General features: G+C 58.8%; 55 protein-coding genes and 1 pseudogene. 36 read left to right on the plus strand and 20 right to left on the minus strand.

Annotated elements, in window-relative coordinates:
* A partial coding sequence (locus AC1DM5_RS32985) for a CocE/NonD family hydrolase (protein ID WP_477976653.1) occupies positions 1-306 on the minus strand: 306 nt, incomplete at its 3' end.
* A gap of 21 nt (positions 307-327) precedes the next feature.
* The gene (locus AC1DM5_RS32990; RefSeq protein WP_477823399.1) at positions 328-1,908 is read right to left on the minus strand and encodes an ABC transporter substrate-binding protein; all 1,581 of its coding nucleotides are present in this window, start codon (positions 1,906-1,908) and stop codon (positions 328-330) included.
* 121 nt (positions 1,909-2,029) lie between these two features.
* On the opposite strand from AC1DM5_RS32990, the gene AC1DM5_RS32995 reads away from it, so the two are divergent.
* The 7 genes from AC1DM5_RS32995 (at position 2,030) to AC1DM5_RS33025 (ending at position 9,874) form a co-directional block, all read left to right on the plus strand.
* Positions 2,030-2,815: a helix-turn-helix domain-containing protein gene (locus tag AC1DM5_RS32995; RefSeq protein WP_477823400.1), complete on the plus strand. Its 786-nt coding sequence runs from the start codon at positions 2,030-2,032 to the stop codon at positions 2,813-2,815.
* A 548-nt stretch (positions 2,816-3,363) separates the two neighbouring features.
* Positions 3,364-4,773 (plus strand): ABC transporter substrate-binding protein, encoded by a 1,410-nt coding sequence (locus AC1DM5_RS33000; RefSeq protein ID WP_477823401.1) that lies wholly within the window; start codon positions 3,364-3,366, stop codon positions 4,771-4,773.
* A gap of 149 nt (positions 4,774-4,922) precedes the next feature.
* On the plus strand, positions 4,923-5,894 hold the full coding sequence (locus AC1DM5_RS33005) for an ABC transporter permease (RefSeq protein WP_477823402.1): 972 nt from the start codon (positions 4,923-4,925) through the stop codon (positions 5,892-5,894).
* Between the two features lie 13 nt (positions 5,895-5,907).
* Positions 5,908-6,795 (plus strand): ABC transporter permease, encoded by an 888-nt coding sequence (locus AC1DM5_RS33010; protein WP_477823435.1) that lies wholly within the window; start codon positions 5,908-5,910, stop codon positions 6,793-6,795.
* Positions 6,792-7,766 carry an ABC transporter ATP-binding protein gene (locus AC1DM5_RS33015; protein WP_477823403.1) on the plus strand — a complete coding sequence of 325 codons (975 nt, stop codon included), beginning with the start codon at positions 6,792-6,794 and terminating at the stop codon, positions 7,764-7,766. The genes AC1DM5_RS33010 and AC1DM5_RS33015 overlap by 4 nt, the downstream gene beginning before the upstream one ends.
* Positions 7,763-8,752: an ABC transporter ATP-binding protein gene (locus tag AC1DM5_RS33020; protein WP_477823404.1), complete on the plus strand. Its 990-nt coding sequence runs from the start codon at positions 7,763-7,765 to the stop codon at positions 8,750-8,752. The genes AC1DM5_RS33015 and AC1DM5_RS33020 overlap by 4 nt, the downstream gene beginning before the upstream one ends.
* A gap of 42 nt (positions 8,753-8,794) precedes the next feature.
* Positions 8,795-9,874 carry a serine hydrolase domain-containing protein gene (locus tag AC1DM5_RS33025; protein WP_477823405.1) on the plus strand — a complete coding sequence of 360 codons (1,080 nt, stop codon included), beginning with the start codon at positions 8,795-8,797 and terminating at the stop codon, positions 9,872-9,874.
* Positions 9,875-9,883: 9 nt separating this feature from the next.
* On the opposite strand, the gene AC1DM5_RS33030 is transcribed toward AC1DM5_RS33025, so the two are convergent.
* The gene (locus AC1DM5_RS33030) at positions 9,884-11,104 is read right to left on the minus strand and encodes a LysR family transcriptional regulator (RefSeq protein WP_477823406.1); all 1,221 of its coding nucleotides are present in this window, start codon (positions 11,102-11,104) and stop codon (positions 9,884-9,886) included.
* 69 nt (positions 11,105-11,173) lie between these two features.
* Here AC1DM5_RS33030 and AC1DM5_RS33035 point away from each other — a divergent pair, with 69 nt between their 5' ends.
* Positions 11,174-11,410, plus strand: coding sequence for a hypothetical protein (locus AC1DM5_RS33035; protein WP_477823407.1), 237 nt, complete (start codon positions 11,174-11,176; stop codon positions 11,408-11,410).
* Positions 11,411-11,419: 9 nt separating this feature from the next.
* On the opposite strand, the gene AC1DM5_RS33040 is transcribed toward AC1DM5_RS33035, so the two are convergent.
* The 4 genes from AC1DM5_RS33040 to AC1DM5_RS33055 are packed head-to-tail and all read right to left on the minus strand — an operon-like array spanning position 11,420 to position 15,156.
* On the minus strand, positions 11,420-12,196 hold the full coding sequence (locus AC1DM5_RS33040) for an ABC transporter permease (protein WP_439019157.1): 777 nt from the start codon (positions 12,194-12,196) through the stop codon (positions 11,420-11,422).
* Entirely contained in the window at positions 12,180-13,010 is an 831-nt protein-coding gene (locus AC1DM5_RS33045) for an ABC transporter ATP-binding protein (protein ID WP_477976656.1), read from the minus strand. The genes AC1DM5_RS33040 and AC1DM5_RS33045 overlap by 17 nt, the downstream gene beginning before the upstream one ends.
* A 14-nt stretch (positions 13,011-13,024) precedes the next feature.
* Positions 13,025-14,026, minus strand: coding sequence for an ABC transporter substrate-binding protein (locus tag AC1DM5_RS33050; protein ID WP_477823409.1), 1,002 nt, complete (start codon positions 14,024-14,026; stop codon positions 13,025-13,027).
* 47 nt (positions 14,027-14,073) lie between these two features.
* On the minus strand, positions 14,074-15,156 hold the full coding sequence (locus tag AC1DM5_RS33055) for a 4-oxalomesaconate tautomerase (RefSeq protein WP_477976658.1): 1,083 nt from the start codon (positions 15,154-15,156) through the stop codon (positions 14,074-14,076).
* 109 nt (positions 15,157-15,265) lie between these two features.
* Here AC1DM5_RS33055 and AC1DM5_RS33060 point away from each other — a divergent pair, with 109 nt between their 5' ends.
* Positions 15,266-16,168 (plus strand): LysR family transcriptional regulator, encoded by a 903-nt coding sequence (locus AC1DM5_RS33060; protein WP_477823411.1) that lies wholly within the window; start codon positions 15,266-15,268, stop codon positions 16,166-16,168.
* Between the two features lie 38 nt (positions 16,169-16,206).
* Here AC1DM5_RS33060 and AC1DM5_RS33065 read toward each other — a convergent pair whose 3' ends face one another.
* Positions 16,207-16,476 (minus strand): hypothetical protein, encoded by a 270-nt coding sequence (locus tag AC1DM5_RS33065; protein ID WP_477823437.1) that lies wholly within the window; start codon positions 16,474-16,476, stop codon positions 16,207-16,209.
* Between the two features lie 352 nt (positions 16,477-16,828).
* On the opposite strand from AC1DM5_RS33065, the gene AC1DM5_RS33070 reads away from it, so the two are divergent.
* Complete coding sequence (locus AC1DM5_RS33070; protein ID WP_477976660.1) at positions 16,829-17,149, plus strand: ketopantoate reductase family protein; 321 nt, start codon at positions 16,829-16,831, stop codon at positions 17,147-17,149.
* Between the two features lie 43 nt (positions 17,150-17,192).
* A complete protein-coding gene (locus AC1DM5_RS33075; protein WP_477823413.1) occupies positions 17,193-18,254 on the plus strand; it encodes a ketopantoate reductase family protein in 1,062 nt (353 codons plus the stop codon).
* Between the two features lie 74 nt (positions 18,255-18,328).
* Here the strand turns inward: AC1DM5_RS33075 and AC1DM5_RS33080 are convergent, their stop codons facing one another.
* Together AC1DM5_RS33080 and AC1DM5_RS33085 are read right to left on the minus strand one after the other, a co-directional pair.
* Positions 18,329-20,050, minus strand: coding sequence for an extracellular solute-binding protein (locus AC1DM5_RS33080; RefSeq protein ID WP_477823414.1), 1,722 nt, complete (start codon positions 20,048-20,050; stop codon positions 18,329-18,331).
* Positions 20,051-20,125: 75 nt separating this feature from the next.
* Positions 20,126-21,052, minus strand: a complete 927-nt coding sequence (locus AC1DM5_RS33085; protein ID WP_051941994.1) for an NAD(P)-dependent oxidoreductase — start codon at positions 21,050-21,052, stop codon at positions 20,126-20,128.
* 478 nt (positions 21,053-21,530) lie between these two features.
* Here AC1DM5_RS33085 and AC1DM5_RS33090 point away from each other — a divergent pair, with 478 nt between their 5' ends.
* From AC1DM5_RS33090 to AC1DM5_RS33150, 13 genes are all read left to right on the plus strand, one after another.
* Positions 21,531-22,319: a glucose 1-dehydrogenase gene (locus tag AC1DM5_RS33090; protein ID WP_477823415.1), complete on the plus strand. Its 789-nt coding sequence runs from the start codon at positions 21,531-21,533 to the stop codon at positions 22,317-22,319.
* 105 nt (positions 22,320-22,424) lie between these two features.
* Positions 22,425-23,498 carry a 2,3-butanediol dehydrogenase gene (locus tag AC1DM5_RS33095; RefSeq protein ID WP_477976662.1) on the plus strand — a complete coding sequence of 358 codons (1,074 nt, stop codon included), beginning with the start codon at positions 22,425-22,427 and terminating at the stop codon, positions 23,496-23,498.
* 68 nt (positions 23,499-23,566) lie between these two features.
* A complete protein-coding gene (locus AC1DM5_RS33100; protein WP_477823417.1) occupies positions 23,567-23,851 on the plus strand; it encodes a YciI family protein in 285 nt (94 codons plus the stop codon).
* Positions 23,848-24,861 carry a Gfo/Idh/MocA family protein gene (locus AC1DM5_RS33105; protein ID WP_477823418.1) on the plus strand — a complete coding sequence of 338 codons (1,014 nt, stop codon included), beginning with the start codon at positions 23,848-23,850 and terminating at the stop codon, positions 24,859-24,861. The genes AC1DM5_RS33100 and AC1DM5_RS33105 overlap by 4 nt, the downstream gene beginning before the upstream one ends.
* A 10-nt stretch (positions 24,862-24,871) precedes the next feature.
* Positions 24,872-25,855 carry a zinc-dependent alcohol dehydrogenase gene (locus AC1DM5_RS33110; RefSeq protein ID WP_477976664.1) on the plus strand — a complete coding sequence of 328 codons (984 nt, stop codon included), beginning with the start codon at positions 24,872-24,874 and terminating at the stop codon, positions 25,853-25,855.
* 4 nt (positions 25,856-25,859) lie between these two features.
* Complete coding sequence (locus AC1DM5_RS33115; RefSeq protein WP_477823420.1) at positions 25,860-26,918, plus strand: SDR family oxidoreductase; 1,059 nt, start codon at positions 25,860-25,862, stop codon at positions 26,916-26,918.
* Between the two features lie 14 nt (positions 26,919-26,932).
* Positions 26,933-27,814, plus strand: a complete 882-nt coding sequence (locus AC1DM5_RS33120) for an intradiol ring-cleavage dioxygenase (RefSeq protein ID WP_477976666.1) — start codon at positions 26,933-26,935, stop codon at positions 27,812-27,814.
* 9 nt (positions 27,815-27,823) lie between these two features.
* Positions 27,824-28,888, plus strand: a complete 1,065-nt coding sequence (locus AC1DM5_RS33125) for a maleylacetate reductase (protein ID WP_477823422.1) — start codon at positions 27,824-27,826, stop codon at positions 28,886-28,888.
* Positions 28,889-29,084: 196 nt separating this feature from the next.
* Positions 29,085-29,369: a YciI family protein gene (locus tag AC1DM5_RS33130; RefSeq protein ID WP_477823423.1), complete on the plus strand. Its 285-nt coding sequence runs from the start codon at positions 29,085-29,087 to the stop codon at positions 29,367-29,369.
* A 421-nt stretch (positions 29,370-29,790) separates the two neighbouring features.
* Positions 29,791-30,765 (plus strand): ABC transporter permease, encoded by a 975-nt coding sequence (locus AC1DM5_RS33135; RefSeq protein ID WP_477823424.1) that lies wholly within the window; start codon positions 29,791-29,793, stop codon positions 30,763-30,765.
* Complete coding sequence (locus AC1DM5_RS33140; protein ID WP_477823425.1) at positions 30,762-31,829, plus strand: substrate-binding domain-containing protein; 1,068 nt, start codon at positions 30,762-30,764, stop codon at positions 31,827-31,829. The genes AC1DM5_RS33135 and AC1DM5_RS33140 overlap by 4 nt, the downstream gene beginning before the upstream one ends.
* Positions 31,830-31,899: 70 nt before the next feature.
* On the plus strand, positions 31,900-34,410 hold the full coding sequence (locus tag AC1DM5_RS33145) for an ATP-binding cassette domain-containing protein (RefSeq protein WP_477976668.1): 2,511 nt from the start codon (positions 31,900-31,902) through the stop codon (positions 34,408-34,410).
* A gap of 104 nt (positions 34,411-34,514) precedes the next feature.
* Positions 34,515-35,027, plus strand: coding sequence for a VOC family protein (locus AC1DM5_RS33150; RefSeq protein ID WP_477823427.1), 513 nt, complete (start codon positions 34,515-34,517; stop codon positions 35,025-35,027).
* A gap of 137 nt (positions 35,028-35,164) precedes the next feature.
* Here AC1DM5_RS33150 and AC1DM5_RS33155 read toward each other — a convergent pair whose 3' ends face one another.
* Together AC1DM5_RS33155 and AC1DM5_RS33160 are read right to left on the minus strand one after the other, a co-directional pair.
* Positions 35,165-35,881, minus strand: a complete 717-nt coding sequence (locus AC1DM5_RS33155; protein WP_477823428.1) for a HEPN domain-containing protein — start codon at positions 35,879-35,881, stop codon at positions 35,165-35,167.
* Between the two features lie 80 nt (positions 35,882-35,961).
* Positions 35,962-36,666: pseudogene (locus AC1DM5_RS33160) on the minus strand (IS6 family transposase).
* An 813-nt stretch (positions 36,667-37,479) separates the two neighbouring features.
* On the opposite strand from AC1DM5_RS33160, the gene AC1DM5_RS33165 reads away from it, so the two are divergent.
* The 6 genes from AC1DM5_RS33165 (at position 37,480) to AC1DM5_RS33190 (ending at position 43,484) form a co-directional block, all read left to right on the plus strand.
* Positions 37,480-37,923 carry a GrpB family protein gene (locus AC1DM5_RS33165; RefSeq protein WP_477823429.1) on the plus strand — a complete coding sequence of 148 codons (444 nt, stop codon included), beginning with the start codon at positions 37,480-37,482 and terminating at the stop codon, positions 37,921-37,923.
* A gap of 424 nt (positions 37,924-38,347) precedes the next feature.
* Positions 38,348-39,397: a class I SAM-dependent methyltransferase gene (locus AC1DM5_RS33170; protein WP_477976670.1), complete on the plus strand. Its 1,050-nt coding sequence runs from the start codon at positions 38,348-38,350 to the stop codon at positions 39,395-39,397.
* A 657-nt stretch (positions 39,398-40,054) separates the two neighbouring features.
* On the plus strand, positions 40,055-41,113 hold the full coding sequence (locus AC1DM5_RS33175; protein WP_477823431.1) for an alpha/beta fold hydrolase: 1,059 nt from the start codon (positions 40,055-40,057) through the stop codon (positions 41,111-41,113).
* A 168-nt stretch (positions 41,114-41,281) separates the two neighbouring features.
* Positions 41,282-42,331, plus strand: coding sequence for a class I SAM-dependent methyltransferase (locus tag AC1DM5_RS33180; RefSeq protein ID WP_477823436.1), 1,050 nt, complete (start codon positions 41,282-41,284; stop codon positions 42,329-42,331).
* A 306-nt stretch (positions 42,332-42,637) separates the two neighbouring features.
* Positions 42,638-43,111 (plus strand): Hsp20 family protein, encoded by a 474-nt coding sequence (locus AC1DM5_RS33185; protein ID WP_477823432.1) that lies wholly within the window; start codon positions 42,638-42,640, stop codon positions 43,109-43,111.
* Between the two features lie 73 nt (positions 43,112-43,184).
* Positions 43,185-43,484: a DUF982 domain-containing protein gene (locus AC1DM5_RS33190; protein WP_477823433.1), complete on the plus strand. Its 300-nt coding sequence runs from the start codon at positions 43,185-43,187 to the stop codon at positions 43,482-43,484.
* Between the two features lie 85 nt (positions 43,485-43,569).
* On the opposite strand, the gene AC1DM5_RS33195 is transcribed toward AC1DM5_RS33190, so the two are convergent.
* From AC1DM5_RS33195 to AC1DM5_RS33210, 4 genes are all read right to left on the minus strand, one after another.
* Positions 43,570-44,433, minus strand: a complete 864-nt coding sequence (locus AC1DM5_RS33195) for a transglutaminase family protein (protein ID WP_477976672.1) — start codon at positions 44,431-44,433, stop codon at positions 43,570-43,572.
* Positions 44,434-44,567: 134 nt separating this feature from the next.
* A complete protein-coding gene (locus tag AC1DM5_RS33200) occupies positions 44,568-45,635 on the minus strand; it encodes an AI-2E family transporter (RefSeq protein ID WP_477976674.1) in 1,068 nt (355 codons plus the stop codon).
* A gap of 87 nt (positions 45,636-45,722) precedes the next feature.
* Positions 45,723-46,112, minus strand: a complete 390-nt coding sequence (locus AC1DM5_RS33205) for a response regulator (RefSeq protein WP_477824390.1) — start codon at positions 46,110-46,112, stop codon at positions 45,723-45,725.
* Positions 46,113-46,182: 70 nt separating this feature from the next.
* Positions 46,183-47,235: a sensor histidine kinase gene (locus AC1DM5_RS33210; RefSeq protein WP_477976684.1), complete on the minus strand. Its 1,053-nt coding sequence runs from the start codon at positions 47,233-47,235 to the stop codon at positions 46,183-46,185.
* A 271-nt stretch (positions 47,236-47,506) separates the two neighbouring features.
* On the opposite strand from AC1DM5_RS33210, the gene AC1DM5_RS33215 reads away from it, so the two are divergent.
* The 4 genes from AC1DM5_RS33215 to AC1DM5_RS33230 all read left to right on the plus strand — a co-directional run bounded on the left by AC1DM5_RS33215 (position 47,507) and on the right by AC1DM5_RS33230 (position 48,881).
* Positions 47,507-47,716 (plus strand): cold-shock protein, encoded by a 210-nt coding sequence (locus tag AC1DM5_RS33215; RefSeq protein WP_003504088.1) that lies wholly within the window; start codon positions 47,507-47,509, stop codon positions 47,714-47,716.
* Between the two features lie 129 nt (positions 47,717-47,845).
* Positions 47,846-48,070, plus strand: coding sequence for a hypothetical protein (locus AC1DM5_RS33220; protein ID WP_477824315.1), 225 nt, complete (start codon positions 47,846-47,848; stop codon positions 48,068-48,070).
* Between the two features lie 32 nt (positions 48,071-48,102).
* Positions 48,103-48,483: a DUF6481 family protein gene (locus tag AC1DM5_RS33225; protein WP_477824316.1), complete on the plus strand. Its 381-nt coding sequence runs from the start codon at positions 48,103-48,105 to the stop codon at positions 48,481-48,483.
* Positions 48,484-48,605: 122 nt separating this feature from the next.
* On the plus strand, positions 48,606-48,881 hold the full coding sequence (locus AC1DM5_RS33230) for a hypothetical protein (protein ID WP_477824317.1): 276 nt from the start codon (positions 48,606-48,608) through the stop codon (positions 48,879-48,881).
* A 29-nt stretch (positions 48,882-48,910) separates the two neighbouring features.
* Here AC1DM5_RS33230 and ligD read toward each other — a convergent pair whose 3' ends face one another.
* The 3 genes from ligD to AC1DM5_RS33245 form a co-directional block, all read right to left on the minus strand.
* Positions 48,911-51,565 (minus strand): DNA ligase D, encoded by a 2,655-nt coding sequence (gene ligD / locus AC1DM5_RS33235; protein WP_477824318.1) that lies wholly within the window; start codon positions 51,563-51,565, stop codon positions 48,911-48,913.
* Positions 51,566-51,888: 323 nt separating this feature from the next.
* A complete protein-coding gene (locus AC1DM5_RS33240; RefSeq protein ID WP_477824321.1) occupies positions 51,889-51,981 on the minus strand; it encodes a CGNR zinc finger domain-containing protein in 93 nt (30 codons plus the stop codon).
* A gap of 103 nt (positions 51,982-52,084) precedes the next feature.
* Positions 52,085-52,993, minus strand: a complete 909-nt coding sequence (locus AC1DM5_RS33245) for an alpha/beta fold hydrolase (RefSeq protein ID WP_477824322.1) — start codon at positions 52,991-52,993, stop codon at positions 52,085-52,087.
* 355 nt (positions 52,994-53,348) lie between these two features.
* On the opposite strand from AC1DM5_RS33245, the gene AC1DM5_RS33250 reads away from it, so the two are divergent.
* Positions 53,349-53,555, plus strand: a complete 207-nt coding sequence (locus tag AC1DM5_RS33250; protein WP_477824319.1) for a hypothetical protein — start codon at positions 53,349-53,351, stop codon at positions 53,553-53,555.
* Between the two features lie 491 nt (positions 53,556-54,046).
* Entirely contained in the window at positions 54,047-56,530 is a 2,484-nt protein-coding gene (locus tag AC1DM5_RS33255) for an autotransporter family protein (protein WP_477976676.1), read from the plus strand.
* Positions 56,531-57,226: 696 nt separating this feature from the next.
* Here AC1DM5_RS33255 and AC1DM5_RS33260 read toward each other — a convergent pair.
* Entirely contained in the window at positions 57,227-57,622 is a 396-nt protein-coding gene (locus AC1DM5_RS33260; RefSeq protein WP_477976678.1) for a helix-turn-helix domain-containing protein, read from the minus strand.
* Positions 57,623-57,671 lie beyond the last annotated feature (49 nt).

A 57,671-nucleotide genomic window follows, 5' to 3' on the forward strand; every position in this document is an offset into this window, starting at 1 on the left:
GGCGATCAGTTCGCAGGCATTGGCAAGCTCAAGTTCGGTATATTCGCCATCGATCACGCCTTCGGATTCGCCCGAGCCGCGGATGTCGACACGCACCCCGGCAATGCCGGCGGCGGCAAAGACCGGATAGGTCGACTCATCGCGCAGGCTCGTTCCATCGCGTTTGCGATAGGGCAGGAATTCGAAGACGGCCGGCACCGGATCGGCGTACGCACCGTCGGGCATCCAGATGCGCGCGGCAAGGCGCGTCCCGTCCCCCAAAGTAATCCATTGATTTTCGATGGTGGTGAAGCTGTGCTCGGTCATGGTGACATATCCCGAAGAGGTTTAGGCGTTAAACCACACACGGCTGCCGATATAGCCGTTGGACATATCGTTGCCGATATCGTCGACATAGCCCCTCAGTGTTTTCGAAGAGGCCATGATGTAGTCGTTGAAGACGGGCAGGATCAAGCCGCCATCATCTCGCACCATCAGAGCCAGCTGTCGATAAAGCACCTTGCGCTTGGTTTCGTCGAGTTCGGCCCTTGCCTGGAGCACCAGCTTGTCGAAGTCCGGACGCTTGAAACGCGTGTCGTTCCATTCCGCGGTTGAAAGGTAGGAAGTGGAATAGCGTGAATCCTGGGTCGGCCGACCGCCCCAGAAAGACGCGCAGAAAGGCTGCTTGTTCCAGACGTTGGTCCAGTAGCCGTCTTCCGGTTCGCGCTTGACGTCGAGCGCAATCCCCGCCTTGCGCGCACTTTGTTGAAACAGGATCGCCGCATCCACAGCGCCTGGAAAGGCAGCATCCGAGGTCAGCAACTGAACCGGACGGTCAAGGCCCGATTTCTTGAAGTGAAAGGCGGCCTTGTCCGGATCAAATTGCCGCTGCTCGATATCGGTCGGCGCAAGCGCATAGTTGGAATTGACCGGATAGTCGTTGCCGATCGTTCCGTAGCCGCCCAAAACCTTGTCGAGGATCGCCTGGCGATCGATGGCATATTTCAAGGCAAGGCGAAGGTCGTTATTGTCGAAGGGTGCTGTGTCGCAATGCATCAGGAAACAGTAGAAGCCCTTGCCAGCATTGCGGACGATCTCGACGGTCGGTGCCCGCTGCAGCATCGGTACGGTTTTCGGGTCGACATTATTGACGAAATGGACCTGGCCGGACGCAAGCGCTGCAATGCGGGCGGTGTTGTCGTTGATGACGAGGATTTCGACGCTGTCGACAAAGCCGCGATTGGCGCGCCAATCCTTCGGGTTCTTCTCGAAGGTTGCCCGCACGCCGGGCTCAAAGCTCTTCAGAATGTAAGGGCCGGTACCGATGGCCGCCGCCGGCTTGTCGACGCCGCCCTTCGGCTGGATGATCAGGTGGTAATCGGTGAGAAGGAGCGGCAGATCCGCGTTGCCTTCGCTCAGCGTCAGGACGAGATCACCCGCCTTTTCATCAATGCCTGTGATCGAGGTCATGAGCCCAAGAGCGCCCGACTGCGAGTTCTTGTCCGCGTGCCGCTTCAGCGTCGCGACGATATCGGCGACGGTCATCTTGCTGCCGTCGTGAAATTGCACATCGTTCCTGATCTTGAAGGTCCAGACGGATGCATCTGCTGACGGCGTCCAGGACGTTGCCAGCGACGGCAGGGGTGCGCCGGTCTTGGGATCTGATTCGAGGAGCGTGTCGCCCCAGAGGCGGCCAATGACGAACAAGACGGAAGCGCTATAGGTCGCCGGGTCAAGCGTATCGCTGGTCGCACCGCCTTTGAGGCCGAGCTTCAGGTGGCCGCCACGCTTCGCTTCCTGCGCGCCGGCATCCAGCGGCATCAGGAGGCCGGAGGTGAGGGCTGGCAATACGCCAAGTGCTGCGGCTCCCCCCAGGAAATGCCGGCGGCCGATTTTCAACTGCGAAAATTGATCCTTTTGATGCGTCATGACAGTTCCCTCGTTCAGTTTTGTTAAGAGGGACGTTAAGCGCCAGACAGACTCGCGCAATTTCGCGACTTGACGCACTTTTAAGCGAGTTTACGCTAGCTTGGTCAAGACGGAGCTACCGATGCCTCACCTGGTCGAGAACCTGAAGATTGCATGCGCAACGCAGCGTTCAATTTCGCATCTGTGCCGTGCAATCGATATCAACCGGCAACAATTCAATCGATACATCAACGGCCAGACGAGACCGTCCGCCCATAACCTGGCTCGCATTGCTAACCATTTCGATGTCGAAGCAGCCGATTTTTTCCTCACCCCTACACTGTTTCGCAAACGCCTCAGCAAATCTGTGGTAGGCGCCTACGAAGGTTCCGACCTTTTCAACGCGTTTCCAGGCAACCTGCGCGCGCTCAGGCGTCACATCGGCTACTTCCAGACCTATCACCGCTCGCCGTCTTGGCCGGAAATGGTCGTATGCTCATGCAGTAGGCTGACAGAGCAAGGCGGGTTGATGCACGTCAAGTCAATGGAACGTCTGCGGGATCCCGGAAATGGAATCCAGCAGCTTTCCAAATACGTTGGGCTTGCGGCCTTCTATCGTAACCGGATCTTCATCACGGAGCGTGTGACCGGGCCGAACTCCATTTTGTCGCAGACAATCCTCCTGCCATTCGATGAATACCAGCGCGTCTATTTGCGTGGAACGACAATGGGGATCTCCTGGCGAAGGGAAAACCTCCCCTATGCCTCACGTGTTATCTGGCGCCACGTCGGCGCTGAGCCTGACCTCCGCGAACTTCTTGGGCGCTGCGGGCCCCTGCCGCTGTCGTCACGCCAGCTGCCACCCACGGTGCGCTCGTTTCTCGCGGATCCAGCCGCCGAAGTGTATGCGATGCCGGCAGAGTATTAGGTTCCTACCCGGCTAGGCCTCCGGCATTGCATTCCTAGCATTGCAGGTAGCAGTTCCAAGCAAAGCCCTGTTAGGCGAACGCATAATTTCGACTGTTGTTGCGAAGTCGGGTATGCCTCCGGCGACACTGAGGGATTTGAATGGCGAATGATTGAAGGCTGCTGCCTCGGCCTCACGCTGCTAACATTGAAGCAAGGGTCTGCCTCCACGCCATTCCCGGCGATGCCTCAACTGAGGGGTGGTAGCTTCTAATGGAACGTAGTTTCCGCGCCAATGAGCGGCATTATTCTCCTCACGAATAACAAACGCAAAAAACATTCATTTGTTAAATTCTAAGCGCCGTCGATAATCGAGGAAAAATTGGGCAAAGACGTATGCCTTGAACAAAGGGAACCGGATATATGAAAACGAGCATGATACTTTTGGCCGGCATCGCGGGCGCTGTCGCGAGCCCTGTCCTTGCTAAGGACTTGACGATTGGTCTCAGCGGGACGGTGACGTCCATCGATCCACACTTTTACAATGCGTCGCCGAATAACTCGATTTCCATGCAAATTTTTGATCGGCTGACGGAGCGCACCGCAGGCGGCGAACTGGTCGAAGGTCTCTCGACAAAGTGGGAGACCGTTTCCGACACCAAATGGCGCTTCACGCTACGCGAAGGCGTGAATTGGCACGACGGCAAGCCCTTTACCTCGGACGATGTTGTTTTCACGCTCGGTCGCGCTGGAAGCGTGCCAAACAGCCCAGGAGGCTTCGGCGGATTCATGCGTAACATCGCGAGCGTTGAAGCGGACGGCGACAATGCGGTCATTGTCATCACGAAGGCACCCGCACCGACGCTTCCGGGCGATCTCGCAAATATCGCCATCGTTTCGCGCCATGCAGGCGAGGGCGCCGACACAGCCGATTACAACTCCGGCAAGGCAGCAATCGGGACAGGCGCATTTCGTTTCACGACATTCAAGCAAGGCATCGAGGTCGGCCTTGAGCGCAATCCCGATTGGTGGGGCAAGAAAGTTGCATGGGATCACGCGACGTACCGCATGATTTCCAGTGCGAGCGCCCGCACGACCGCCGCTCTGTCAGGTGATGTCGATGTTATTGACGCGCCGGCTGCGACCGATATCGCGCGCTTTGAAACCACCGCCAACCTTTCCTTTGTCAGCACTCCGGGCCTGCGGGTCATTTATCTTGCACCATCGACATCCGGTGATGCATGGAAGGCCAATGTGAAGGGGCCGAAGGGGGAGGCGCTGGAGAAAAATCCTCTGGCGGATCCGCGCGTGCGCAATGCACTGTCTGAAGCGATCAATCGCGAAGGCATTGTCGACAAGATCATGGAAGGCACTGCGACGGCGTCCGGCCAGTGGCTCCCCAAGGGCGCGTTCTCGTACACGCCTGATATTCAGCCGCCGAAGCCCGATCCTGTGGCGGCCAAGAAGCTCCTGGCCGATGCCGGGTATCCAGAGGGTTTCCAACTGACGGTCCATGTGCCGAATGATCGATATCCCAATGCACCTGCGGTGGTTCAGGCTGTTGCGCAGATGTGGACGAGAATTGGCGTGAAGACGAATGTGGAAGCCCTTCCCTGGACGACCTTCTCATCGCGGAAGTCAGAATTCTCCATGAAGCTTCTGGGTCTTGGAAATGCGACCTATGACGCCAGTTCCATGCTGGTGAACGTTCTGGGTACCGTCGATCCGAAGCGGGGGCTGGGTGCGGCCAATGATAGCGGGTACTCCAACCCGGGTCTCGATGACCTCGTCTCCAGGGCAATGACGATCTACGACGACAAGGCGCGTGAAACGGCCCTTATCGACGCCGTAAAGGTTGCGGTCACTGATGGAGCCATCATCCCGCTCTATCAGCAGAGCAATGCCTGGGTGATGCGCAAGGGTTTGTCCTATGCCCCGCGCATCGACGAGCGCACGCTTGCCAAGGATATTTCCGAATAAAGCGCGGAGATGAGCGGCCGGTGCCAAGGCACCAGCCTTCTTTTCCGCCGATCGATGGCGAAGTCGTCTGAGCAAATGCCCGTTATAGTGCGCCCGCCAGACCATCCCCAAAGGCGTGGTCGGTATCTTACCAATAACAAGAGGGTATCATGACCCTGTGGATTATCCAGCGCCTGTTGCAAGCGATCCTGGTCGCTCTGGCAATGGCCCTGATTGTATTCGTCGGTCTTCACCTGATCGGAAGCCCGATAGAAACCTTGCTTCCGCCAGAGGCGACCCACGACGATCGCCTGAGATTGATTGCGGATCTCGGTCTCGACCGGCCTCTTTACGAGCAGTTTTTCCTGTTTCTGAAAGGCCTCCTCCAAGGCAACCTCGGGGTCAGCTATGTCTATAAGGAGCCAGCGGTCGAGTTGATCCTGTCTCGCTTGCCCGCAACGCTTGAGCTCGCCTTCGCCGCTGTCCTGCTGTCGCTGATCGTCGGCGTGCCGCTTGGACTTGCGGCGGGCTGGAAGCCTGACAGCCCCTTCGCGGGCGTTATCATGATCGGCTCGATCTTCGGCTTCAGCCTGCCGATTTTCTGGATCGCGATCCTGCTCATTATGATCTTCAGCGTCCAACTCGGCTGGCTTCCAAGCTCGGGGCGCGGGGCGACCGAAATCGTCTTCGGGATACCCTGGTCCTTCGTGACCCTGGATGGCCTGCGGCACATGTTGTTGCCAGCCGTCAGCCTCTCGCTTTTTAATATATCGATGGTGACGCGTCTAACCGAAGCGGGCGTGCGTGAGGCGATGTCGAGCGAATATGTGCGATTTGCCAGAGCAAAAGGCCTGTCGCCGAGGCGTATCCTCAGCGTCCATGTCCTTAAAAACGTGATGATCCCGGTCGTCACCGTAGTGGGTCTGGATATCGGTCAGACGATCGCGTTTTCGGTCGTGACCGAAACCATCTTTGCCTGGCCGGGCGTCGGCAAGATCATCATCGACAGCATTGCCGCGCTCGATCGCCCCGTCATCGTCGCCTACCTCATGCTCGTGGTTATCATGTTCGTCATCATCAACCTCGTCGTGGATGTTACCTACAGGCTGCTCGATCCACGCATCCGGCTTCAGGGAGAGTGATGTGCAAGCGGTTATGAACTCCTCGAAATTTCGGACAGGCCTGCAATTCATGAGGCAGTTCGCGCGCGCGCCTTTGGCAGCGCTGGGACTGATACTGATTGTCCTGATCGTTCTCGTGGCCGTCTTTGCGCCATATCTGTCCCCACAGAATCCTTATGACCTGATGCAGTTGGACATCATGGATGGGCGTATGGCTCCCGGCACAGAATCGTCGGCAGGCTTCATGTTCCTATTCGGGTCCGACGACCAGGGTCGGGACATGCTGTCGGCCATTCTCTATGGTTTGCGGATAAGCCTGATCGTGGGACTTGGCTCCGCGGCGCTCGCCTTCATCATCGGGACCGCGTTCGGACTGACGGCCGCCTATGTCAGCGGACGGCTTGAAACCGCGATGATGCGGCTGGTGGACCTTCAGCTTTCCTTTCCGACGATACTGTCGGCGCTGTTGATCCTTGCACTTCTGGGCAAAAGCGTCGGCAATGTTGTCTTCGCAATCGTTCTGGTGGAATGGGCGACCTACGCCCGCACGGCACGCGGCGCTGCCTTGACTGAGCTGCGCCGGGAATATGTCGAGGCGGCGCGCTCCCTGAGGTTGCCGCACCGCAACATCCTGTTTCGCCAATTGCTGCCCAACTGTCTGTCACCCCTCGTCGTGCTACTGACCATGCAGGTGGCACGCGCCATCACGCTTGAGGCAACGCTCAGCTTTCTGGGTCTCGGCGTTCCGGTGACAGAACCCTCACTCGGGCTTCTGATTTCCAGCGGCTACGAGTTCATGCTGTCAGGAACCTACTGGATTGCGCTTTTCCCGGGCATCGCACTTCTGGTCACGATCTTTGCCATAAATCTCGTTGGAGATCGTCTGCGCCAGTTGCTGGATCCGAAGGCTGCACGGAGATGAGCGCCATGCTTGAAATCAAAGGTTTGAAAACCGAGGTCGTAACCGAGCAGGGCAACGTCACCCTTATCGATGACATCAATCTGAGCCTTGCTTCGGGCGAAGTCATGGGGCTCGTCGGGGAATCCGGATCGGGCAAATCCGTGACAGGGCTCTCCATCATGGGCCTGCTCGACAAGCCCGTGCAGATCACCAGCGGTCAAATCCTGTTCAAAGGGCGGGACTTGCGAAGCGCCTCGCAGAAAGAGCTGCGATCCATCCGGGGCAACCGGATTGCAATGATCTTCCAGGATCCGATGTCGACGCTCAATCCCGTGCTTCGCGTCGATACGCAGATGATGGAGGTCGTGCATGCCCACGAAACCGTCAGCAAACAGGTTGCGCGGGAACGCGCAAGAGACGCGCTGGGCATGGTTGGCATTCCAAGCCCCGAGGAGCGTCTCAGCGCTTATCCGCATCAGTTCTCCGGGGGCATGCGGCAGCGAGTGGCAATCGCCATTGCGCTTCTCATGTCGCCAGACCTGATCATTGCAGATGAACCGACGACGGCGCTCGACGTGACGATCCAGGCGCAGATCCTGTCGATTGTACAGAAGCTTGCCCGAGAGAAAGGTACCGCCCTGATATGGGTCACCCACGATCTTTCCGTCGTTGCCGGTTTGGCCGAGAAACTGTCTGTCATGTATGCGGGGCGCGTTGTCGAGCAAGGCTCGACGGCCGATCTGCTCAGACGGCCTTTGCATCCCTACACCAACGGCCTGATAGCAAGCTTGCCGGCCCATAACCAGCGCGGCGCACGGCTGAGGCAGATATCCGGAACCACCCCTTCTGTGACCAATATGCCCAAGGGTTGTGCGTTTCGCCCTCGGTGCTCGTCAGCCACTGAAATCTGTCTAACCGCTCCGGCGCTTGTGCCGGTGGAAGGGCGCCTTCTTCGCTGTTTTCACCCCGTCATGGAAGGAGCGTCATCGTGAGCAATCGATTGGACGTGCGCAACGTGAGCAAGCTCTTCAGCCGCAAATCGGGGGTCGTGGAGCGCGGAGCGGAGTTGATGGGCCTGAAAGCTCCAAATCCGGTCGTCCAGGCGCTGGATGACGTCAGTCTCACCGTCGCAGAACGCGAAGTCGTCGGCATCGTCGGTGAATCCGGCTGCGGAAAATCAACGCTCGGTCGCGTTATTGCGGGGCTGTTGCAGGCCTCCGAGGGCTCTGTCCTGTTTAGAGGCAAGCAGCTGACGGAGATGGATGGTAAAGAAGCAGAAGACGCGCGACTGAAGGTTCAGATGATCTTTCAGGACCCTTCGTCATCGCTCAATCCGCGGCAGCGCGTGCGCGAGATCATCGGGGCAGCGCCGCTACACCACAAAATGACGAGCCCGCGTGAGCTCGATGATTATGTCAGCCAGCAGATGGAGCGGTCAGGGCTTGATCCATCCATGGCCACCCGTTTCCCGCATCAGTTCAGTGGGGGGCAGCGCCAGCGCATCGGCATTGCGCGTGCTCTTGCCGTACAGCCTGATATGTTGATCTGCGACGAATCCGTTGCCGCGCTCGATGTCTCGATACAGGCGCAGATCCTCAATTTGTTCCTCGACCTGAGAGAGCAGCTTGATCTCACCTATCTTTTCATCAGTCACGATCTCTCCGTTGTCGAGCACATCTCCGACCGCGTCGTGGTGATGTATCTCGGACGCGTTCTGGAAGAGGCGCCGGTCGGCGAACTGTTTTCGCACCCAAACCACCCCTATACGCGCGCGCTTCTTCAGGAGCGACCAAGCCTCGATCCCGTTCAACGGCGCTTTTCGGCCATAGAAGGCGAGATCCCGAGCCCGCTTTCACCTCCGCCGGGGTGTCATTTCCATCCTCGCTGTCCGTTTGCGATGGAGCGTTGCCGTGTTGAAAGACCGGAACTTCGGACCATCGGCTCAGGGCACAAGAGTGCCTGCCATCTCAACGATTGAACCTCCCACAATCGACAAACCTGAACGTTAAAAGGATTCAACATGTCTGTTTCAGCGCCTCTGGAACACCAGCCGCAACCTGTCAGCCAGGAGTTTCCAGCCCGGGAGTGGGCGGTCGTCCGGTCTCCTGAAGAACACGGTCTTTCTGCCGAAGTTCGAGAGAAGGTCGACGCCATGCTCGAGGCCTTGCCTACCACATCTTTCATGGCAGTCGTTGGGGGCAAGGCGCTTTACACCTACGGCGATGTATCGGAAGTCAGCTATCTCGCGTCGACCAGAAAAAGCATTCTTTCGATGCTCTTCGGCAAAGCGGTTGCGGAAGGAAAGATCAATCTCGATCTGACCATGGCGGATTTGCACATCGACGAAGACCATGGTCTTCTTCCCATCGAGAAGACAGCGACGCTACGTCATCTGCTGATCAGCAGTTCGGGTGTCTATCACCAGCCGGGCAGCCCCGGCAGCAACACGAAGAACATCCCGGCGCGTGGCTCGAAAAAACCAGGCGACTATTTCCACTACAACAACTGGGATTTCAACGTTCTCGGCGCGGCCTTCGAACAACTGACCGGCCGCAGCGTCTTCAAGGCTTTCGAGGAGGATTTCGCGGGTCCGATGGGCCTTCAGGATTTCGATCCGTCGCGCCAGCGCATGATGGGATATGAAGGTGCCTCCCGCTACCTCGCCTACCACTTTTTCCTGTCAGGCCGGGACATGGCACGGCTGGGCCTGACGATGGTGCGGAGCGGTAGTTGGCGCGACCAGCAAATCGTACCGGCCGAGTGGGTCGCGGAAAGCACGCGCATTCATGTTCCCGCCGACAAGATGAATGAGAGCGAAAAATCCAGGATCGCCGGCTATAGCTATCTTTGGTGGATCCCAGTCGTGACCAAGGATAGGCCTGAATGGGAAGGTGCCTTCGTCGCAGCGGGCCATTTCGGACAGTTCATCCTGTGCATGCCTGCGCTGGATACGGTGTTTGTAAACCGGCGCGCTATTCCAGACGATCTGGCGATTGCCCGTAACGAGGGAAGCTTCAAGGAAGAACTGCCAGCGGTTACCATGGAGCAGTTCTTAAGTGTTGCCGACCAGTTTCTCGCGGCGAAACTGAGCACCAATTAACGTTATCGGTCAACGCAGGTCTTCAGCAAAACACGCGGAGATTTGCTCACGCAGCCAAAGGCTTGCCGGATCGCGTTCTTTTTCGGCAAGCCAGATCATGCTGGTGGATTGCTTTTCCTCCGCGAAAGGCGATTCCAGCAGTAGCAGTTCGTGTGATCGCTCGAACAGCTTAGCGACGCTTTCCGGCATCATGGCGACGAGATCGCTGCGGGAAACAATTGCAACGGCGGCGGAAAAATGCGGGACGACCGCTACCACTCGACGTTCCAGTCCCATCGCGTCCAGCCGCTCATCGATCCACCCGCGACGGCTCGGGGCAGACGTAACCTTAACATGGCCAAGCGACAGCAAAGCGTCGAGCGTCAGCGGGTCTTTCGCTGCTGGATTATTGGCCGACATGATGCAGACCCGTCTTTCGGTGAAGAGGGAGGCGCAGCGATATCGGGCGGGAAAATTGTCAGCGGTCATAACGGCCACGTCGATGGTTCCCTCATCGAGATGTTCCTGCACTACCGGAAGAAAGTTCTTGTTGTGGGTCACACCCGTGCGCGGCATGTGGATGACTTCCAAAACGCAATATTCGGCTTGGGAGCGGACACGTTCCACGAGCCGGGGCATCAGAACAACAGAGAAATAGTCGTTCATTCCAATTCTAAATGCCCGGTGGGACGTCGCAGGCTCGAAGCTTTGCTTCGACAGCATGACCGACTCCGTATCCTCGATAATCCGCCTTACCGCTGGGAATATCTCCGTGCAATAACGGGTCATCACGAAGCCACCCGAGGTCTTCTTGAACAGGTCGTCACCGGTTATGGCGCGCACGCGTTTCAGCGCATGGCTCATCGCAGGCTGGGAAAGACCGATATACTGGCCAGCAGCTGTCATATTACCCTTCACGACCAAGGCATAGATGACTTTTAGAAGATTGAGGTCGATGGACCCCAATTGAAACCGCTGCATGCGAACCCTGCCTACCCCTTGAAACTTACCGATCATAATGGCACCGACGTCACTGCGCAAAGAGAGCAACTTGCTTGCAACCGCAATAACAGAGCCAAACTTGCTGTGAGAGGCACCCTGCGCGTGCGCACGAAAGTAAGCAGCATGTCCCAGACCAGCCAAGAACGGATGCGCAAGCAGCCCGACCTGGGCAAAAGCCCAAGCATCATGCCAACGGCCAACGTCAGAATTTTCGGTTGCTGAACAATGACCGACGCCCGCTTGATCCACCCTGGATCGCCAGTGGCCGGAGGAGGGTGCCCTCGAAGAGGTCCGGGTTCTGTCCCAGGCTTTTGGTGCGTGCCGGAAAACCAGCACCGACAGGACACCAACAACGGCGGCCATGACGCACCGATGGCCAAAGCGGCAGGGCCAAAGTCGATGCTCGCGATCAACGCAATCCAGAGGAGCGAGAAGATGACGCCGCCCAAGCTCGCGCCGCATATCAAGCCGGCGCTGGTTGCACTTCGAACACAAGGCCAAAAAGAATGGGGTGCCGATTACAGCGCCCCAAACTCTAACTCACAGGGAAACTGATCCGATGAACTACGCCGCTCTTTCTTCCGCGGCGTTCGGTCTCCACTTGATCAGCCGGCCTTCCAGAACATCGAGGATTCTGTCGATGATGAGCACGAAAACGGCCAGGATGATGATGCCGGCAAACACTCCAACGGCGTCGAAGTTGCCTTCCGCCTGCGCGATCAGGTAACCGAGCCCTGCAGAGGAGCCGAGATATTCACCAATGATGGCGCCGACCACCGCGAAACCGACCGAGGTGCGAAGGGAGGACAGGATCCAGCTGGCCGCCGCCGGAAAATAGACATGCCGCAACAGATCGGAACGTTTGGCCCCGAGGATCCTTGCATTTGCGAGGACGACTTGATTGACCTCGCGAACGCCCTGCATGGCGTTGAAGAAGGTGATGAAGAAGACGAGCGTTACCGCGAGCGCTACCTTCGACCATAGGCCGAGACCAAGCCAAAGCACGAAAATTGGGGCAAGCACGACGCGCGGAATGGCATTCAGGCCCTTGATGAAGGGGTCCAAAATCCGTGCCGCACTGCGGCTGAGGCCGAGCCATACACCGGCTGCGACGCCGAGGCCCGTGCCGATGATGTAGCCGAGCACAGTCTCCGTCAGTGTGATTGACACATGACGATAGAAGCTGGGGTCAACAATCCAGCGGATCATCTGGTTGAAGATGTCGAGCGGGGCTGGAAAGAAGAAGACATCGATAAAGCCGGCGGTCACGCCAAGCTGCCACCCGCCGAGGATAAAGATCAGCATCCCGAGCTGGATGATTCGTTCAGTCACGACGTTCATAGCTTTTCTCCACTTCGCCGCGCAGGGAAGCCCAGATATTTCGATACAGATCCATAAAGCGTGGATCGAGTTTAATTTCCGCGACGTCGCGGGGGCGCTCGAGTTCTACCGGGAAGCTTTCGATGACCCGTGAACGGGGGCCAGCTGCAAGAATTGCGACCCGGTCGCCGAGTGCTATTGCTTCTTCGAGGTCATGCGTGATCATTACGACAGCCCTGCGCTCTTCCTGCCACAGACGCAGGAGTTCGTTTTGCATGAGGTGCCGTGTGTGGATATCGAGGGCCGAAAAGGGCTCGTCCATCAGGATGACTTTGGGGCCGGTGATCAGGGCCTGCGCCATCTGCACGCGCTTGCGCTGGCCGCCCGAAAGCTGATGGGGATAGCGATGCTCGAACCCTTTCAGCCCGACTTTCGCAAGCCAGTTCATAGAACGCTCGCGCCGCTCGGCACTTGGCACACCTTTGAACAGCAGTCCGAGCTCGACATTCTCGATCGATGTCTTCCAGGGCAGCAGTGCGTCCTGCTGAAAGAGATAGCCGATATCGTTCTGGACGCCCTTAACCGGAGCGCCGTCGATCGCCACTGTTCCATTGGCAGGCTTCAAAAGACCGGCAATGGCGTTGAGAACGGTACTTTTGCCACAGCCTGTCGGTCCCACGATGGCGAGAAACTCGCCATCGGCCACAGTCAGGTTCACGTCCTGCACCGCGACATAGGAGCCGAATGACATCGTGACCGCGTCAATCGATACCATTGGCCTTTTGTTTAGCTCGCCCGACGGAACGGACATGGGTTTTACGACAGCCAATGCCATGGCCTCCTCCTGGGTTAGTTGATGGTCTTGTCGGTGACTTTGTCCACGAATGCGTTCGTGTAGGTCTTGGAAAGATCTATGGTCGCGGCAGCAACCTTTTCGTTGAAACTCTTCAGGACGGCGAGGGGTGTCTGGGTATCGGTCTCGCTGAATTTGCCATCGACCGAGAAGATCGGTTTGGCATTCTCGACAGCCTTCACATAGGTGTCCCGGTCACCGGAGATGAATTCCTTCGGCAGTTTTTCGACGATCTCTTCAGCGCTGTGTGTGTTCATCCAGGCAAGCGCTTTCACGGTCGCGTTTGTGACTTTCTGGATGGTTTCCGGATTCTGATCGATATAGGCCTGCGTCGCATAAAGGACGGAAGTCGGGTAGATTCCACCGTAGATTTCCGTGGCACCCTCGTCGCTGCGGGCGTCGATCAAAATCTTGCCGACACCCTTGGCTTCGATGAAGGTCGCCGCCGGATCGTAGTTGACCAATAGATCAACCTTCCCTTGCTCGAGCGCCGCAACAGCAGCTGAACCGGAGCCGATCCCTATCAACGAGACGTCGTCAGCCGATAGGCTGTGGCGCTGCAGATAATAGCGAACGAAGAAGTCTGAAGACGAGCCCGGCGCGGTGATGCCGATCTTCGCGCCCTTGATCGTTTCAGGTTTGGAAGGATCGAACGCAGCGTTCTTTCCACCGGCAAGCACGAGCCCGGAATTGCGGGCCAGTTGCACGAAGGCGACAACAGCCTTGTTCTGCGACTGCATCTGGATGGTGTGGTCGTAGAAGCCGACGGCAATATCGGTGGAGCCGGCAACGAGCGCCTGCAGCGTCTTGGAACCGCCCGACGCGAAGTTTTCGACGGTCACCTCAAGACCTTCCTTCTCGTAGAGACCTAGGCCAGCTGCGACCGGAAACGGCAGGTTGTTGAGGTTGTAGGACCCGACGCTGATACGGACGGGTTCCGCAAAAGCCGAACCGGCGAAAGCGACCGTTGCCGCAAGTGCGAGCAATAGTTTACGCATGTGTATTCCTCCCTGATGCGTGGCGCCCTCCCGGCAACCACTTCCGATTATGCAGCGCAAACCACTTGCGCGATAGGTTTTGCAAAGACCTGGCCTTCGAAGAGGCGGCGGGCCGTCCGCAGGATTCCGGCAACTGTCTTGCCGTCGCGGATATCCAGTTTTACTTCCAAACGACCGCTTGGATGTTCCAGAACGAGGACGGCCGGCGGCTTGCGGTCGCCGATCAGCCGCGAGGCGACGGTTCCGTCGCTAATGCAGGCTGTGGCGATGCCGACCGCACCGGTCGTTGCGAGAGAAGGGTGGCACTGGTGCGGCATGAAATAGCGCACCCGGAGATCGCCGCCGATGTTGGGCCTGGAGATTAGAACCGGCTTTGGCGTGACCTGATTGCTGACGTCACCCATGCCCATGCGCCGGCCCGCCTCGAGCCGCAAGGTTTCGAGTCTCTGCAGCAATGCGCCGTTTGAATTGAGTTCGGCAGCCGATTCATCGCCCGTCACGCCGAGGGCGATGGCTTCCAGCAACATCATCGGCATAGCGCAGTCGATGCAGGTGACGTCGATACCGTCAATGCTGTCGCGCGGGTTGCCGGTGGGAAAAAGCTTGCCTGTGCGTGCCCCGGCCGCGTCCATGAAGGTCAGGGCGATCGGCGCAGCATTGCCGGGCACGCCGTCGATCGAGGCATCTCCCATATAGGCAACGCGGCCATCAGGGGTCGGAACCTCGGCTTCGATGAGTTTGCCGGTATTGACGTTGTGAATGCGCACGCGGGTGACGCCCGTCGCCGCCTTGACCAAGCCTGCCTCGATCGCGAACGGCCCGACGGCGGCCAGCATATTTCCACAGTTAGGTGAGGTATCCACGAACTGCTGATCGATACGGACCTGGGCGAACAGATAATCCACATCGGCATGGGATCCGGTTGCGGGGCCGACGATGGCAACCTTGCTGGTGACTGGGTTTCCGCCGCCGATACCGTCAATCTGCAGAGGATGACCAGACCCCATGACCGAAAGCAGGATCTGGTCGCGTTGACGCTCATCCGACGGAAGATCGGATGCGAGAAAGAACGGTCCTTTGGACGTGCCGCCTCGCATTAGAACACAGGGAATGGAAATCAGGTCGTTCATGGTTGTGCTCGCTTGCTGATGTGATTTACTGATCAATCAGCTTCTTTGTTGCAGTAAGCGGCAAAACGATTGATATGTGAAATGCGAATATCAGAGGGAATGATGCGTTATGAGCATTAATTGCGAGATATTGGATCTGCGCGCGTTTCTGTCGGTCGTCGAACTGGAAAACTTCCATCGCTCTGCCGAAGCGCTTAATCTGTCACAGCCGGCACTCAGCCGCCGAATTCAGAAGCTCGAGCTGGCAATCGGGGCGCCTTTGCTGGAGCGCACCACGCGTCATGTCTCGACAACCGCCCTTGGCGCGGAGCTGATCCCCTTGGTACGGCGCATGCTCGAGGAGTTCGACACATCTTTATTTGCGGTGCGCGATGTCGGATCTCATCGCAGCGGCCTTGTGACGATCGCATGTCTGCCAACGGCTGCTTTCTATTTTCTACCGACCGTCATTAAGCAATTCAGCGCCGAGTATCCGAATATTCGTTTTCGCATTCTCGATCTGCCGGCCACCGACGGTTTGCAGGCAGTCGCTCGGGGGGAAGTCGAGTTCGGCATCAATATCATGGGCTTTTCAGATCCCGACCTCATCTTCGAGAGGCTCATCGAAGATCCATTCGTGCTGGCGGCACGCAAGGATCATCCGCTGGCCGCCAAGAGCGAACTCGAATGGAACGATCTGGCGCCCTATCAACTGATCACAGTTCACCGGTCCAGTGGCAACCGTACGCTTCTTGACGCCGCGTTGGCGAAATCGAACCTGAAACTGCGTTGGTCCTATGAAGTCACGCATCTCTCGACATCACTTGGTTTGGTGGAAGCCGGACTTGGAATTTCGGTTCTGCCGAAACTCGCCACACCACAGGAAGAGCACCCGTTCCTCGTCACGAGACCGATTCGCAATCCTGAAATCTCGCGAACGATAGGCATTGTGCGCCGTCGCGGTGGGACGCTTTCGCCCGCAGCCGAGCGCTTCATGACAATGTTGATTGGGACGTGGGCTGAAGGAAACTGAGCAACTAAGAACTGCTGGGATAGTATCCCAACTACTTGTCAGTCAAATGTTCTCTTTTTCCCCGACCGGAACGCCTTCAAGAAACCGTTCGACATGAAGCGCCACCTGCTCGGATCTTCCCAATGCGGGTTGTGGCCGAAGCGATCCAACAAGATGGTTTTTGCATTGTGCAAAGCAGCGGCAAGGGCGCGACGATGGTCTGCATCGAGGAGCGTATTCATCGCCACGGCATTCGCCCAGGATACGGCGGAATCCGCCAGCACGCGGTGGCGCAATGTTGCCGACCAGATAGGACCAATCTGCGCCATTCCTGGGTGTGACTACGGTCGGACTATGCCCTCCCTTCGTGGCGGGCGCTAGTCTACTGACCTTGATCGCCGCTACGCATTAGCGGCCAAGCAATCGCGGAAACGCTTCAGTTTTGGTCGCGGTCACTTTTATTGAGCGCTTAAAGCAACGTGTGGCCGTAGCTCTAGCGACTCTGCATGCCTTCATAGGTTTTGTGTAGGACCGGGCAGGTCGAGCAGACCTTCGTGCGGTCGAAGGCGGGGCGCCATGCGTCTCGACATGACGGACTTTGAGGCGTCCATCGCCGCGAGGCTGCACCAGCCAGTCATGGCCCGGACGATCTCGCCCGGCTTGGGAGGTCGGGGTGCGTGATTGGACGACGCCCGGCATCCAGAATGGATAATTGCGTCGTTTCACATTTTGGAGATTTTTCCTACGATCTCTCACGAAATCTCGGGAGGATTTCGGCGTGTCCACGGACATCGGCCTCCAACCGAGCGGACGACCGCTCTCCAGGATTGGCGCAAGGGACGGCGCACGGAGGTCCTCGATCTCAACGGTCACGTGGTCGAACCCTTGAAAAGGGCGGGCCAGAGCGCGCCTGTCAATCAACGGATCGTCGAGATCGCCCGCGCCATCGAGCGCGGCGGCCTCTCGGCACAACCGTCAAACGCCGCCCTTATCGAGGCATGAATGGCCGTTACCGGCCGAAGCTACAGTAGGAGAGGAGAAGTTCATGAGTTGGAATGAGGCGCGCGGTCCGCGGATTGCATTTGTTGGAACGGGCGCGCAAGGCGCGTCGATCGGGGCGGACTTCGCCTTGGCAGGCCTTGACGTTACTTTCATCGAGCAGTGGCCGGAGCATGTGATGGCGATCCGTGAAAAGGGCATCACGGTGAACCTGCCGAAACGCACCATCAATGCGAAGGTCCCGGCTTTACACCTGTGTCAGGTTGCCGAAATCAAGGAACCGTTCGATGTCGTTTTCCTCGTGGTCAAAGCCTACGACACCAAATGGGCGTGCCAGCTGATCGAGCCATGTCTGGCGCCTGATGGGCTGGTCGTCGGTCTTCAGAACGGCATGACGCACGAGGACATCGCCGACGTGGTCGGTCGCGAGCGGACGATCGGCGCTGTCATCGAAATCGCCTCCAACATGTTCGTGCCCGGTGTCACCAACCGGCAGAACGATCATGAGACGTCCTGGTTTGCGCTCGGCGCGCTCGATCCGAAGACGCAGGATCGCGTAGAAGCCGTCGCTGATCTGCTGCGCAATTCCGGCACGGTCGAAGTGATGGACGACATTCGGTCCGCCAAATGGATGAAGCTTGTCGTCAACGCTGCCGAACTTATTCCATCAGCCATCATCGATCTGCCGCTCGCCGCCGCTGCCCGCGCACCCGGCATGCTTGAGGTCATGCGGGCCGCCGGATATGAGGCGATGCGGGCAGCACTTGCAGACGGAGCCAAAATCGTTCCGATCATCGGCATGCCGCCGGTGACCACCAATCATCCGGAACGGTATGTCGATCAGATCTTCGAGGAGGTGCTTAAGACCTTTTCACAGGCCGACACATTGACGACGTCGCTCCAGGATTGGCGCAAGGGACGCCGTGCCGAAGTCCAGGAGGTCAATGGCTGGGTCGTCGATATCCTGCGCGTGCACGGACAGAAAGCCCCGGTCAATCAACGGGTCATGGACGTGGCTTTTGATATCGAAGCCGGCCGGATCGATGCGCGCCCGGAGAATGCAGCGATTCTGATCGAGGCATACCGTGATGGCACGCGGCTAGGATAAGAACGGGCGGCTTTTTGAGGCCGTGGTAGTATCCACGCCCACCGCCTTCGTTCGTCGCCGGTGCTTTTGATTGGCTAGACCGAGCTTTGCCGTGTCCAGCTCCTCTGCGTGGATTTGAGGCTTTCTTCAATCTGAGCGGCGGCGTGCTCAAGGGCAAGCCGCGGCTTCTTGTTGCCGAGCAATGCCTCATGGATCTCCTCGCCGAGAACCTTCTCGATCGTCGTATATTGCGGGATCTTAGGGCGTTGCCAGGTATGCAGAAGGTTCTTTTTGGCGAGTTGGTCCACAAAACGTACGATCGGCGAGCTTGCGGCAGCCTCCGGATCGGCACTGACGGAAAAGCGCGGCGCGACCGGAAATCCATTTTTCACATGCGCTTTCATGGCTTCTCTCGATGCCATCCAGGCGATCGCATCGGCGGCCAGTTCCACCCGTTCCTCGGGCAGATTTGTCGGAATGCAGAAGAGAAAGCCCCCGATCGGCGAGGCGCGCGTGCCACCTGGGCCAGAGGGCTGCGGCAGATATTCGACCCTGCGCTTGACGACTGACTGGACGTCATATTCGAAGCGAGCCGCGCGCATCGTCCAGAAATAGCCGAGACTCGCTTTTCCTTTGAGAAACACTGCGAGCGTCTGGTCCCAAGCCATTTCAAGGATCTTGGGCGGAGAGATTTCGAGTAGCCTGCGCATATAGTCGAGCGCCGCAAAACCGGCGTCAGACAGGATCGTGCAGCTCAACTCTTCGAGGTTGACGCCCTCAAGCGTGAAGCCCGCGCGGATCTTGCGCAGCGAAATTGCCGGCTGACCGCAGGCGCCCATGAAAAACAGGAAGCTCGAGGCGATCGGCATGCCGCGCGCACCATCCCAGACCGCGCCGAACATTCCCTCATCGGGAGCGTGAAATTTGCGACCGGCATGGATCACGTCATCGAATGTCTTCGGGAACGACAGGCTCGCATCGGCAAACAGGTCCTTTCTCGCCGCAAGGACCTCGATGGTACAATAGCCTGGAACGCCATAGTCACGTCCCTCCCAGGTCGCCGAAGACCAGATGGAGGGATGGAAATCGAGCGGGTTGATGCCCGTCTTCTGGATATATTGATCGATCGGCCTGATAACGCCGCTCTCGGCGAATTCGCCAAGCCAGGGCATGTTGATGGCGATGACGTCGTAATCGGAAAGCCGCTTGGCGCCATTTTCCCGCGCGCGTCGATAAAGGTCGGGAAGCGGCAGAAGGTCGAAATTCTTGCGCGAAGCGAGGTTGCTGCGGAAGTCGGCCCACATGTTGCGCATTGCGGAGAAATAATTGTCGTCGTTCAGGAGAAAACGAAGCTCGATCTGCGATTCCGCGCGCTTCTGCACCAGCCGCATCGGCGGGATGATTTGCGAGCCGAGCGGCGTTCCCCCGAAATAATATTCGTCCTCCTCCTCGCCTGCCCGCAGCCCCAATGTCTGCGCGAGCAGGGATTTGGTCTTGCGGGCATAAAGCTCGAAGGAGCGAAGCAGTTGTTCGCTCGGCTGCAGCGCGAAGCTCTTGCCTGTCTGCCCCTTGGCGACCTTGAGAATGTAACCGGCATCGATGAGACGATTGATCAATCGCATCGAGGTTGCATAGGGAAGACCGGATTCCTGCCCGAGCGTCGAGATCGAGACAGGCTGGCTCAGAATATGCGACTTTATCAGGAACGTGACGATAAGCCAGATCGCATCATCATCGGCCGCTTCGACGACCTCTCTGAAGGGGCGGCGCGTTTTCTCGATGAAATCGATGACGCGCAGCATTTCATATTCGTTCACGTCGGCCTCCCAACCGTCGCGCTGCCTGCAATCAGACTAGCTGGCAACTCTTCCGCTCGCCAGCCCGTCAATGCGCTAAATGGCCTTGAGGGTTTGCGAAGCGGCAGCCTTTTCCCGGCCCAGGCCAGCAAGGCGCTCATATTGCTCGAAGAGCACGAAGAAATCCTTTTCGGCAAGACCGTCGGCGAAGGCTGCTTCGTATTGCTGGCGGATCATCGAGGCGAGATACATCGGAACATGATCCGATTTTGCTGCCCCCAGGATCAGATCGAAGTCTTTCATCATCTGCGAGACGGAAAACGCCGGATCGAAATTGCGGTTGACCAGGAGGTCACGCTTGTAGGCGATCAGCGGTGACGACACGGCGCTCTCGCAAATGACGTTGAGCATGGTCTCGACGGTCAGATTTCCCTTCAATCCAAGCGTCAATGCCTCTCCAAGGAGGGCTGCCGTTGCCCCGACGAGCGCATTCAGCACGAGTTTCAAATAGCGTGCCTGCTCGCCCTCGCCGAGATAGAACTGTTTTGCTGAAAAGCTCGCCAGAATGGGCTCCACCTTTTTATATGCCGCTTCGGGGCCAGAGACCATGACCGAGAGCAGACCCGAGGATGCGGTGATCGTGCTGCCCGAAACGGGCGCACGCACATAGTCGACGCCCTTGCGGTGAAGGGCTTCGGCAACTTCGGCCGAAAGCTCCGGCGAAACGGTACTCATCTCCACCAGGATCTGGCCGGGCTTGAGCAGATCGGCGAGCGCGGAGGGTGCAAGCGTCAGCTGGCGCAGCACCGCGTCATTCGGAATGGTCAGGATCACTATGTCGGATGCTTCGACCAGATCCTCCAGGCTGTGGGCGACGTTCGCGCCCTGCGCAACGACGGAAGCACGGTTTTCCGGAAGCGGCTCATAGACGGACAAGGCATATCCGTTCTCGAGGACACGCCGGCTCATCGGCGCGCCCATCTTGCCGATGCCGGCCCATCCCACTTTCAACGTCTCGCTCATGCAAAACCTTCCTTCCCCGGAGGCGGTCGCCAACCGGAATTCTCGATGAAGCTCTATGTCGAAGGAGCGCCAGCGAACCGGGCAAAACATGCCTCAACCCGGCGCAAGCGCCGTCTCCTCCCGAGGAAATACTAGCGTCAGCCGAAGACCGATTGCTGCATTGAAAATATCCATTTCGGACAATTAAGGATTTGTCGAAGCGCGGGTTGATCCTCTAGCCTCCGCTTCGGATCGCACGGCGGTTCCTGTGGGAGGAACATTGCCGTCAGCATGTTGGAGATGACGCGAAAGCCAGCGCTTCCGCGCATGATTCCGTGTCGTCAGCGGTTCGGACAGTTCAGGGGAGGGGTGGATCAGATGAGGCGGCGGCGTGCCGTTCCGCTCTGATCCCCTCACACCGCGACCTGTCGCATTCGCCCTGTCCGTCACTTCTGACGGTCTCAGCTGAAGCGACGGGAGTTCTATTGGGAGGGAAGCCATGAGTGGATCGGTCAACAATAAGGTCGTCATCGTAACCGGCGCGGCGCGCGGTATTGGCGCGGGCATTGCCGCCGATCTTGCCGAAAATGGCGCGCGCGTGGTGATTGCAGATCTCAATCTTGATAGTGCGCAGCAAACCGCATCGAAAATTTCCTCTGCAGGCGGCAGCGCGGTTGCAATTGCCGTCGATGTCTCGAGCCGTTCCAGCGTCAGGGCGCTGATCGACGAAACCGTATCTCATTTCGGCTGGCTCGACGTGATGTTCAACAATGCCGGCATCAGTCAGACCTGCCCCTTCATGGAGGTGACGGATGAGGATTTCGACAGGATCATGGCGATCAATGGTCGCGGCGTTCTGATCGGAACCCAGGAGGCGGCAAGACAAATGATCGCTCAGGGCGATGGTGGCAAGATCGTCAACACTGCCTCGATCGCCGGAAAGCAGGGCTACCCGTTGTTTGCGCATTATTGCGCTTCCAAATTCGCCGTCGTTGCGATCACGCAGGCGGCTGCCCGCGCGCTTGCGGAACACAAGATCACGGTCAACTGCTTCGGCCCGGGTGTCGTCAAAACCGAGCTGTGGGAACAGCTCGACCGCGAGTTCATCGAGCGCGGCCTGACGGAAAAGCCGGAACAGGCGATCAACGATTTTTCTCAGTCGATCCTTCTGGGGCGGGTATCGCTTCCCAAGGATATCGCCGGCGTCACGACGTTTCTCGCCTCCCAGGCATCCGACTATGTCACCGGCCAGACCATCATGGTCGATGGCGGTATGGTGCTGATCTAGCAGGGCGAGCGCTGTGACAGGACCGACCGGGATGCGTCTCGCTTTAGGCATCTGACTGGTCTGCGACGGCGGCTCAACAACAAGTTCATCATGAAAGGCGTGAAGATGAAGGCTGTACGGTACTATTCCAAAAAAGATATTCGCGTCGAAGACGTGCCGGCGCCAAGCGGCCCGCTCGGCGACGACATGGTGCTGATCGAGCCCTTGGTTTGCGGTATCTGCGGTACCGATATCCATGAATATATCGCAGGGCCGATCGTGACCCCGGCAACCCCCCACGTCTATTCCGGCGCCACGCTACCGCAGATTCTCGGTCATGAATTTTCCGCGCGCGTGCTGGAAGTCGGAAGGGACGTCACGCATGTTGCGCCAGGCTCGCGCGTCTCGATCCAGCCGTTGATCTCGCCGCGCGACGATTATTATGGCCGGCGCGGGCTCTTCCACCTCAGCGAAAAGATGGCCTGCGTCGGCCTGTCATGGGATTGGGGCGGAATGGGCGAGCGCGCCGTCGTCAACGGCTATAACGTCTTTCCGGTTCCAGACACCGTCTCCGACGTTCAGGCAGCAATGATCGAGCCGGCTGCCGTCGCGCTTTACGGCGTCGATCGCGGTCGCGTGACCTCCGGAAGCTCGGTGCTGGTGTCTGGTGTGGGTCCGATCGGCGCCCTCGTGCTCCTGGCGACAAAGGCCGCAGGCGCCACGACGATTTTCGTCTCGGAGCTCAATCCCAACCGAAGGGCACTGGCCAAAACGCTCGTTCCTGAAGCGATTGTCTTCGATCCGCGCGAGACCGATACCGAAGCGCTGTTCCGCAGCCACACCGAAGAAGGCGTCGGTGTCGACGTCGCCTTGGAATGCGTCGGCGCTGAGGCGTCGCTCAATCTATGCGCCAAGGCCGTCCGGCGTCAGGGCACGGTCGTGCAGGTCGGGCTTCACGTCAGGCCGGCGGCAATCGATGCAATGCTCTGGGCACTCAAGGACATCACCGTCGAAGCCACCTGGTGCTATCCGGTCCAGATATGGCCGCGCATCGCGCAGATGATCGGAGCGGGAATCTTTCCCGTCGAAAAGATCGTCACGGCGCAGATCGCCCCGGAAGACGTGGTCGAAAAAGGCTTCGAGGCCCTGATCGATCCGGCCGCATCACACATGAAGATCCTCGTCAACATGAAGGCCTGATCAGGGAATTTCCAAACCCTGAAGCCTTCAACGACGACGCCATTGCCAGAATTCGAAAGGGATTAGACATGCACTATGTTGTTCATTGCCTGGATCACGAGGGGGCTGTCGACAAGCGCCTCGCGAATTACGACGCCCACAAGGCGTATCTGTCGACCGGCAAGACCAAGACTGTCATTTCCGGCCCGCTTCTGGCCGACGATAACGAAACCATGATCGGTTCGCTTTTCGTCTTCGATGCCGATACCAAGGAAGAGGTCGTCGCGTTCAACAAGGCTGATCCCTTCACGAAGGCCGGCGTTTGGAAAACCGTCAACATCCACCCTTTCAACAAGCGAGTGGACAATAGATGACCATGCGCGAAGAAAAACCCGTCATCGCAGCGCTGGTCGGTCTCGGCTGGTGGGGTCGCAAGATGGCGAGCCTCGTCAATGCCGGAGGCGCGAAAATGCATTTCGTCCGCGGCATCGATCCCAATCCCGACGCGGCCGCCTTCGCCGCCGAGATGGGTTTGCAATATTCTCAGGATATGGCGGAAGCGCTCGCGGATCCGACGATCGAAGCTGTTGTGCTCGCGACACCGCATTCGCTGCACCGGGAACAGATCGCGCGCGTCGTTGCAGCCGGAAAACACGTCTTCTGCGAAAAGCCGCTGGACCTGACCAAGGCTGGCGCGCAGGCATCGGTGGATCTCTGCCGCGATGCGGGGCTTGTCCTCGGCATGGGCCACGAGCGTCGTTTCGAACCGCCGATCGCTGCAATCCTGGAGGCTGCAAAATCAGGCAAGATCGGCAGGCTTCTGCAGATCGAGGCGAATTTCAGCCATGACAAGTTTCTGGCACTCGACCCCTCCAACTGGCGGCTGAAGGCCGATCAGGCGCCAGCCGGCGGCATGACAGCGACGGGCATCCATCTGACCGACCTCTCGGTGAAGCTGATGGGTCCTGCCGCAGACGTGCGCGTCGTTTGCGAAAATCTCACGTCCAGTATCCCGCAGGGCGATACGATGAGTGCGCATATCCGTTTTTCAGGCGGCGGCACGGCCTATGTCTCGGCAACGCTTGCCACCCCCTTCATCTCCCGCTTCGCCGTCTTCGGAACGGAGGGATGGATCGAAGTGCGCGACAGGGCGCATGTCGAGGCACCCGATGGCTGGGTGGTGACCGAGGGCTGGAAGAAGGAGAAGATCACCGTTCGTGAGCTGCCGCCGGCCGAACCGGTCCGTGACAATCTAAGGGCATTCGCCCGGGCGATCCGCGGCGAGGCGGATTATCCGATCACCGGTGACGATATGATCAACAATATCGCACTGCTGGAAGCGATTGTACGCTCCGCTAAGAGCGGCACGCTCGAGAAGGTCTGAGGAGAAGGACATGAAAGCTCTGGTTTTCGAGGCTCCTGAAAAGCCCGTCATCGCCGAAGTTGGAATACCGGACCTGTCGCCGAACGAGGTTCTCGTTCACACCAAGGCGGTGGGGATCTGCCACTCCGATTATGAACTGCTTGCCGGCCGCTACATCATCCCGATCTCCTACCCAGTCACACCAGGGCACGAATGGAGCGGCGAAATCGTCGAGGTCGGACGCAACGTCCAGGGCTTCAGCAAGGGGGACCGCGTTGTCGGCGAATGCGTGGTGCGCACGCCTGATCGCCTGCATCATTTCGGCTTTTCGATGAGCGGCGCTGACCGCGAGTATTTTACGGTCAATCCGGAATGGCTTCATAAGCTGCCGGACGCCGTCGACGACAAGAAAGCCGCGCTGATCGAGCCGTTCACCTGCGGGTTTTATGCTGTCCTTCGTTCCGGCGGGACAAATGCCAGCGAGACCGTCGTGATCTCAGGCGGCGGTACGGTCGGCCTTGTGTCGGCTGCAGCCGCCATCGGCATGGGTGCGCGTGTGATCGTCGTCGATCCGCTCGCCTCGCGCCGGGATGTGGCAAAGCGGCTCGGCTCAGACGTCGCGCTCGATCCATCTGACGGCGGTGCGGCAGAGGCAATCCGCGAGCTGACCGGCGGAAAGGGGGCCGATCTCGTCATCGAGGCCTCCGGTCATGATGCCTCGCTTGCGGCAGCATTCGACTACGCGCGCGAGGAAGGCCGTATGTCGATGGTCGGCATCAATATCGGCCGTAAGGTACCGGTCGTGATCGGCCAGATTCAGATGAAGAACCTGACGGTGCGCGGTTGCATCGGCTCACCGGGTGTATGGCCGGCTGCTATTCGCTTTCTGGAACGGACGGGCATCGATCTGTCGCCGATACAGACACATGACTTTGCCCTGACGGAGGCGGTCCAGGCCTTTGCCTTCGGGCAGGATCCGACCAAGAGTATCAAGATCACACTGTTGAACGGTTGAACCCATGACAAACCATGCCCTGATTGTCGGCGCGACCGGCATTACCGGAAGCAACCTAGCCGAACTCCTGCTTGCCGCGGGTGACTGGAGCGTATCGGGCCTGTCCCGATCCGTCAGCCCGGTCGCCGGGGTGCAAACGCTTCAGTGCGATCTCGTCGATCCGGATTCCGTCCGTGGTGCGCTGCTCGGCCTGCGGCCAAGCCACGTTTTCATCACCGCATGGTCGCGCCAGGAGACGGAAGCGGAAAACTGCAAGGTGAACGGGGCGATCGTCCGCAATGTGCTCGATGGCTTGCAGGGCGCAAGTGTCGGCCATGTCGCGTTGACGACCGGCACCAAGCATTATCTCGGGCCGTTCGAATCCTACGCCAAGACACAGCCCGAAACCCCTTTCCGCGAAGAGCAGGAACGTCTGCCGGGGGAAAATTTCTACTATGTCCAGGAGGATGAGGTGTTTGCTGCCGCAGCCCGCGACGGTTTTACCTGGTCCATCCACCGGCCGCATACGCTGATCGGCTATGCTGTCGGCAATGCGATGAACATGGCTGCAACACTCGCCGTCTACGCATCGATCTGCAAGGAGACGGGAAGGCCCTTCGTCTTCCCGGGATCGCCGCAGCAATGGCAGGCGACAACCGATGTCACCGATGCGCGCCTGCTCGCCCGGCATCTTCGATGGGCCGCAACCACCAAGGAAGCGGCCAATCTCGCGTTCAACGTCGTCAATGGCGAGGTCTTCCGCTGGAAATGGCTGTGGCCACGGATCGCCGCCTATTTCGGCATCGAGGCAGCACCCTATTGCGGTGCGCCCGATCCCCTCGAAATCCAGATGGCGGGCGCAGACGAGATCTGGGATGGGATGGTCAGGAAGTATGACCTGCAGCCCAATGCGCTCTCGCGGGTCGCCTCCTTCTGGCATTCGGACGCGGATCTTGGACGGCAGGTCGAGACCTTCAATGACATGGGCCGCAGCCGCAAGCTCGGATTCATGGATTATCAGGATACGACCCAGTCCTTCACCGACGCTTTCGACCGCCTGCGTGCGGATCGCATCATACCCTGATGAAGGAGGACCGCATGAGTGCCGACCTCACAGCACCGGTTTCGCCGGCCGGATATTTCACCGAGGAAAACTCGATCGAGACCGTCAATGCGCGCATGGCCAAGGACGTCAATCCGCGACTTGCCAAGATCATGGCATCTCTCGTGAAGCATCTCCACAATTTCGCGCGCGAGACCGAGCTCACGCAGGAGGAATGGGAATTCGGCATCGATTTCCTGACCCGCACGGGGCACATCTGCACGCAGGAGCGCCAGGAATTCATCCTGCTCTCCGATACGCTCGGTCTTTCCATGCTGGTCGACGCCATCAACAACAGGCGGCCACAAGGGGCGACCGAAAACACTGTCTTCGGCCCGTTCCATGTCGAGGGCGCTCCGGTACGCCGGATGGGCGATCAGATCTGCCTCGATGGCAAGGGCGAAAGCTGTCTGTTCACCGGCCGGGTGCTCGATCTAGACGGCAATCCGGTAACGGGCGCTCGTATAGACGTCTGGTCAGACAATGCGGAAGGCTATTACGACGTGCAGCAGCCCGATATCCAGCCGCAGTGGAACAATCGCGGTGTGTTTATCACCGGCCCCGACGGAGCCTACAGCTTTGTTGGCATCAAGCCGGTTTCCTATCCCATTCCTGATGACGGACCGGTTGGCAAGATGCTGGCGTCGCTCGGACGCCATCCCTATCGCCCGGCCCACATGCACTACATGGTCCGCGCCGACGGCTTTCAGAAGCTCGTGACCCACACCTTCGTCGGGAACGACCCCTACCTTCAATCTGACACCGTTTTCGGCGTGAAGAAGACACTGGTCGCGCCTTTCGAACCTGTCGAGAACGGCGACACGCTGTGGCGCTCCGATTTCGATTTCGTTCTCACCCGCACCGGGCAGGGGCGCTAGGAGGCCGACATGGAACACTTCGTCTATACCGGAAATCCCGGCCGCGTCATTTTCGGAAGCGGCACGATCTCAAGGCTCGCGGAGGAGGCCGACAGGCTCGGGGCAAGACGCCTGCTCGTACTCTCCACACCAGAACAGGAAAGCCAGGCACGAGATATCGCCGCCCATCTCGGTGCGCGCGTGGCCGGAATGTATTCCAAGGCGACGATGCATACGCCGACCGATGTGACGGTCGACGCCATGCGACAGGTCGAGGCAATCCGAGCTGATGGCCTCGTCGCGATCGGCGGGGGATCGACGACCGGTCTCGGCAAGGCGATCGCCTATCGCACCGATCTCGCCCAGATCGTTGTTCCGACCACCTATGCCGGATCGGAGGCAACGCCGATCCTTGGAGAAACCGAGGGTGGACGAAAGGTGACGCGATCCGATCCTCGCATTCTTCCCGAAATCATCGTCTACGATGTCGACCTGACGCTCAGCCTGCCGGTTTCAATGTCCGTCACGAGCGGCATGAATGCCGTCGCCCACGCGGTTGAGGCACTCTATGCCCGGGAGGCAAACCCGATCATTTCGATGATGGCGCTGGAGGGGATCAATGCGATCGTTCGCGCCTTGCCCAGGATCAGCCAGAACCCTGGGGACAAGACGGCCCGTTCGGATGCTCTCTATGGCGCCTGGCTCTGCGGTATTTGTCTTGGGTCGGTCGGAATGGCGTTGCACCACAAGCTTTGCCACACGCTCGGCGGCATGTTCAACCTGCCGCACGCCGCAATGCATACCGCCGTGCTGCCGCATGCCATCGCCTATAATGCCAGTGCCGCACCAGCGGCGATGGACATGCTCGGCAACAAGCTTGGCGCCGCCGATCCCGCCCAGGCACTCTTTGATCTTTCGAGGCGGCTCGGCGCGACGATGTCTCTGCAGGAGCTCGGCATGCCGCAAGGCAGTGTCGGAGCTGCCGTCGAACAAGCCATGTCGAATGCTTATTGGAACCCGCGTGCTCTGGAAAAGGAAGGTCTGATCGACCTGCTCGAGCGTGCTTTCCGGGGCGACGAACCCCGGGCAAAATAGGTTTGCGCCCATACGGTGGCGTTGGACGCGACGAGGAGTTTTGCCTAGTGGCGGCAGGGAAATCCGGAAATCCAAAATGGATAATTCCACTGTTTCCTTTGCTCAGAGTGCGGTTACCATCACTATTGCGATGTCTCCGATATCCGAAATTGGACGGGAGACGGAGGCCGATTTGGCTGCCAGGGAGGGAGAGGTCATGCTTGCAGTTCGTGTCGCACTATCCAATCCCGGTAAGGCGGCCGAACGCGAAACCTATCTCGAGGACCACAAGCGCCATCTGCGGTCCGGTCGGGTCGGCATCGTCCAGTCCGGACCGATCGTGGATGAATTCGGCCAAGGCAGCGGAGGAGTTGTCGTGGCCGATGTCAGTTCGCTGGAGGAAATGCATCGCTTCAGCGCGGAGGATCCTTTCGTCCTCCACGACGTCTATGCAAGCGTCGCCATTTACGAGTGGCGGCCAACAATCGGCGGCCGTCGCTAACACGACCGCATCGGGACGCCAGAGCGTCCCGGCAGCAGCTGATTTTCTGAGGAGGAGGGAAAATGAAAGCGGCAGGTACAATCAACTGGGACGAGATCCGCGACTGGCTCGCAGAAGCCGGGAGCATTTGCAGCGGATTTCACGTCGAGTACCAGGAATCGCGAAATCCGCCCCACCCACTGTCAGCGCGTCGACGGCCTAGGCGACTGCGACGTCCGCCAAAGGCCGACGCATCGATCAGTTGGGTTTTTCCGAACCGGGATACCTGACGTCGGTCTCCTTTCTTGAAAATTTGCCGAACGGGCCCGCCAGATTTTTACCGGGAGCTCGGCGGCGGAGCCATGACCTTCAGCGCGAAAGACAGACTTCGATGACGAACGCCTTTCCCATTGCTTCCAACAAGCATCCAAGGGGGACAATCTTGCCGATACCGCTGGCGCGAAGCTTCGTGACCGTCGTCTTCTCGACGCTCGTTCTCCTTCTCGTATGCGCGTCCTTCGCGCCTTCGAGCCTATCCTGGGGCGCACTTTCAGGGAGCCTGCCCTTTGCTGCGATCATCGCCATCGTCGGTCTCGGTCAGTTGCTCGTGGTGCAGCAGGGCGGCTTCGACCTTTCCCTTCCCGGCGCGGTGTCGCTTGCCGTCGTCATCGCAACCCACTTTCCGCAGCAGAACGATGCGTTGCTATATCAGGCAGTCCTTCTGTCGATTGGCATTTCGCTCGTCGCGGGCTCCCTGAACGGGCTTCTCGTCAGCATCTTCAGGCTAAACGCGATCATCGCCACGATCGGGACCAATGCGCTGCTTTACGCAGTCGTCTTTGCTGTGTCGGGTGGCGTCCCCTCGATCACCACCAACCTTCTGGCCGAGATCGCAGGCGGCGAAAGTCTCGGCCTGCCGAACTCGGTTATCTTCGCGCTGGCGGGCATGGCGCTCGTGAGCTTCGCACTCAAGAAGACGGTGGCGGGTCGACGGTTCGAGGCGATCGGCGCCAATCCTCTTGCCGCACGAGCTGCCGGACTGAACGTGCGCGTTCACCAGATGATGGCCTACGTCTATGCGCAGCTTCTCTATTGCATGGCCGGCACACTGATTGCCGGCATCACACGTGAGCCCACCGCCTTTCAGGGGGACAGCCTGCTGCTGCCCTCCGTCGCTGTCGTGGTTCTCGGCGGTACGTCGCTTCTCGGTGGGCGAGGCTATCCCGTCTCGACGGTCATCGCGGCATTTTTCCTCAACCAATTGAGCCAATTCGCACTGACGGTCGGGGTGCCATTTTCAGCTCAAACCATCATCCAGGCCTTGGCTCTGGGTTTTGGCATCGGTGTTTACTCGATCCGCTGGACGGTAAACCGCAAGACAACGACTGGGACAAGAAAAGTGGAGGACAAAACATGAAACATGCATCTCTCTCGAAATACCTGGCGCTTTCCGTTGTGGCCGCGATCACTGCATTCGCCACGACTGGTGTCGCCAAGGCCGAGGCCCCATCCTGGTGTGGCCCGAAGAAGGCAACGCTCGGACTACTTGACGGTTATGGCGGCAACAGCTGGCGCCAGGTCACGACGGCCTCCGGCAAGCAGACCGTGGATCTTTGCCCGAGCATCACCAAGTACGAATATGCCGACGGTCAGGGCGACACGTTGAAATCGATCTCCGACATCAAGAGCATGGCGGCCAAGGGTCTTGATGCGCTTGTCGTCTTCGGCGATGCAGGCCCGGCCGTGCTTCCAGCCATTACCAGCGTCTTCAAATCCGGCAAGGTCGTCGTTCCCTATCGCGTCGCCGTTGGTGGCAAGGATGGCCAGAACTATTCGAAATTCGTCGGCGCATCCTTCGAAAACGATGGCGAAAGCTGGGGCAACTGGATCAAGAGCGTCCTGCCGAAAGGCGGAAACCTCCTCTTCCTCTCCGGGCCTGCCGGCAACAGCCAGGGCCTCGATGAACTCAAGGGCCTCAAGAAGGTTCTTGGTCCCGAATATGTCTTCGTCAATCAGGAGCCCTTCGCCGTCACCAACTGGGATCCGGCGCTGACGCAGAAGGTACTGACAGCGGAAATTGCCAAGAACCAGAAGATCGATGTGATCATCTCCGACTTCGGCCCCTCTCTCGTCGGTGCGCTGCCGCTCTTTGCCAAGCAGGGGAAGTCGATCCCGGCGCTTGCCACCTCTGACGGCAATTCGCTCGGTTGCTTCTGGCAGGACAACAAGGACAGCAATCCGGACTTCAAGCTCTTCACGGTCGCAACCGGCAACGACAATGTCAGGCTCGCCGTCCAATGGGCTGTCGCGCTTGCCACCGGCGGCAAACCGCCGAGCGAACAGGTCTTCAAGGCGCCAGCCTTCGAGGATTCGGTATCCGGCAAGCCGAACGCGGTGCAGTGCCGCAAGGATCTGCCGGGCGCGATCTACCTGTCCTCCGAACTTACCGCCGAGGATCAGGCTAAGGCGGTCGGAAAGTAATCGTAAAACATCCAGGACCTGCCCGAGCATCGCTTCCGGGCAGGTTTTCCCTTCCAGCGGGTGACAAGCTATGGCTGCAGCAGAAATCAATGCGATCGCGACACCTTTTTCGAACCGTTCCGAGCAGACGATCTGCCTGACCGGAATCCACAAATATTTCGGGGGTATCACCGCGCTTCGCGACGTGAGCGTCGAATTCTGGCCCGGCGAGGTCCATGCTATTCTCGGTGAGAACGGTGCGGGCAAGTCGACATTGATGAACATCATCGCCGGCACGCTCCAACCGAGTGAGGGCGAGATCAGCTTCGAGGGCGAGCGCATCAGGCAGATGACGCCCGAGTTCGCGAGTTCCATCGGCATCGCCATCTGTTTCCAGCATCCTGCCATCCTCAACGACCTGTCGATCCTCGAAAATCTGAGCGTTGCTCTGCCGCCATCGATATTTTCCGGCCGGCCCATGAGCGAAGTCGCAAGGGAGATGCTCAACACTGTCGGACTGGCATTGCCGTTACACATGCGCGCCGACCAGATGACGGTGGCGCAGAAGCATCTTCTCGAAATCGGCAAGGCGCTCGCAATGAAACCGAAGCTCCTCATCCTTGATGAGCCGACGGCCTCTCTCGACCAGGAGGCAACTGACATGCTCTTCGGTCTGATCCGCAAGGCGGTGGAGGCCGGCACCTCGGTGATCTACATCACCCACCGTCTGGCAGAGCTGCGTCAGATTGCCCAGCGCGTCACCGTCATGCGAGACGGGCGCGTGCGCGGTTCGGCACTTGTCGATGACACCAGCGATGCCGAGCTCGTCAATCTGATCGTCGGCCGCACGCTGGAGGCTGCCTTTCCGCCAAAGTCGAAGCGGCTCGGCGGGGAGGCCAGTTTGTCCGTTGCGGGTTTGAGCGGCCACGGATTTACCAATGTAAGTTTTGATGTAGCGCGCGGCGAGATCATTGGCGTCGCCGGTGTCTCCGGAAACGGCCAGACAGAGCTGATGCGCACGCTTGCCGGTCTGCACACGGCAGAGGGGGCGGTCACGCTTCACGGGCAAGCCCTCAATCAACCGACGCTGTTGCGTCAATCCGCCTTCATGCCGTCCGACAGACATCTCGAAGGCGTGGCGAGCGGCCTGACGGTGCGCGAGAACGCCACCTTCTCTGCGCTGGAGAAGTTCGCCGCAAGTGGCGTCATGAACAGCAGGAGAGAGCACGAAAAAGTCACCGCGATCTTCGGCGAGCTGGCAGTCAAAGCTCCCGGTCTCGAAGCACCGATCATGTCCTTGTCCGGCGGCAACCAGCAAAAGGTGGTAATGTCGCGCGCCCTCCTGTCAGAGCCTGGCATTGTCATTGCCGACGAGCCGACGCAGGGTGTGGACGTTGGCGCGCGCTTCGAGATCTATCGAATCCTGCGTGACGTCTCGGAGGCAGGAACGCCTGTTGTCGTCAACTCATCCGATGCGGTCGAGCTCGAGGGGCTGTGCGATAAGGTCATCGTCATGTCGCGCGGTCACGTCGTCGAAACGTTGACCGGTGATGATGTCACCGAAGAACGCATTGTCGCGGCGGCCGTCAAGGCCGCAACTCACGATGTCGAAAGCGGTTCGATATCAGGGGGGACCGCACCGAAGGGGCTGCGCCATTTCCTGCAGTCGGATATTGCGCCCGCCGTGCCGTTGGCGCTTGTGACAATTCTTCTCGGGCTTTTCGTCAATGGTCAGAACGACAACTTTCTGTCGATCTACAACATCTACAACATCCTCCTGCTGTCGACCGCGCTGGGCTTCATCGCCCTCGGACAGACGATCGCGCTGCTTATGGGCGGCATCGACCTGTCCGTCGGCCCGCTAGCCGGTTTTCTCGTCGTCGTCGCCTCGTTCTTCGTCACCGAGGACATGTCGAGCGGTATGATGCTGATCGGATTTCTGCTCATGCTGACAGGTGCGTTCGTCACTGGCGCTGTGAATGGCGTTTTGATCCGATATGCGAACTTCACGCCGATTGCCGCAACACTTGCCATGTATATCGCGATACAGGGTTTCAGCTTTCTGCTGCGCGAAAACCCGGACGGCTATATCAGCTCGACCGTCACAGATTGGATCAACTGGCAGTGGGGGCCGCTCCCGGTCGCCTTCCTCATCCTCGTCGTCGTGACGCTGATCGGTGAATACGCGCTGCGCCGATCGAGACTTGGCTGGCGCTTGCGGTCGGTCGGTTCAAACGAGGAATCCGCACGCAGAATGGGCGTTCGTGTCGATCTGACCTATATCAGCGGCTATATCGCTTGCTCCCTGATGACCGCCCTCGGCGCACTCATGCTGATGACACAGATCGGCGTCGGCGATCCACGCCAGGGCGTCAACTACACATTGTCCAGCATCACGGCAGTCGTACTCGGAGGTACGAGCCTGACGGGTGGTCGCGGCACATTCATCGGCACGATCCTCGGTGCCGTCCTGCTGACGGAAGTGCTGAGCGCGGTGACCTTCCTCAGTCTCTCGCAGACCTATCAATATGTGTTCCAGGGCGTCCTGATTATCGTCGCGGCGCTGATCTATTCGGCTGCCCGCAGGCGGACAGCACACTAGCTGCGGCAACCTTCTCCGCGACGCTGATGGCAAGCCGCGGTTTCTATCTGCACACGCACGTCCGGCATTTTCGCGCGGCTCAACAAATTTGATGAGGTTATCATATGACGGGCAGGGTCTACGGCATGCACCACATCGGCATTACGGTGCCGGATATTGAAGAGGGCATTGCTTTCTTCCGGGCGGTTTTCGGCGCAATCGAGGTCTTTCGTACTGGACCCTTCGATGTCGACCAGGATTTCATGGCAAACAAGCTGGGTGCGTCAGCGCAATCGACCATACGTGATCTGGTTTTCCTGCGTTGCGGCGAAGGGACGAGTGTCGAGCTGTTCGAATATAGCGGGGAGGAAGACAGCCGACCGAAGCGATCCTCGGAGGTCGGCGGCATGCATCTTTGTTTTGAAGTCGACGACGTCCATGCGTGCGCGAAACGATTGCGAGCGCAGGGCATCGACATGCTGGATGGACCCAACTTAGTTGAAAGCGGACCGTTGGCGGGATTCAGTTGGATCTATTTCCGAGCCCCGTGGGGGTTGATTTTGGAAGTCGCGAGCTTCGCGGAACTGGGCTATGAGCGCAATTCGCCTCATCGTTTATGGAGAGGCGAGCGGAAGTGAACTTCGGCGCCAGCTGTTGGTTTGTTGATGGGGTCCAGCGCTCTGCCAGCAAGGCCGTGCGGGGGCTTAGCCCACGGTGCGAGCGGTTCGAATCTCAGCAAGAGCAACCAATTCAAAAACAGGCAAGATCTTTCTGCTTACGCAAGGCGATCGCGACAACTCACCTCGACCAACTCTTGGAGAACCTTCACTCGTTCAACCAACCAACCAAGCTCTTGCGCACTGATCTCATAGTTCGCTGAATACCGGGCCTCGACATAGGCGCGAGACAGGAGCTCAAAGCGCCGCCGGGCGATCCGGCTATCGCGTGGCCACGCTTCGATCAAACGCTTGTCAAGGTCTTCAGCTTTGGATCGCAGAACTTTGATACGGTGGGATTTTGGGCTGTAAAGCGTCAGCGTGAGGAGCAGACAATGGTAGGCACGCTCGGTCGCCTGATGAAGCATGAAGGCACCATCGCGCAACTTTTCGTTTGAAAGCCCGAATTCTGCAAAAGCTAGAGCATCAATTGTTAGCTGGAACCACTGCTCGAAATAGCGCTGTGCCTCAACGATTGCTTCCTCTTTTGTCAGCGGCCTCGGCGGTGCGAGGGGATGACCTTTCGCTTCATAGAGGATCTTGCCGTCCCTGGCGATATCGACAAAGAAGGGCCGGCCGCGTGACAGCTGGTCGTTGACGTCATGCAAACTATGGACGATCGGAATGACCGGCGTCTCGATCCGGTGGGCAATCTGTTCCTGCAGCAGCCGTTCATCGAGCGAAAGCCACAGGTCCTGCTCCTCAGCAAAGCTCTCTGAATTGACGACGATCAGCAGATCATAGTCCGAGCGATAGCCACTCAGCCGGTCTTCCACCCAGTCGCCGCGCGCATAAGACCCGTAGAGGTGATGTCAGGTTAATTGGGACGAGTGCGCAATGGGCAGGCTTGCAGTAATCACGCGGCGATGCTGGCCGCATTCCTCCAATGGGCGATCGCCCTGAGGCGATGCAGGCGGACATCGATGGCTGTCTTTTTCGGGCGGGTTGGGACAAAGAAATTGCGAACCGCGGAGAAGACGCTGACGAAACGTTGCAACGCGCCTGCCGAACGGAACCGCTGCATCACCCGCTCCCGTTTCGGCAGCGGCAGGTGCGAGTTTTCAGCACGGTTGTTCAAGCCCTTGTGCGATCGATGCTCGACGTCCGGCATGACCTGACGCCTTGCAGCGCCGTATGAACGGAGCTTGTCAGTGACCATGCGCTTGGGCTGGCATCCCTGCCTCTTCATCAACCGGACCAGAACCCGCTTCGCCGCTTTGGTATTGCGGCGAGCCTGCACAATTTCGTCGAGTACATAACCGTCTTGGTCCACGGCACGCCAGAGCCAGTGTTTCCGCCTGCCGATCGTCACGACCACCTCGTCCAGATGCCACACGTCATTCGGGCTGGGCGCTTTCCGCGGCAAGCGGGCGGCATAGTCGGGGCCGAACTTCTTTGCCCAGCATCGGATCGTTTCCTACGAAACGACGATGCCGCGCTCCAATAGCATTTCCTCGACCAGGCGCAGGCTCAATGGAAATCGGAAATACAGCCAGACTGCATGGGCAATCACAGACGGCGGAAAGCGATGACGTTTATAATTGACTGGGCTCTGGCTCATCACGGCGAGATAGCCGCAAAATCTTTCAGCCCCAGTTAACCTGACATCGCCCAACTGGGTTCTCGGACCGATATTGAAGGTAGTGGAGGAATACAGGATGACCCTCCAACGATCTCCCAATCCACCTGCGGCAAACATGACGAGGTTCTGATCCTGCGCTGCTCTGGGCATGATAAACGACTGAGCGAAAGCCAAATTCTCTGTCTCGGCTACACTACCCACGCTGTCGGCGATACGCTACTCGCGATCTGGGGCATAGAATTGATACTCCTGCTGGGGTGAATGCGATCCGCTCAATATATTTCGTGTCAACGGAGCATGATCACGAGCGCGCAGACTATGTCCGTCGCAGCGCTCAGAACAACATAGTAACAATCATATGCGACGCGTTCTTCATGCGTGGCGACTATATCCCGGGTGGAGGCCTGCTCCCTGGCTCGACGAGTGGAAAACCGCCGAGGCTCAGATCGCTGCCGGATGAAAGTCCGTGGCAGGTCACTACGAGCCCACCTACAAGGTTCAATCTCGTCCCGCCAAAAGACGTTAACACGTAAAACAGTCGCTCAGCCTGAACGAGCATAAATCGCCAGATGGGTATCAATGCGGCGGGCGGCGCGGCTATCGAGTTGTTTGAGCACCTGCTTTCCCGCCTGGAATTTCCGCAAAGCGCCCATCTCGGTCGTAAGCCTACTTTAGCGGCCCCGAAGGCGGACATCACAGTGGATCGGCGAAGCGGCATGTGGGCGCCAGGAGGAGACATGGATTAGGCGGATCGGTTAACATCGGCTGTCTCTTATATTGACGGATGCGTCCATGCCGACCTTAGTAGAACTCTCCCCTTTCGATCCACATTGGACGAACGATTTCTCAGCCGCTGAAGTCCTATTGAGGACGACACTCGGCAACTGCGTAGTGTCTGTTGACCACATCGGTAGCACTGCCGTACCAGGCTTGCCTGCTAAGCCAATTATCGACATTGATATCACTCTATCGAATTTGGATGACGTTCACCAAGCAAGCGCGAACCTGATCAAGGCTGGGTTTGAACCTCGCGGCAATAGGTACGATGACGATGTTTGGGCCTTCCTCTGGAAGCGCCCTGTGCCTCAGATCAGGGTCTATCTCTGGACGGCCGCGGAGCGACGCATCGGAGCAACGCATGTCCGCTTGGGTGTGTTAGCAGCGGACTTTCCGCTCCGGCCACAAATCAAAGCCTTCCCCGGTCGTAATGTCTCGAAGGAGACTTCTCTGATCTGAGTATATCTGTGATTTCGTACGGTAGCACGGATGTATTCAACACCTTAATCGAATCATATGGTCGCGGCTCGAAGAATGATGATTGAAAATCACAGTCTTTCGAAGGAAGATCAGCAACGTTCCATCAGCGCCAAACGGACACTTCCGAAATATTGTTGTTCACTGCAAAGGCGTTAGATGTTGCAAGTATGCGCGCCAAACGCCTGCATCCGCGTGACGATCAGAGCTGAGGACTTGCCAAATGCTGTTTCCTGCAATCCTAAAATCAATCGTACGAACAGGCAGCCTTCGGCTGATCGACGGGCGCGGGAAAATACACGACTGTGGAGACGGCACTCCACCTCGCTGTACGATCCGGCTCGGTGCTCGCCATCTCGACTATACGCTGGCTCTGAATCCGGAGCTGTCGATAGGGGAAGCCTACATGAACGGCCTGCTGACCATCGAGGAGGGCAGCCTTTTCGATGCTCTCGAAATAGTTGCCAGGAACTACGGCAACTTCAAGCAGACGGCTTGGTTCTCGCTGTTGTCCCGCATCATGAGTGGGTTGAAGCAATATAATCCGATCGATAGTGCGCGTCGCAACGTCGCCCACCATTATGACCTGTCGGATGAACTCTACGACCTGTTCCTCGACAAGGATCGCCAGTATTCCTGCGCATATTTCGCGAACAAGGACGATGATCTCGAGACCGCGCAGGAGCGCAAGAAGCGCCACATCGCCTCAAAGCTATTGCTCGATCGCCCAGACCTTAAAATACTCGATATCGGCTCCGGCTGGGGTGGCCTCGGCTTGTATCTGGCCAAGGAGACCGGCGCTGATGTTACCGGTGTCACCTTGAGCGTCGAACAGCACAAGATATCAGAGGCGCGCGCGGTCGCTGCGGGCCTTGCCGATCGCGCACGCTTTCGTTTGCGCGACTACCGAGAAGAGCCTAGCCAATTCGACCGGATCGTGTCGGTCGGCATGTTCGAACATGTGGGAAAGAAGAATTACGACGAGTTCTTCGGCAAGCTTAGCGATTTGCTGACCGCCGACGGTGTCGCGCTCGTGCACTCGATCGGTTACTCCGATACGCCGGCTCCGATCAATCCGTTCATTCGCAAGTACATTTTCCCCGGAGCGGATATTCCGTCGCTTTCCGAGGTTTTCGCATCGGCAGAGCGTTCGGGCCTGGTTGTCACGGACGTCGAAATCCTGCGTCTGCATTACGCCGAAACCCTCCGCCACTGGCGCGAGCGTTTTATGGCGAACCGCCAGCGGGCGGCGGCTTTTTATGACGAACGGTTCTGTCGCATGTGGGAATTCTATCTCGATCTGTGCGAGATCGGGTTCCGCTTTCGCTCGATGATGGTGTTTCAGATTCAGCTCGCCAAGCGGGCGGACACCGTTCCGTTCACCCGTGACTACATGATGAACTGGGAGCGGGCCCATAATACGGCCGCAACCTCGCGTATCCGGGCGGCGGAATGAATGGCGTTGGCTTGCACGCACAAAAATGGAGTCGCGAAGACTATTTAAAGTCTGATTCCGGAAGAATGCTAGACCATTGATTTCGAAGAGAATTTTTATCCTCCTTTAACAAAGTCAGTGGTTCGCATCTGTTCAAGAGCGTCGCCAATTGCGCCGCGGCCAGTGATGCAGCTTACAGGAAGGCATCCTGGGCGAGCGGACGCACCACGCGTGGCATTGGCACGGCAGCTTGCGCGCCTCATCGCCGCCGTTTGTTCGGCATTCGTTCCAACGCAAGGGGATTGGGACAGGAATTCAAATCAATCATCAGGGGAAGACCAAGCACACCTTCGCACGACCTGGCCTTGATGAAGCTGGTGCAGAACGGTCACGCCGGCCGCGCGCCCCAATATCTCGACCGCAACCTGCGCCGCGAGGAGGACCGGATCGAACTCGAGCAGCTCGATTCACTCAACTACACGCTGCGCGAAACCGACGGGCAGGACGCATCCTCATCCTCGACATCGCCAGCATGGTCGAGGAGTTGCCGACGAAGTAGATGCCCTGATCGAAACTCGCTACCAAATTTCCGAGCGTAGCATTTGGCCGTCGGGGGCACCAATTGATGGGGAGAGGATAGGTCTGTTATGCGACCGTTCCCTACGATATTCTCGGCGGATGAAACTCAGCCAGACCATACGGTTTTGTATCTCCGCAGACGGCACCCGTATCGCCGTCGCGTCCTGTGGACAAGGCCAGGTGATCCTGCGGGCGGCGCATTGGCTCAGCCACGTCGACTGTGATCTCGAGAGTCCGGTCTGGCGACCCTGGCTCCGGGCGATGTCTGCCCGGAACCGGTTTGTACGCTACGACCCGCGCGGCTGCGGCCTGTCGGACCGGCATGTATCCGACCTTTCGCTCGACGCGTGGCACGCCGACCTTGATGCCGTGGCTGCTTCGATCGAGGAGCCGCGCTTCGTTCTCCTCGGTCTTTCACAGGGCGGCGCACTCGCTATCGCGTATGCATTGAGGTATCCAGAGCGGGTCTCGCATCTGGTTCTCCTAAACGCGTATGGCCAGGGCGCCAGGACGAGAGCTCAGACCGAGGCCGAGCGGCTGGAGGCCGAAACACTTGTCAATTTTGTTCGCATCGGCTGGGGACGAGAAAATCCGGCATTTTGTCAATTTTTCACCAACCTCTTCATCCCCGACGGCACGCCTGAACAGCATCGCTGGTGGGGTGATCTGGAGCGCCTGACCGCAACACCTGAGGTTGCAGCGCAATTGCTTTGGCAAATGCAGGGGATCGATGTGCTGCAGCTTGCGACGATGCTTCGCGTACCGACATTGATCGCGCATTGCCGTGGCGACGTGCGCGTGCCGTTCGACCAGGGCTGCAAGCTTGCCGCTGCAATTCCAGGCGCCAGCTTCGTGCCGTTAGAGAGCAAGAACCACGTGCTCTTGCCAGATGAGCCCGCATGGAGCGTATTTCAGGCAGAACTCGCTTCTTTTCTCGGGCAGGACAGCCCCGTACGACCGCGCGCCGTCAGCGAGGCCGATCTCACACCCGCCGAGGCGGCGCTTCTCGACCTCGTGGCGGAAGGGCTCGACAACCGGGCGATCGCAGAACGGCTTAGCAAGAGCGTCAAAACCGTACGAAATCAGCTGTCAGTGATCTTCAGCAAACTCGGCGTGCATAGCCGCTCGCAGGCGATCGTCATCGCGCTCTCCAACTAGTCTCCGGCAGCTAGCTGCTCTCTGTGCGGCGGACGGGACGTATGTCCCGCCAATCAGCGGGATTGTTCGCCGCTGCGGGACGATCGCCTCATGCTCCTGGAGGCGACTTGTTCCATCCTCGACGTCACGGATGGCAAGACGCCGTCCAAGGATGAGGAGGAATGCGAGATGTCGGAACTCAACGAAACAGCTCTCAATGAGCTGGTGGGCCGGGTCCTCGGTGATCTTGGCGGCGCAGTCAGCGTGCCGTTGGTGCGGATCGGAGATGCGCTCGGGCTATATGCGACCCTCAAGGAGATCGGCCCAGCGAAGGCCGACGAACTCGCCGTGGCTGCGGGCTGTGCGCCGCGCTATGTGCGCGAGTGGCTGGCAGCCCAGGCCGCCTCGGGCTATGTGCATCACGAGCAAGGGCGCTTCTCGCTGACGCCCGAGCAATCTCTCGTATTTGCCGCACCGGACAGCCCGGTCAATCTGATCGGCGCGTTCGATACCGCCGCTGCGATGGTCGAGAACCAGCCGAAGGTACAGGCCGCCTTCAAGACCGGTCGGGGTGTGGCCTGGGGCGATCAGGCCGGCTGCATGTTCTGTGCCGTCGCGCGGCTCTTCCGCCCTGGTTACGTCAATGCGCTTGTGCAGGATTGGCTGCCGGCGCTCGACGGCGTCGTCGACAAACTGAAGAAGGGGGCGAAGGTGGCTGACGTCGGATGCGGACATGGTCTATCGACGATCTTGATGGCGCAGGCGTTCCCACAGTCGCGGTTTACAGGCTACGACTTCCATCCGGGCTCCATTGCCGCTGCGACTGCGCATGTCCAGGCGCACGGATTGACGAATGTCCATTTCGAAGTCGGCCGGGCGCAGGATTTCGAGGGTCGCGATTTCGATTTTATCACCTGCTTCGACTGCCTCCACGACATGGGCGATCCGAACGCCGCGGCGGCTCATATCCGACGTGCCCTGAAGAACGGCGGCACTTGGATGGTAGTGGAGCCCATGGCCGGAGATACGCTGGAGGAGAATATCAACCCAGTGGGACGGCTCTATTACTCCGCCTCGACGATGATCTGCGTTCCGACCTCGCTTGCTCAGGAGACAGGTCTTGCGCTTGGTGCGCAAGCAGGAGAGCAACGTTTGTCCGACGTGATCCGATCGGGCGGTTTCACGCATGTTCGACGGGCGGCCCAGACGCCCCTCAACATGATTCTCGAGGCAACTTAACTTGAGGTCGCCGTCTACGACCAGAAGGACGCGTAATCTCGGGCGTAAGGCGATCGACCTGTGATCCGCCCTGATATCCGGGTGTGTAAGGGCCTCCGCGAAGTCCAGGATAATGCCGCGGTTTACGCGCTAGATTGAGTGGCGCCGACAGAGAAAAAAGGCCAGAATTTTTTTTGGCCGCGCTCTTGAATCCGAAAATCTCAAAAACCAAATCGATTGCCGCCAGCCGCTAAGGAAGGGCTGGCCTTGCTGGGAGCGTCGCTTTCGGCGCTTCCGTACCCATGTTGCTTCAAGGAGGATATGGCTATGGCAACATCTTATGACTACGCACCGCTGTTCCGCTCGAGTGTCGGCTTCGACCGGGTCTTCAACCTTCTGGAAAATGCCCAGCGCGCCCGCTCGATCAGCGACTGGCCGCCCTATGACATCGTCAAGACCGGCGATGACACCTACCGGATCTCAATCGCGGTGGCTGGCTTTGCTCAGGACGATCTCGACATCACGTTCCAATCCAATCTTCTGACGGTCACCGGCAAGAAGCAGGAGGCATCCGCCGATGGCTACCTGCATCGCGGCATTGCCGGCCGTCCGTTCGAACACCGGTTCGAGCTTGCCGACCATGTCAGGGTGAACGGAGCGGATCTGAGCAACGGTCTCCTGTCGATCGATCTCGTTCGCGAGATCCCGGAGGCGCTGAAGCCGCGCAAGATCTCGATCCAGAGCGAGCCCGCTTTGACGTCGGCTGCTCCGGCGCAGATCGAAGCGCAGAAGGCGGCTTAACCCACATTTCCGCAGAACGAGGGCGCCGTGGCGACGGCGCCCATCAACATTCCGGGTTGGGAAGGAGAGAGTGATGAAACCCGATATGTTCAGACAGCCCGTTTCTATACTTGTCGGCCTCGGATTTCCAGCAGAGGTTCGCAGCGTGATGGACGCCTACCGGCATCTCGTCGAATGGCCGGTGTCAATGCGAGACGCCGCGCACACGGTCGCACTCAAGGCATGCAGTGCCGCGCTCTGCGGTGAAATCGACGCCGAGACCGCGCGCGGCCTGTTTGCGGCCTTTGCCGAAAACCACGATTTGCTGGCACCGGACACCAATTCGATCGCCGCCTCGCGCCTGCAGCGCGACCGGGATCCGCACGCGCGATGAGTGCGGTGGTGATGACGAAAATCCCGTCAAGTCGTGATCCATGCGAATGGCTGGACGACTAAAATCCTCGCTGCCCTGCTGAGGCTCACGCAGACACCTCGACCTCCACATCCATCGATATGAATGCATCGGACGCACCAACGAAGCTGCCGGCGACGGGAACGGATTGCGCGATATCACGGGTGACGGCAACGGGGATAAGATTGGCCCCGCCCATGCTGCGGTTGGTCGGATCAAATGTGATCCATCCAGCGCCGGGGACGAATACCTCGACCCAGGCATGGGTCGATCCCTGATTCTGCGAACCAAACAATATTCGATCGGGATTGAACAGGTATCCCGACACGATGCGGGCTCCAAAGCCCAGACAACGAACAGTTTCAACAAACAGCACCGCGAAGTCACGGCATGATCCCCAACCACGTTCCAGTGTTTGGGTCGGCGTCTGTGTGCCTTCCGCCTCACGGCTTTGATAGGAGATCGATGAAGACACTCCCGCACTTATGTCCTTGAGAAGCGACAGCGTGTCCGTCGAATTGCTTGCGACAAATCCCTGTGCCCAGCGCTGAAGTTGCTGGAACGGGTCGGCATACTGCCGAGCCGTCAGCGCGCCGAGATCGGTCCATTCCTCATCCGAATAGCGGAAAGGAAATGTGATGGCGGAGCCTGCGATCGCAAAGACCGGCCATGCGACAGCTGTGAGGTCGACCAAGGCGACGCTGTCGACGGTCAGGACATCGGTCATTTCGCTGAAAACCGCGGTGGCAACCGCGTTGCCGAATACATCGGTCGCCCAACTGATCTGGGCTTGTGGCGTTGTCGACACTTCATGCGACAGCAGCCGGAGATCGCGGCCGTCGCGTGGCCTCAGCATCAGCCGGTGAGGTCTAAGATTGACCGCATAACGGTAGTGATAGATCGTGCGGTGGTGGGTACGAATTTGTGCCATGATTGTTTCCGAGTTCTCTGGGCGTCGGCGTGGGAACGATCCGCCGCATCTATCGGACAGGCTCGCAAGCTCGTCCATCACCTGCGCTTCGTCACTCCCGTCCGTTATTAAAGTGCCGGGAAGCCGGTGAATTCTCATTCAATACTTTTGGACTTTGATCTCTCAGCATTCTGCTGTTCGGCGAAAATTGACCATGCCGCGACGAACAAGGCGGCGATCAAGGGGCCAATGATAAAGCCGTTGATGCCGAACAGGGAGATGCCACCGACTGTCGAGATCAGCACGACGTAATCGGGCAGCCGCGTTCCCTCGCCGACCAACGGCGGGCGCAGCAGATTGTCGATCAGCCCTATAATGAATACGCCGATGAGGACCAGGATCGATGCTTTCAGCCAGGCACCCGTGAGGACCAGCCAGATGGCGGCCGGAACCCATACGAGCGCCGCGCCAATTGCAGGCAGCATCGACAGGAACGTCATCGTCACACCCCATAGTAAGGCGGCCTCAATCCCCAGAACCCAGAATGCAACGCCGCCGATCGTTCCCTGGATGATCGCGATGATGATGTTTCCCTTGACGGTGGCGCGAACCACAGCGGAAAACTTGTCGAGAAACCGCCGCGTATAGTCGTCGTTCAGCGGGATCGCATGTCGGATCTTGCCGCTGAGGTCAGCGCTATCCCTGAATAGGAAGAAGAGCAGATACAGCATGATACCGAAGCTGATGAAGAACTGCAGCGTATTTTGACCAAAACTGAGTAAGCTGCCGCCGACCGACCGGCTTGCCTGCACGACGCCTGAGGAGATATTCGCGCGCAGCTCCGAAAAACCGCTGAGCCTCAGGGAGTTCAGCCAGTTGTCGATGAAGGCGGGCAATGCACTCTGGATCCGGACCAGATACCCATTGAGATCGATTTCGTTGCTGCTGATCCGTTGATACAGGCTGGTTCCTTCCTGGATAAGAGAACCGAGAATGATCATTGCCGGCACGATAACGAGGCATATGCACATCAACACCGTCAGCAGCGCAGCAATGCTGCGCCGGCCCCCTAACAAACGCTCCAGTCGCTTGTGAACGGGAAAGAAAATGATTGCCAGGATAACGGCCCAGAAGACAGCGCTGTAATAGGGGATAAGCAGCCAGATGAATGCGATCGTCACGACCGCCAGAAGGACGTAAAAGCTCGTGCGCTGAATCGACATGGCTGCCTTATTCCCGGCCCGTCTTGTTCCTCACCAGCTATACAAGAGAATTTAGCACAAGACAGCTTCGGCGCTGAAGCGGCTCCTTTATGCGGTGGGAATCCTAAAGTCGCCCGAAAGCATTCCTGCCATTGCGTCTGCGATGGTATGATTGCTGTAGGGCTTTGAAAAGAACCGGCTTCCCTCGGGGAGGCTGCTCTCTTCGAGGATCGCCCTGCCGGAAGCAACGATCAACTTCACCGGCGGCCATCGATTGCGGATGTAGTGGGATAGCTTGATGCCGTCCATCGTTCCCGGCATCTGCACGTCGGTAAACACCAGGTCGATGTCGGCTCTCGATTCCAGGATGCGAATTGCCGCGTCGGCATTGCTCGCTTCAAGCGCCTCGTAGCCTGCAGATTGTACCAGGTCGACGGCGCCCATTCGAATGATCGCGTTGTCTTCGACCACCAGGACGACCGCCTTGCCATTAAACATATGTCGCTCGATTTTCATGTGAGCCTGGAAAGCCTGGGCTTGGGTTAGCGTTTCAGTGAGAGATCGGTTCCTATGCCGCCACTGGAATTCTGGTTCGGCGCTCGGCATCGCCGCGATGACTGATTGTCACGGCGGTTCCTGGGCTTGCATCACTCAACTGTATCTCACCCTGTAGGTTCCTTGCCAGCGCTTCGACGATGCCCGTGCCGAGGCCGGCCTTGGGTGCATCGCTACCAACTGGCATGCCGACGCCGTTGTCAGTGACGGTGAGGGTCCAGTCAGTGCCAGTTGAACGGTAATCGATCACGATCCTGCCGCTCTCCTGCTTCGGGAAAGCGTGCTTGAGAGCGTTGATCACCAATTCTGTCACGATCAGTCCCAGGCTTATGGACACGTCCGCTTCAACGGCGCTGTCATCGACCGTCACCGAAATCGAGAGCCGGTCCTCATCGGCAATCATCGATGCGCCGAGGCTTTCGCAAAGTTGCGTGAAGTAGCTGCGGAGTTCGACGATGCCGCCAGGTGATGTTGAGAGCTGGCGCTGTACGGCCGCGATCGACATGACCCGGTTATGGGCGTTGTGAAGATGTCCGCGCGCCTCCTCAGACTGCACCCGACGGGCACTCTGCATGAGAACGCTCGCAATGATCTGAAGGCTGTTTGCGACCCGGTGCTGGACCTCCTGAATCAGGATTGCTTTCTCCCGGATCAGGTCGTCTTTCAGTTTCGCTTCGGCGCGCGCGTCAGTCACGTCGGTGATGGCAATCAACAGCCGGATATGGTCCTTGTCGCCGTCATCGAGAACCTGCGCATTGACGATCAACTGACGTGTCTTCCGCTCAGGCCGTTTGAGGTCGATTTCGTAGGCCTCGATCCTTGCACTCCCGGATGCCGTCGCCTTCAACAGCGAAGCGAGCTTTGGCATTGCCCATTCGCCGTTTCCGAGCTCGCTGAGCGCTCTGCCCGGAATTGTCGCAGGATCAATCTCGAAGGTCCTGCAGAACGATGTGCTGGCTGCAATGACCTTCTGGTCCGCGGACAGGAAAAGCAGTGGCTCGTTCGATGAGACCACCACGGCAAGCGTACTCGCCGCCTCGAAATGGACAATCGGTTCTTTTAACATGGAAATGGCCCTCATGGGCCGAAAACTCGCGCAGCGAGCCATCACTCGGCAGGAACGTCGCCAACATAAACCTTAAGGCGAAGCTCTAACATACGTTAGCACATCCACTGCAGATCAGCACCACACCAAATTGGCACGGCCGATTATAAGGCGTTCTACTCCAATGCCTTTGGCACCGCGCCCTGAACGAACCTTCCTCTCAAAAATCGTTATCACCATCCGCGGCGCATTCGTGCCGCGGTCCTCGCATATTGCTATGAAAGGGTTCATCATGACCACTGGCACAGTTAAATGGTTTAATTCCACCAAGGGCTTCGGCTTCATCCAGCCTGACAATGGCGGCGCCGATGCCTTCGTCCACATCTCCGCCGTCGAACGCGCCGGAATGCGCGAACTCGTCGAAGGCCAGAAGATCGGCTTCGAACTGGAGCGCGACAACAAGTCGGGCAAGATGTCGGCTTGCAATCTCCAGGCTGCCTAACACCCGGTATCTGCTTTCCTTTGACCACGGATGTACTGGCACTGTTGAGAGCATGATATCAACCGAGGTCAGGCAAATTGCCTGGCCTTTTTTGTTGCCGCCGTATCTGGCGGCCTGAACCGGAAATCCATGTCACAGACACACAGCAAATCTCGCCAGCAGGCCGAGATCGCCTTCAGCAATGCTCAAACGCAGTTCTTCGCCCGCAACAGCGCCGTCGATGAACTCGATTCCATCGTCCGCTCCCGCGAGGAAAAGACCCTGCGGCTTCGCGAAGCACGGCTGGCAAAGGAAGCGCACGACCGTGCGACAGCGACCGCCTCTCTCCTCACCAGACGAGCGAAAACCCGCTGACCTCTTCCGCAACACGATCCAAGGACAAACGTTTGAAGAACGCTAGAGGCAATGAACTCTCCGATCGTCGCACGGCATCAGCGGATGCAAAGACGGCTCTCCTGAATGCCTACCGCACTGCAAAGACTGCGGCCGAGCCAACCAATTTGGCAAGGCAGGCGGAACGGATGGCCATTGCTGGCGCCAGGGAAGAGCGGCGCCTGGAGCGCGAACGGGTGAAGCTTGCGGAGTCGGAGCGCCTGGCGGCCGAGGCAGCCGAGCAGCTGGAAGCCGTAGCTGCCGAGGCGCGAGCCGAGACAGAAGCACGCGGTTCTCGCGAGAAAAACCACATCGCACGCGTGATCGAGGATGAAGCGGCGCGAAAGGCTGAACGCGATCGGCGCTACGCCAATCGCAAAACAAGACAGGCTTAGGTTCCTGGATCGGCGACACACGTCACCGATCGAACACTCCAGGCTGGTTGGCGCGGCATTGCCGTATGAGCGACCGGGCCCTTTTCGGGTTGGCATATGCCATCCCACTCACAGGAGTCTCCATGGCAGAAAATACAGGTGAGATACAGGCGATCAATACGGCCTGGCAGATTGCGATTCAGGAAATCCTGCGGATGGTCATCCGGGACGTGTATCATACGGGCGGGGAGCAGACATTTATGGACCACATCAAGCGCATTGAAGAGGGAGCGGTCGATAGCATTTATACAGACCTGCGGCTGCGGGGAACGGACGAATGGACAGAGGTACTCGTTAAAGAAAAGGCGAGCAACTTCGTCACGACACTACTGACATCCTTCACATTTGACCGCGCCTGACGCAAAGACACGCGACCCTCCCAGGCTGCCTACTTCATCGATTTGGCAAGCCGCTTGATGGCCTGTTCGAGCGAACGCTGTCCGTCGCAATAATCCTGCCATGCGGTCGTCTTCTCCAAGAGCGCAGGCACGGTGCGAATGGTGAAGCGCTTCGGATCGAGATCCGTCTTCACCTGGCTCCAGGTGAGTGGCATCGACACCGTAGCGCCGGGACGGGCGCGCGGCGACAACGGCGCCACGGCCGTCGCCATCCGATCATTGCGCAGGTAGTCCAAAAAGATGCGGCCGTTGCGCTGGTTCTTCGCCATCTTGATCAGGTAGAGCTCCGGGTTTTCGCGCGCCATCTGCAGGCAGACGTCGTGGGCAAAAGCCTTCGCCTCCGGCCAAGCCAGCTTCTTGCCCTTCGTCACCGCAAGCGGCGTCACCACATGTAGCCCTTTGCCGCCGGTGGTCTTGCAGAAACTGACGAGGCCCAGTTCCTCGAGGCGGTCGCGCATCTGGCGGGCGGCTTCGACGACGGTGGAGAAGGGGACGTCCGGTCCCGGATCGAGGTCGAAGACGAGGCGGCCGGGAACCTCCGGCAGTTTCGGTTCGCAATTCCACGGATGGAGCTCGACGCCGCCGATCTGAGCGATCGCCGCGAGGCCCTCGACGCGATCAATCTGCAGGTAAGGCTTCCTGTCGCCGAAGACAGTCACCAGTTCGAGCAGGTTCGACGTTCCGGGCATGGCATGCCGCTGGAAGAACTGCTCGCCGCCAATGCCATCCGGGGTTCGGATGATCGAACACGGCCGGCCTTTGATATGGTCGATGAGCCAGGGACCGACGCCTTCGTAATAATTGGCGAGGTCGACCTTGGTCACCGGTTTGTCGTCGTCGGCATCGGGCCACAGCGGCTTTTCCGGATTGGAGATCAACACGCCCATGACATTTGCCTTTCCACCTTTTCGGAAAGACTTGGCCGGCGCTGGCTTTTCAGCCTCGACGTCTGGATCGGGCACATCGGCTTCCACCGGCGAGGCAGGTTTCTCGGCGACGACTTCCCCTGCGGGTTTATCCTCGCGCAAGCCTTTGAAGGCCGCCTGCCGAACGAGACCATCGGCAGTCCAGCCGGCGAACTGGATCTCGGCGACGAGCTCTGGCTTCAGCCAGACGATGTTAGGATCCTTCTTCGGCGCACCTATGCCTGTGAACGGTGACTTGTTGGTTTCCAGTTCGCGAAGCTTCGGCAAAATCGTGTCGACGGCTTTTGCGCCGTATCCCGTCCCGACCCGGCCAACGTAGACGAAGTGGTCACCGCGGTTGACGCCGACCAGGAGCGAGCGGAACTTGCCGTTGGTCCTGGCATAGGCGCCGATCACCACCTCATGGCCGGCCCGGCATTTGGACTTCGCCCAGGTCTCGGTGCGGCCGGATTGATAGGGCGCGTCGGCCTGCTTCGAGACGATGCCTTCGAGCGACAGGCGGCAGGCCGACTTCAGAACCGCATCGCCGCCGGTTTCGAAATGTTCGACGAAACGCAGGCGCGGGTCCTCGCCAGCGTCCCCCAGCAGTGTCTGTAGACGATCCTTGCGCTCTGTCAGCGGCACTTGTCGCAGATCCTCTTTGCCTTCGAACAGCAGGTCGAAGGCGAAATAAACCAGCGCATCGGTCTTGCCCTCCGATAATGCCGCCTGCAGCGCGGCGAAGTCCGGCGCGCCGTTTTCGTCGAGTGCACAGATCTCGCCGTCGAGGATCGCATCGGGAAGGTTTGCGGCCGAAGTAGCGATCGCCGGATATTTGTACGTCCAGTCAAGACCCTTGCGGGTCTTCAGCGTCACTTCGCCATTCTCGATGCGCATCTGGATTCGGTAACCGTCGAACTTAATCTCGTGGATCCAGCCGTCGGCCGAGGGTGGACGCTCGCGCGTTTCGCAGAGCTGCGGCGCGATGAAGTCGGGCAACGCGGATTTGGCAGTCTTAGTCGGCGCCGGCTTCTTCTTGGTTTTTGTTTCGGCTTTACGTTCTTCAGCGGCAAGGCCGTGGTTGCTGTCCCAGGCAGCATCCGCCTGGACTTCGCCGCTTTCGATCATAAACGCTTTCGGCTTCTTGCCCTTGCCCGCGGCGATCGCTTCCATCGTCCGGCCGGACGCGACCGACGTCGTGTTCTCATCCAAAACCGCTGCACCATTCTCTTCGACCGAGAAATCGTCGTGATGCTTGATCAGCAGCCAGTTGGTGCGCTTACCGCCGTCGCGGTCGTTGCGCATCCGCACGAGGACAAAGCTGCCATGCAGTCGATCCCCCTCCAGCGTGAACTTGAAATCACCCTTGGCGAGAGCCTGTTCGGGACTTGTATTGCCTTCCGGCTCCCAGTAGCCTCGGTCCCAGAGCATGACCGTGCCGCCGCCATACTGGCCCTTCGGGATCGTGCCCTCGAAATCGCCGTAGTCGAGCGGATGGTCCTCGACCTCGACGGCAAGACGCTTATCGTGTGGATCGAGCGACGGTCCCTTGGTCACCGCCCAGGATTTGAACACCCCATCGAGCTCAAGCCGGAGATCGTAATGCAGTCGTGTCGCGTCATGTTTCTGGATGACGAAGCGGCGACGGTTCGATGTTTTCAACGTCGCCTGACCGCTCGGCTCCTGCGTCTTCTGAAAATCGCGCTTCTGCTTGTAAGTTGAGAGCTTATCGCTGGCCATGGCAGTCCCCGGTACACATCCGCCTCCCGCGTCGAAAACGCCGGAGCTGAGGCGCGGGCCGGACAGGTGGGACGCTCGGGTGCCGTTTCGTTGGCCGCAAGGAGAAACCGGAAAAATCCCCGCGTTCGTCATCCCTGTCACGTCCGGTTGACACAACACGCGACCTCGGAACTGAGAAGCGTCTAGCGCATATTTTGTTCCCGATCGATCCCTGTTGCGGCCGGTTTCGGCCCGCCGGCAAGCGAGGTTGATGGGCAATTATCCGAATTAGTCGGATTAGCGCCCAAGCGAAGCGTTGATCCCAGAGCGATTTGCGAGAACGGCTAAATCTTGGAACGCTCTCGGTGACGTTGGACACCAAGGCGGTTGCTGCATCGCGTGCTGCAAAACCGTCGGCCCTTTTTGCTGCGATCGATAAAGGCGTCGAACGCACTCGTTCGCGGTCGTCTACGCGGCGATCAGGTCAAAGCTATTCCGATCGTATGAATTGCGTGTTCACTAAAAATTGGCTAGCGAGGATCAACCGGAAGAAGACGCAGCGTGCCCTAAAAATTGGGCCAACGCCTCCGCCGTTTCCCTGGGGTGCTCTTCCGGAAAGAAATGGCCACCTGGCATGGCATGACCTGCCACATTGTCTGCCAATTGGCGCCATATCGCCAACGGTCCACCTTCGTCAGCATACCAAGTGGCCAATCCGCCGGTTCCGCTCCAAAGAGCCATCAGGGGGCAACGAATCCTGCGCCCGGAGATTTGGTCTTGCATGTCATGCTCGCGATCGATGCTTGCTGCAGCACGATATTCCTCGCAGATCGCGTGAACATGATCTGTGCCTCTCAGCGCCTCAATGTAAGCCTCTCTGATCTCGGGTGGGAACACCGTGGCCGAAGATCCCCAGCCTGTCAGCGCATCGTCGATGACGGCCTCCGGAGCACGGGTGATCAGTCTTTCCGGCAAAGGCTCGGCTTGCGCCAGAAGGACCCAGGGCCAGAACGCTAAGGCAAATCGGTCGTCAGCCCGATCCCAGACGGCAAGGGTAGGGACGATATCGAGAACGGCAAGCTTTGTAATCGTAGCAGGATGATCGAGCGCCATGCGGTAAGCGACACGACCGCCGCGATAATGACCGGCGATCATGAACTGACTAAAGCCGAGCTTGTCCATAACTTCGACCATCTCGGTCGCCATCGCTCGTTTTGAATAGGGCAGGTGATCTGGGGCGGATGAGGGACAAGCGCTGGCGCCGTATCCGCGTAGGTCGGCACAGATGACAGTGAATTCGGAGGCAAGCAGTGGAGCGACGTCGCGCCACATAAGATGGGTCTCGGGGAAACCATGCAGCAATAGAACCGGCGAGCCGCTCCCGGCAATGGTGGTGAATATCGATCCACCCGATACGGAAACTCTTTGTGCCTGGCTGTGCTTCGGCACGTTACTTCTCCTTGCAAGGCGATCGGGGCACGCCGCGCTCAACAACCGGAGGGATTGCCGCCGCGCGGCGAGGGCGATTCGGCGGACTTAAGTTTTTGTCGTGCCATTGGCGCATGCGGCCCGAGTTCGGGATGCTTATCCAGCAGAGCTTTTAGGCCAAAATGAAAGCTGTCAGACTTGGCTTCTTCGACTTACCTATACCTACAACGCTGCATTTATCGCTGATCCTCACAGGTCAAGTCTGAATACGAAATGAAGAGCCAGAGCGATGGCACCGGCCCCGCATCTTCTAGCTCGCGTGTTTCAGGGGGCCGCTAGAGGGTTTGGCGAAACGACGGGAGGACGGAGTGGGCGTTTGCGTCTGGTCGAAAACGCCGAGTTCTTCGCTGCCGCGAAGTTGCGAGATCCCAAGCTGGACGATTTTGATCATATCAGTCATCCGCTGGCCGTGGGCATCTTGGTACTGTTCCAACGTGGGGGTATTGAGAGTGATGTCGAACAGCGCAGAAATGCGATTTTCTCTCACGGCTTTGACGCCGAGAGCCCAAATACGATTGAATAATATTCGATCCGACTCAGTGATTGGCATGACGATCCGCTCGCTGATTGACCCGACGCTCGTGTCGAGCTGAAAAGCGGTAGTAGAACTAGTGGTGAGCTTCCCGACATCAAGCGGACTAAAGTCTGATACTGGGCAATATGGGCCGCTGCTGCAATAACGCACCGCGGCCATTAGTGACGGCACCAGAAGTTACCAGAGCCCTAACATATTGATTTATAAGACTGTCGCATTTGACGATCTTGTGGCCGCCCAGCAACAACCGTCGCTTTTGACCCAGCAGGGGTCGCTTTGTGATCGGCCGATCGCTTGTGGTGCAGACCGAACGAGCGCAGAAAAGCACATCCTGTAAGCGTATTTATATTAGCAACAACTTGTCGAGGGCAGGCATGGGCGGCGGCGCTGCGGGCATAAGAACTAACGGGAAACGAAATCTTCTGGCGGGCGTCAGTTGTGCAGCGCTCGCAATTGCCAGCTTGGCTCCTTTGGATGCCTTGGCCGCGACTTACGAGGCCGGCAACAACACCGACCTGCAAAACGCCATCGCTGCGGCGAATGCCAGCAGCGATCCCAGCGCGACGATCAAGATTACCGCCAGCTTCTCTCCGGGTGTTTTGCCGAGCCTGTCAAAACCTATCACCATCGACACGCAGGGCTTCACCCTGACCGGCCTCACGATCCCAACGACGAACGGCCAGACTTTCACCTTCTCGGGCTCGATCGTCGGCAACACGGCCCAGCGCGGCCTTGGGGTCACGAGCAGCACTCCGTCACTGTTCATCAACAATGGTTCGATCACGGGAGGAGCCAACGGAAGCTTCAACAACAGCATAGGCGCCAATCTCACGGCGACGACGCTCGTGAACAACGGCACGATCGCCGGTGGGTCCCATAGCGGCGCTGGAACTGGCGGTTTCGGTCTTCAGGCCCAGAACAGCTCCAACGTGACCAACAACGGCCTCATCCAGGGTGGAAGCAGCGTGGGGAGCGCCGCTGGCATGGGTGTCATGTTAGGGGGAGCAGCCGCTGGAGACACCAGCAGTTTGACCAACAATGGCATTATCCGCGGTGGCAATGGCGTGACTGGCGGCAGGGGGGTGCAGATGCGGATCAACTCCGGCACCCTCACCAACAACGGCACGATCGAAGGCGGAAGCAACGCCAGCGCGATCACGGTACAGGCATCGAACGGAAAGATTGTCAATAATGGCACCATCAGGGCCGGCGCCGGCATGGCGAACGCTATCGTCATGGACCCAGGCGCCTCCAGTCTGGACCTGGAACTGCATGCCGGCTCGGTCATCGAAGGTAATGTCATCAGCAGCGCTGCGCTGACGACAGACGTCCTCCGGCTCGGGGGTGCCGCCGACGGCACCTTCGACGTCTCGTCGATCGGCGCGGCCGCGCAATACCGGAATTTCGACACGTTCGAGAAGACCGGCAGCAGCAAGTGGACGCTATCAGGCACGGATACTTCAGCCACGAACTGGACGATCTATGACGGCACGCTTTCGGTGAACGGAACCGTCGGCGGAACGGTGGATGTTCAGGCCGGCGGCCGGCTACAGGGTATCGGCCAGGTGGGCACGACGACCAGTGCCGGCACGATCGCGCCCGGCAATTCGATCGGCACGCTGACGGTAGCAGGCAATTATACCGGCAATGGCAGCACGCTCGAGATCGAGTCCGTGCTCGGCGGCGATACGTCGCCGAGCGATCGCCTCGTCGTCACCGGCAACACGTCAGGCACCACCAATGTCAAGGTGATCAATCTCGGCGGCGGCGGTGCCCAAACGGTCGAAGGCATCAAGATCGTCGATGTCGGCGGCACGTCGGCAGGCAGCTTTGCGCTGCAGGGCGACTATGTCTTCCAGGGCGACCAGGCCGTGATCGGCGGCGCCTATGCCTATCGGCTGTACCAGAACGGCGTCTCCACGCCTGGCGATGGCGACTGGTATCTGCGCTCGACCGCCCTCGATCCCTCGGGCGTTGTGATCGGGCCACTCTATCAGGCCGGAGTTCCGATCTACGAAGCCTATCCGCAACTGCTGCTCGCCCTGAACCGGCTTTCCACGCTGCAGCAGCGCATCGGCGACCGCACCTGGCCGGGCGACGACAAGGCGACGCCCGGGACCGGCCCTGACAATATCTGGCTGCGCACCGAGGGGACGCATGCCGGCCTTGAGCCGGATAAAAGCACGAGCGGCACCACCTATGACTACGCTCTGTTCAAGCTGGAGGGAGGTCTGGATGCGGAGCTCTACCAGAACCAGAACGGCCGGCTGATCGGTGGCTTGACCCTCCATTACGGCACGGTTTCCGGCGATATCGGCTCGGTCTACGGCGATGGCAACATCGACACCAGAGGCTATGGCGTCGGCGCGACGCTCACGTGGTATGGCGAGAACGGCACCTATGTCGACGCGCAGAGCCAGGCCACCTGGTATGACAGCGACCTGAAATCCGATCTCGTCGACGGCGCCATGGAGAACGGCAACAATGGCTTTGGCTATGCGCTGAGCCTCGAAGCCGGCAGGCGCTTCGCAGCCTCCGGATCCTGGTCGATCACGCCCCAGGCGCAACTCGTTTATTCCTCCGTCGACTTCGACACGTTCAACGACCGGTTCGGCGCGCGGGTTTCGCTTGATGACGGCGACAGTCTGGTCGGACGGCTCGGCGTGGCGCTCGACCGCGAGGAGGGCTGGCAGCGGGCCGATGGCCAGACGGCGCGGGCAAAAATCTACGGCATTGCCAATCTCTACGGCGAGTTCCTGGATGGCACGGCAGTCGATGTCTCCGGCACCGGTTTCGAAACGAAGAACGATCCGGTCTGGGCAGGCCTGACGCTTGGTGGCTCTTACAATTGGAGTGACGAGCGCTATTCGCTCTATGGCGAGGTCGCCGCGAAATCCTCGCTGAAAGATTTCGGCGACAGCTATGCGCTCAGCGGCACTGCCGGATTGCGCGTGAAGTGGTGAAGGTACTGGCGCGCCGCGCCGGCCACGCGTCTCAGGTGCGCGGATTCTAGTAGTGGCACGAGACCAGGGTTGTCTGGTGCGCGAAGGACCGCAGCGTAGCAAGTGGGCAGTTCACCGACATCGGCCAGAGTGGGTTGATCGTTTGCGACCTCGGTTCTTACGGTTCCATCGCTTTGCCCAGACTCTTCTGGCGTGGCTTGTATTTGCCATCTTGGCTGCGATCGTTTTTGCCGCAACAACTATAGTGATTTGGTGGCCACAATGACGAGGGACACGGCAGGATCGTGGAGAAGAGAGCCTACCGGTGACGGCCAGTTTTGGCAGGAGTGATGAGATCGCAGGGCTCGACACAGAGGGCGGCAAGGGTAGACACGCTCGCCGCACCATCCCAATCCCTTACACTTAGATAAGCGGCTCTCTTTTTTCCTGTCCGAAATGGGCAAGGCCAGCAGGTTGCAGCGGCTGCTGCAATCGACATGCACCTCCTCGGCCCTAATCTCAACGTGGCGGGACGTCCTTAAAGAGCACGTTGTCTCGCATCAATGACGGCGACGTTGCTGCTGATCGACGAGGCACAGGCGATGCCGCAGGCGTTTGTCCGTCAGTTATGTCATTGACGAGACTGCGCTTGGCAGAGCAGCGAGCACAAGCTACCTTCGGCTAAAGCCCGATTGAAGGACGACGCAGGTCACAACGCTAAAGTGCGATTTTCGCTCCGACCTCGTTATGTACGCCCGGCCCCGATACCAGCGTGATGAGACTACGCATCGCGTCACGAATGGCAGGGTTCTGGATCTGATCGACCTCTGTCGGTCGTCGTCCGGCGAGGTTTGGCTCGCGCGTCGGATCGTTGCTGAAAATCTGGTCTGCGCCGCTGAACAAGTCATCCAGTGACACCCCCAGGGCGCGGGCCATTTCGTAAAGTGCACTGGCGCTGACGCGATTGATGCCTGTTTCGTATTTCTGGATTTGCGGGAAGGAAATGCCGAGCGCCTCCCCAAGCGCGGTTTGGCTAATTCCTCTGCTTTTTCGAATGCGTTGCAGGTTTTGTCCAACGACAGCGTCGATCGGATTGCCTTTTGGCCGGGCCAAGTCATTCTCCTGGTTTGTGTGTTTTCGCTGCACGAGGCAGCATGGCGGG

The organism is Rhizobium sp. 01T437 (assembly GCF_056398505.1).

Excerpts from the sequence above, each read along its gene's own strand:
- AC1DM5_RS33205 (WP_477824390.1), bottom strand. The coding sequence starts at position 46,112 with ATGTTTAATGGCAAGGCGGTCGTCCTGGTGGTCGAAGACAACGCGATC.
- AC1DM5_RS32990 (WP_477823399.1), bottom strand. The coding sequence starts at position 1,908 with ATGACGCATCAAAAGGATCAATTTTCGCAGTTGAAAATCGGCCGCCGG.
- AC1DM5_RS33075 (WP_477823413.1), top strand. The coding sequence starts at position 17,193 with ATGAGTTGGAATGAGGCGCGCGGTCCGCGGATTGCATTTGTTGGAACG.
- AC1DM5_RS33025 (WP_477823405.1), top strand. The coding sequence starts at position 8,795 with ATGTCTGTTTCAGCGCCTCTGGAACACCAGCCGCAACCTGTCAGCCAG.
- AC1DM5_RS33150 (WP_477823427.1), top strand. The coding sequence starts at position 34,515 with ATGACGGGCAGGGTCTACGGCATGCACCACATCGGCATTACGGTGCCG.
- AC1DM5_RS33100 (WP_477823417.1), top strand. The coding sequence starts at position 23,567 with ATGCACTATGTTGTTCATTGCCTGGATCACGAGGGGGCTGTCGACAAG.
- AC1DM5_RS33085 (WP_051941994.1), bottom strand. The coding sequence starts at position 21,052 with ATGAGCGAGACGTTGAAAGTGGGATGGGCCGGCATCGGCAAGATGGGC.
- AC1DM5_RS33105 (WP_477823418.1), top strand. The coding sequence starts at position 23,848 with ATGACCATGCGCGAAGAAAAACCCGTCATCGCAGCGCTGGTCGGTCTC.
- AC1DM5_RS33180 (WP_477823436.1), top strand. The coding sequence starts at position 41,282 with ATGTCGGAACTCAACGAAACAGCTCTCAATGAGCTGGTGGGCCGGGTC.
- AC1DM5_RS33175 (WP_477823431.1), top strand. The coding sequence starts at position 40,055 with ATGAAACTCAGCCAGACCATACGGTTTTGTATCTCCGCAGACGGCACC.
- AC1DM5_RS33185 (WP_477823432.1), top strand. The coding sequence starts at position 42,638 with ATGGCAACATCTTATGACTACGCACCGCTGTTCCGCTCGAGTGTCGGC.
- AC1DM5_RS33230 (WP_477824317.1), top strand. The coding sequence starts at position 48,606 with ATGGCAGAAAATACAGGTGAGATACAGGCGATCAATACGGCCTGGCAG.
- AC1DM5_RS33000 (WP_477823401.1), top strand. The coding sequence starts at position 3,364 with ATGCAAATTTTTGATCGGCTGACGGAGCGCACCGCAGGCGGCGAACTG.
- AC1DM5_RS33050 (WP_477823409.1), bottom strand. The coding sequence starts at position 14,026 with ATGCGTAAACTATTGCTCGCACTTGCGGCAACGGTCGCTTTCGCCGGT.
- AC1DM5_RS33045 (WP_477976656.1), bottom strand. The coding sequence starts at position 13,010 with ATGGCATTGGCTGTCGTAAAACCCATGTCCGTTCCGTCGGGCGAGCTA.
- AC1DM5_RS33190 (WP_477823433.1), top strand. The coding sequence starts at position 43,185 with ATGAAACCCGATATGTTCAGACAGCCCGTTTCTATACTTGTCGGCCTC.
- AC1DM5_RS33060 (WP_477823411.1), top strand. The coding sequence starts at position 15,266 with ATGAGCATTAATTGCGAGATATTGGATCTGCGCGCGTTTCTGTCGGTC.
- AC1DM5_RS33120 (WP_477976666.1), top strand. The coding sequence starts at position 26,933 with ATGAGTGCCGACCTCACAGCACCGGTTTCGCCGGCCGGATATTTCACC.
- AC1DM5_RS33095 (WP_477976662.1), top strand. The coding sequence starts at position 22,425 with ATGAAGGCTGTACGGTACTATTCCAAAAAAGATATTCGCGTCGAAGAC.
- AC1DM5_RS32995 (WP_477823400.1), top strand. The coding sequence starts at position 2,030 with ATGCCTCACCTGGTCGAGAACCTGAAGATTGCATGCGCAACGCAGCGT.
- AC1DM5_RS33065 (WP_477823437.1), bottom strand. The coding sequence starts at position 16,476 with ATGGCGCAGATTGGTCCTATCTGGTCGGCAACATTGCGCCACCGCGTG.
- AC1DM5_RS33125 (WP_477823422.1), top strand. The coding sequence starts at position 27,824 with ATGGAACACTTCGTCTATACCGGAAATCCCGGCCGCGTCATTTTCGGA.
- AC1DM5_RS33055 (WP_477976658.1), bottom strand. The coding sequence starts at position 15,156 with ATGAACGACCTGATTTCCATTCCCTGTGTTCTAATGCGAGGCGGCACG.
- AC1DM5_RS33090 (WP_477823415.1), top strand. The coding sequence starts at position 21,531 with ATGAGTGGATCGGTCAACAATAAGGTCGTCATCGTAACCGGCGCGGCG.
- AC1DM5_RS33210 (WP_477976684.1), bottom strand. The coding sequence starts at position 47,235 with ATGTTAAAAGAACCGATTGTCCATTTCGAGGCGGCGAGTACGCTTGCC.
- AC1DM5_RS33145 (WP_477976668.1), top strand. The coding sequence starts at position 31,900 with ATGGCTGCAGCAGAAATCAATGCGATCGCGACACCTTTTTCGAACCGT.
- AC1DM5_RS33165 (WP_477823429.1), top strand. The coding sequence starts at position 37,480 with ATGCCGACCTTAGTAGAACTCTCCCCTTTCGATCCACATTGGACGAAC.
- ligD (WP_477824318.1), bottom strand. The coding sequence starts at position 51,565 with ATGGCCAGCGATAAGCTCTCAACTTACAAGCAGAAGCGCGATTTTCAG.
- AC1DM5_RS33010 (WP_477823435.1), top strand. The coding sequence starts at position 5,908 with ATGAACTCCTCGAAATTTCGGACAGGCCTGCAATTCATGAGGCAGTTC.
- AC1DM5_RS33140 (WP_477823425.1), top strand. The coding sequence starts at position 30,762 with ATGAAACATGCATCTCTCTCGAAATACCTGGCGCTTTCCGTTGTGGCC.
- AC1DM5_RS33040 (WP_439019157.1), bottom strand. The coding sequence starts at position 12,196 with ATGAACGTCGTGACTGAACGAATCATCCAGCTCGGGATGCTGATCTTT.
- AC1DM5_RS33220 (WP_477824315.1), top strand. The coding sequence starts at position 47,846 with ATGTCACAGACACACAGCAAATCTCGCCAGCAGGCCGAGATCGCCTTC.
- AC1DM5_RS33015 (WP_477823403.1), top strand. The coding sequence starts at position 6,792 with ATGAGCGCCATGCTTGAAATCAAAGGTTTGAAAACCGAGGTCGTAACC.
- AC1DM5_RS33110 (WP_477976664.1), top strand. The coding sequence starts at position 24,872 with ATGAAAGCTCTGGTTTTCGAGGCTCCTGAAAAGCCCGTCATCGCCGAA.
- AC1DM5_RS33130 (WP_477823423.1), top strand. The coding sequence starts at position 29,085 with ATGCTTGCAGTTCGTGTCGCACTATCCAATCCCGGTAAGGCGGCCGAA.
- AC1DM5_RS33170 (WP_477976670.1), top strand. The coding sequence starts at position 38,348 with ATGAACGGCCTGCTGACCATCGAGGAGGGCAGCCTTTTCGATGCTCTC.
- AC1DM5_RS33115 (WP_477823420.1), top strand. The coding sequence starts at position 25,860 with ATGACAAACCATGCCCTGATTGTCGGCGCGACCGGCATTACCGGAAGC.
- AC1DM5_RS33005 (WP_477823402.1), top strand. The coding sequence starts at position 4,923 with ATGACCCTGTGGATTATCCAGCGCCTGTTGCAAGCGATCCTGGTCGCT.
- AC1DM5_RS33200 (WP_477976674.1), bottom strand. The coding sequence starts at position 45,635 with ATGTCGATTCAGCGCACGAGCTTTTACGTCCTTCTGGCGGTCGTGACG.
- AC1DM5_RS33215 (WP_003504088.1), top strand. The coding sequence starts at position 47,507 with ATGACCACTGGCACAGTTAAATGGTTTAATTCCACCAAGGGCTTCGGC.
- AC1DM5_RS33195 (WP_477976672.1), bottom strand. The coding sequence starts at position 44,433 with ATGGCACAAATTCGTACCCACCACCGCACGATCTATCACTACCGTTAT.